This window comes from Fischerella sp., assembly GCF_013388695.1.
In the GTDB taxonomy this organism is placed as follows: domain Bacteria; phylum Cyanobacteriota; class Cyanobacteriia; order Cyanobacteriales; family Nostocaceae; genus PCC9605.
Genome location: NZ_JACAEU010000130.1, coordinates 1 through 45,239, shown reverse-complemented (window position 1 = coordinate 45,239; position 45,239 = coordinate 1). Strand labels below are relative to the sequence as shown.

Below are 45,239 nucleotides of genomic sequence, written 5' to 3'. Positions count from 1 at the left end.
AATTTACAATTCACGGGTATGTAGAGACGTAGCATTGCTACGTCTCTACAATGATTTGGCATCGAACTACAAAAATGTATGCACACATAATTCATGACCAAATTCAGCAACGCCCATTAGTCATTGGTCAATGGCTATTCCCCATTCTCAAAATAGAGAATTAATTAAATATATATATATAATATATTCGTTTTATTATTATTTTTACTTATAAATAATAAACATCGTTTATTTATGTATAAGTTGTGAACTCAGGTTGGGAATACTAAACCTATGGTTAGATAAAACAAGTAATGTTATTTGATACTTCCAGTGAGCGCGGTAGCGGTAGATAGAAATATTGAACATTTAGCTGCGGCAATTATGCCTACAAAAGTTCAAAATTTCTTCGTCAATCGTACAATTACATAGTGTGATTTCGGCTTGACGAATAACGTCATTCCCATTCATCAAATGCAGACTTAAATAACTAGATGGCTTATAGGGCATTCTATCTGCCCATTCAATCGCCACAATTCCGGGCGGAACCTCAACTCCTTCCCAGTAGGTTTCTAAGTTTAATGCTGCTACTTCTTGAGGTTCTAAGCGATATAGATCCAGGTGGTATAGAGGAAGGCGTCCTTGCGTATATTCATTGATGAGGGTGAAAGTAGGACTGACAATTGGTTCGGTAATACCCAAGCCTTCGCCAATACCTTGTACTAGAGTAGTTTTACCAGCGCCTAAATCACCTTCTAGCAAAATAACGCTGCCAGCATTTAGACATTGACCGAGAATGATACCAAGCGATCGTGTCGCCTCTGCATCTTTAAGTGAAATTTTCATAATTAGTCATTTAGTCATTAGTTAGTGGTTAGTGGTTAGTGGTTAGTGGTTAGTAGTCATTAGTTAGTGGTTGGTGGTTAGTAGTTGGTGGTTGGTTGTTGGTTGCTAGTTATTTCCAATGCCCAAAGCCCGATGCCCCCTCTCCCCCTCTTCTTATCTCATCAGATGCGCTCCACTGTACCACCGCAATAACACTCGCGCTAGTCGTTGTGGATCGTGACGCACGCAACCGGTTTCATCTTCATGCATCACATTAGCTGAAACAACTCTTCGCCCTAATTTGGTTATTTCTTCGCGATCCAAAAAGACAGGATGGGAGTGTTGTTGGGCATAGCGGATGAGGGCGCGGGCAGAAGGGGATTTTTTGTGTACCAGTACGGCATTAAATAAGGGTCTGCCGTTGCAAGCAGCATCAATTGCCCGAATGTGGTCAGCAACGGTATATCCCTGAGTTTCTCCTGGCTGAGTCATGATGTTGCAGACATAGATGCGGGGTGCTTTGGAGGCAGCGATCGCATCAGCAATTTCCGGTACTAACAAGTTAGGAATTACACTAGTGTACAGGCTGCCAGGGCCCATAATCATGTAGTCAGCTTCTTTAATTGCTTTAATTGCCGCAGGCAAAGCTGGAGGATTGGCAGGGGTGCAGCCAATTCTAACAATATTACCTCCTGCTGCGGTTATTTTAGATTCACCTTCAATCCGACGACCATCTGCTAATTCTGCCCACAGGCGAACATCGCTGAGAGTTGCTGGTAAAACTTGTCCTCGGATGGCCAATACTTTAGAACTGGCAGCAACTGCCCGTTCTAAATCTCCGGTAATTTCACTCATAGCCGTCAAGAACAGATTACCAAAGCTGTGACCCGTCAAACCATCGCCAACCTGAAACCGATATTGAAACAGTTCTGTTAATAATTTTTCTTCATCTGCCAGCGCTGCCAAACAATTGCGAATATCCCCCGGTGGCAGGACACCAAATTCTCGCCGCAGACGCCCCGAAGATCCACCATCATCAGCGACAGTGACAATGGCGGTAATATTGGCGCTGTAGTGTTTCAGTCCTCTCAGTAACGTGGAAAGCCCCGTACCGCCACCAATGACGACAATTTTCGGACCTCGATATAATCGGCGATGTGCCAGCAGCACGTCTACTAGTTCTTCATCGCCTTCTGGTCTTAGCACCTCAGTAATTGAACCGACCGTGCGGGTTTGTCCCCAAAGCAGCAACAGTAACCCGAACAGCAGAACTAAAGGTCCACTGATATAGTTGGGTATGATGTCAGTGATTGTTCCTAGAAAACCTCTCAGCAACTCTAGCGCCCAAAAAATCGGTGTTAGCTTAATCCAAATTGCTAACCCCAGACACGCTAGCACCACGCCCCCAACACTAATCAACAACCAGCGTTTTACCGATAGTCCGGGGGCCAACCACTTGAACCACTGGTTAACCCGATGAGGAGTGCGACGGCGCGACTGCTGTTGCAAAGTGTGAAGGGCTTGCCTGAGAAAACCAATTGACATACCTAAAAAAGGAGCAGTGCTAAAAACAATTATTAACAGAAAATTTACACTACCGGGTTTTTACCCCAAGTGTGGAATTATTACATTTTTTAATTTCATTAGACCAAAAGCGCTAAAGCAAAGTTGCCAATATGGCTTCTAACATACCATCTGGTTAAGTAAATCTAAGTTAAGTAAATCTAAATTGAATGGAAAAGCGAATTTTAGGATTAGATCCAGGGCTAGCTACCCTAGGATTCGGAGCAATTATCTGCCACCAGAAGCAAGCCCAACAACGAGACACATCAGTAAATTTGCTAGATTTTGGTGTTATCACTACATCGGCAGATGCAGAAATGGGACAGCGGCTGCGTACCTTATACGAAGATTTGCACACCTTGATAGAGGAGTTGCAACCCGACTTGGTAGCGATCGAGAAATTATTTTTTTATCGTATGGGAAATACTATCTTAGTTGCTCAAGCACGGGGTGTCATTATGTTGGTCTTGGCGCAGCACAATCTTGCATACGTGGAATTTACTCCCGCCCAAATTAAACAAGCGTTGACAGGGTATGGCAATGCTGAAAAATATGAAGTCCAACAAGCTGTAGCGCGAGAGCTAGATTTAGATTACATTCCCCATCCAGATGATGCCGCAGATGCTTTGGCAGTAGCGTTGACAGCGTGGTTTCAGTATTAGTGTTGAACACTGAGAATAAAGTTATTAATCCGTCTCTATTTACTAGCGTTACAGCTAGTGAGAGCAGAAACAAGGACAAAGGAATTGCTATTCCTATCAAAGGATAGGTGATTGAAAACAGATTTTACATCTCATATAACAGGATATTGTAAGGAGTTTTAAACCTTAAAAAGGTTTTCATAAAAGTTAATAATAAGTCAAGCTATAAAAGCAAACTTAGGAAGAAGAGTTTATTTTTTAATGAAACTTTTTTCATAGTATTTTGCATAAATAATTTCTCATATTTATGCTGAAAATTTTTATTTAATTTTAAATATAAAAATCCCCTTTATATATCCCTTCCATAAAGGAATATATAAAATCAAACTTTATATTTATAAATTAGCAGAATATTTTTTGAAATTTGTCACTATATTATATATTATAGCTCTCTTAGAATACAATCTTAGTATTATTTGAAAATAATATGTGGAAATTTAATACAGCTAGCACTGCAAATATACTAGGATTTTTAGCTTTATCTAGTTATATTTTTACTTTACTTCCTACTTGCTTAAGAGTCGTTTTTCCACCTCTTAGAAAAACAAAATTACCGGTTGTTTTATTGAAGTTTAGACGTCAATTAGGTATTTTGGCATTTCTATTAGCTCTTGGTCATGCTTGGATATTGATAAATAAAAGAGATTTAGATTTTCTTGATTTAAAAACTTACGAAATATATATACAAGGAATTTCAACATTTCTGATATTCACACTTTTAGCTGCTACATCTAATGACTGGAGTGTGAAGAAGCTAAAGAAAAATTGGCGTAGATTACACCAGTTAACATACTTAGCAATGTTTTTATTAGCTTGGCATATTTATGACAAAATGTTTGATCAGTGGAGTTTTGTAACTCCACTGGCCATTATTGGTCTTTTAACAACAATTATTTTATTTTTAACAAGACGATATTTGGAATGGCAAGAGGTAAAAATTAAAGAAGATAAATCTTACGTATCTGCTGCAAAAATTAAAATAATTGATTAAAATTTAAAAAATTTATTTTTGCTAATATAGTACTATACAACTTATTATTTTGCTTTAGCATGTTTGGAATTGTTGGGGTAAATTAACTTATCCTTATTCTAAGAAACAAATTGCATAAATTCATAGCGAGAATTTTGCACCAAGATTCTGCGAGCCTTTGCGTTTACCTCTGCCCTCCTTTGCGTTAGAAATCGCTACTCTTTTAATGACATCTGAATAAATGAAAACTAAAGATAAGCTATGGCTCATTCAAAGATTAAAACTTTTATAAATAATCATAAAATTTCACTATTGTTCATATTTCTTGTCTTTGTCTTTATCAAACTCGATTTGTTCAATAAAATCACTTTCAATTTTCCAAAAAGCTCAAATCGAGATGCGCGTACTTTAGATACTAATTCTATATGGATTTATTCAATTGCTATCAGTCCTAATGGGCAAACACTTGCTAGCGGTGGTTATGACAAGAGTATCAAAATTTGGAATTTGAGTACTGGAAAATTAATTAATACTTTTAGGGGACATGGAAATACAGTAGATTCTGTTGCTATTAGTCACAATGGAGCAATTCTTGCTAGTGGTAGTTGGGATCATCAAATCAAATTATGGAATCTAAAAACAGGTAAACTTATCCGTACTTTGTCTGGACATACCGACGATGTTAAGTCTGTAGCCTTCAGTCCGGATGGAAAAACTTTAGGTAGTGGTAGCTGGGACAATACGGTTCAGCTTTGGAATCTAGAGACTGGAGCGAAGCTTCACACTTTCAAACATTTAAATGCAGTCAGAACAGTTGCCATAAGCCCAGATGGGCAAATTCTTGCAAGTGGTTGTGAAGACGGAAAAATAATGATTTGGCAATTGAGTAATACTCAAATGAGGATTCCTTTAGCAGCTCATGACAAGGCAGTGTTCTCTTTAGCTTTCAGTTCCGATAGGCAAACGTTAGCAAGTGGTAGTAAAGACCAAACAATTAAATTGTGGAATATAAAGACTGGGCAGTTGCTTCGCACTTTCAAAGGACATCATCAAGCAGTTTATTCTGTGGCTTTTAGTCCCGACGGAGAGAATGTTGCTAGTGGTAGTTACGATCAAACGATTAAGTTGTGGAATACACAGACTGGGCAATTGCTTCGCACCTTCAAAGGGCATAACAAGGCAGTTCGGTCTGTGGTTTTCAGTCTCAATGGGCAGAATCTTATTAGTGGTAGTACAGATGATACTATCAAGATTTGGCAGTTATCTTTCAAGTAAAAGCGTATGTAGACGCGTACGCCGCGAGGGTTTGGTGCAGGGTAATCCGTATTGAATAATAAATAAAAAAACCCTTACATGATAAGGGTTTTGAGATATAAACACAAACGAATATTAATGGATCAAGTGGTCAAATAATTACCTCGTTTCCAGGAAATTTGGATGGCCATTACTGCCGTTACGACCAACAGCAGGGAGTTCCAGAAATTCATCTGTAGCTTTTCCAGTGCCGTCATCTGTAACAGACGTCTGATCGCCTTGATGTCCATTGGTGAGAAATAATTGTGGGTGGTCAAAAGGTGCTTTCTCCAAGCGGACTCGCTCATCAGTTAGCGCTTTCATGAAGGCTATTATATCCTGTTTATCCTGTGCACTTAGGTTAAGCACTGGCAGAACACCAGGAAAGTCTCCTTCGCGAAAGTCTCCGCCACGACTGTAGAAATCTAACACTTGTTCCAGGGTCAACTGTCCACCGTTATGGAAGTAAGGCGCAGTCAGTTCTACATTTCGTAGTGTGGGTACCTTGAAGGCTCCCTCTACACCTATGTTATCTTCACCGGTAGGGATAACTGGTGGATCTTCGCCGAGTATTTGCCTGAATGTCCCGTTAAGCGCCAGCCGAGTTTCTGCAAGCGGATTGCCAAAAGGATCGTCACCACCAACACCACGATCTTCACTGGCAGGTCTGACACCGTTATTCAGGAAGCCAACGTCTTCGATAGGTTGTTGACCAAATAATGCAGCGGCAATACGTCCTTGTTCACCGATGTGAACAACTGAAGCAATGGTAAACTCTGCGCCAAAATGGCAACCAATACATCCTTGATCTTGGAAAACCTGCATACCTCGCTGTTGTTGTGCAGTGAGGGCAGTGGTGTTTCCTTCCATAAAGCGATCAAAGGGTGTATCGTCAGAGATGAGTGTGGACTCGTACATCTGAATTGCCAACCCGAAGAACAACGGGAAGTTATACTCCATCAGGTTGTACTGGTTCTTTTCTGGTGAATTGGGCCTATCAATAATAGTTCGCGAACCATCAGAATTAACTTGAACCCACTTAGTAGACCTCCACCACTCTGGCTGGAAGGCATCCTTAATCAGTGCTTCGTAGGTATCGGTCTGAAGACCAGGATTGGGGGATCTGCTGTCGGTACCTAAAACACTATCCTCTGGATGGACAAGTTGCTTGCCCAACGGACGAATGGGAAGTAACTTTTTACCTATTTCTCGAGGTGGCTGTGCGCCCGCATCATCGCTGTCAATGTGGACTCGTCCTATTTTGTCACCAATATTCTGTAAGGTGCGACCGTCAGCAGACATCTCAAAAACACTGATTGGTGGAGACAGCGCTTGAGAAGCTAAAGATGAATTCTTCAGGCTGACTTTGACAAGTTCTAGCTGATTAATGTCGTTTGCTTTGCCAACGAAGGCATTGGGATCTCTTGTACCCCAGAGACTTGCACCATTGAAGATGTTCTGTGCTCTTCCATCCCAAAAGTTGCGGAAGTTGAAGACTGCATCGATAACGGTTGGCGCGTTGCGTGGCTCGACTCGCCGCACTTTCGTGCCTCCGACGTTAAAGACCGGATCGTCTTTTGGATTTACTATGTCCTCCGCCTGACCAGGAACAACATCAACAAACTCAGTGTTAAACACCCCATGAGATGAAGCGATATCGTTAGTGTCAAACAAGACCGTACTATTAACGTCATCTGGGTTCGACAGCCTGTGGAATGGGAAATCTTCCGGCTTGAGTTGGTAGTTCGCTCCACCGCCTACTTGGAAAGTTGCATCTTGAACCAAGGGGTCATCAATATTGGCACGCACGACACCAGGATTAATCTGATTTTTGGATCTGCTGTCTGCTCCGGCATGGAAATGACAACTAGCACAAGCCGTTATGCCATCGCTGGCAACTTGCATATCCCAGAAAAATGATTTTCCTAGCTTAATCGCGGCTGTCCTGTCTCTGATGAAGTCTCCAAGATTGTCAGGCTCCGGAACCGGCACGGTTTTTAGTGAAGCCAGGGCTGGTGCGGGTGTTACCTGTGCCGACACAGTATGTCCACATATGACAGCTAGGGTCACTAATACCGCAATCGTTATACCCTTTGAATACTTTGATGCTAGTCGTTGGGTAAAGTTTACAAAAATAAAGCCCCACCCTCTCCCGATCGCTGAACTTTTGTCACGGGACAATATTCGTCGAAGTATGCCCATTATGACAATTCCTACTTCAAAGTCAAAACCTACATATTTTGAAACTGGTTGGAAACCAAAAAATAAACAACAGCAGACTTCTCAATATAGCAATGCTATTTGAGTTGCAAGATTGCTCTTTTGAGCAATCTTGTGTTGTTTGCCGTGTTCAAATCCGGTTGAACACTTGTGATTGCGAAAAAAGCGATCGCACAATCAAGCAATCTCAAACTGTTGCGATTACTACTTTGCGGTCAGCCGCTAACGTGCTTACCTCCACTCAGTAGCGATCGTAATCATTTTGGATCGCTACTTAACCGGACTGGATATCATGTGTCATTTGTCATCACAAGTAAATTACGCCCGATGTGAATTAAAGGTCTCTTATCCTATATAGGTTTCCAGGCTTGTCCGAAATTACGAATTAAAAATCGACGAAATTATGAGGATTACCATACCTTATTCCCTCTAGACGTAAATTTTGACAAATGACGAATAAAAATCCACACCCAACATCTCACAAAATGAATCTAATTACTACATATATAATAAAAATTTATTTTAAATGTGTATAAAAACGTCAAACACATAAAGCATAGTTACTGAGGGGATTTTGTATTTAATTTTTCTTCTGTAGTGGTTAATCTAGAAAAATATGAAAACCGTATGAAAAGAGACTTTGACTATTTTTGGAAATTAAAGATACAAGGTATTTACGGTATAAATTTAAGTTATTTAGATGAAGATGGATAATAAAACTTTTCTTTTTTTTAAACTGATGGTTTAGGATTATTTATCTCTCAAAACATCCCTCTACAGACATATATTAAAATAATAAATAGTAAATTTAGTTATTCCATGTTCCCCCATGTCATAAACATAAACATCTTGCTTAGTCACATTCAGTCTTTTTCCAAGCCAATAACATAGCCTTTCAACAAAGAACAAAAAATTTTATCAAATCCTACTTTTCCTACTTTTCCTACTTTATTTAACTTCAAAATCAAAATATTAATATTGAAACTACTTGCACCACAAAAAATATAGCGGTTTCCGACCTGGTGAGGTACGTTTTCAAAACTACTAACCTTGGTAAAAAAGATTTAGGTGTACCTCAGTTGCTTAATAAACGCTATAACAGAAGTTTCAATATAGCTTGAGTTGTAAAATTATTACTTGTTTCTATATTAGTGTATCATTAATCACAACAAATTTTAACAAGTAACAATTCACGATTAATATTCAACTAGCCAATTATTCCAAAAGAAAGATAGACAAAATGAATTGTATAATTGATATACTAAAACCGGGTGTTTTCATGTGCCTGCAATCAATTATTTTCTACTATTGAATCTGCATAAAATAGGTATCATGACCCCAAATGATGTAGATAATGGATATTTTCATAATGATTCCAAATAATGTAAATGATGGGTATTCCCATGAAGCTTGCATTGCGCCAAAGAAGAAAAAGTAATTTAGCAAAAATCCTGGCGTCATCAAATCTATCGGTCTAAAATCAATAGAGTTGATGTAAAAAAAATTAAATAATAAGTTAAATTCGCTTACAGCAAGTATTTCAAGCTATGCTTTGAAATTATTGACTTGAAACTGTCTAGCTGTACGAGCGATTTTTGGCGTTATTAATCGACAACCTAATTAAAGTTATTTAGATCCATAAAATTCCGCAAAGCTTAATTGATAACGCTTTCCCAGGTTAAACTGTCTGAATAGTGTCAATCATTTGAACAATAGAAGTTACGTTAATTAAAAAAGCAGGAGTAGTGACTGGCTTGCTTGAAATTAACGCCTTTAGTGTTCTCCAGTTCTGTTAAATACTGAAGTAACCCCTTAACAAGTATTCAAAACTCTTGCTCCCCATGACAAGTAAGCAATGTTTCAATGAGAAAAAGATTCTGGTGATTGAAGCCCAGGTAGAAACCCGAAATTTGTTTCTAAAAAGTCTTGAAGCAGAAGGGTTTTGCGTGATAGGTGCTGAAAATGGCCTTGTTGGCATTCAACAAGCTCAGGAAGAATCACCAGATTTGATCTTAAGTGAAATTTCGATTCCCAAACTTGATGGTTACAGTGTTTTGACTAAGCTGCGGCAAAACTTTGTCACAGCGATTATCCCTTTTATTTTCGTCACTGCCAACGTGACTCGAGGTGACATTCGCAAAGGTATGGAACTGGGAGCGGATGACTATCTTACTAAACCCTGCACAGTAGATGAGTTACTAAGAGCGATCGCAGCCTGTTTGCGCAAACGAAATATCCTCCAGTACTGGTACACCAGACAGTCCCAGCCATTGTCAGAACTACCACTAGCTGACAATACAAAAGAGTATCAGACCTGCACAGAAATAACAATAGCTGACAATAGAAAACCAACAAACCTTGAGTTTATATTTCCGTCCGATCCCTTGTTAAGTGAAGTCTTTAGTTTCATTGAAAACAATTATGACCAACAAATTACCCTCAGCGATGTGGCTGTTGCAGTGGGTTACTCTTCAACTTACCTTACTAACCTCGTGCGACGCCACACGGGACAAACCGTCCAAAACTGGATTATTGAGCGCCGAATGGCTGCTGCTCGTACTTTGCTTTTAGAAACTGATGAAACAATCGAGGTGATTGCTACTAAGGTAGGTTATCAAAGTGTAGCTCATTTCTTCCGCCAATTTCGCCAACATCACCAGACAAGTCCCCAAGCCTGGAGAAAAGAGCAGCTTGGGGGAGCAAAAACAAGAGCGAAGGAATTGCTATCCTTATCAAAGGATATGTGATTGCAAAAAAAAAATATTGTCAGATATCCTTGTGATTGTAAACATATTTAAATTTTTTTTAGGATTGCCCAAAATATGTTTAAAGGTCGCATGTAAGACTCAGTTTTTGTAGGTTAGAGTCCTTAGAAACCACTAAGCGTAGGGTAATCAACGTTTTCAAGAAGCAGCGACCTCAACGAAAGAGCCTAGTAAAACCTAGTATCCGCATAGGATTCACGTATTAACTAACCTGCATTTGCAATTACGACTTGAGTCTCTGGAATTATTGGCTCAATCATACAAATAAATATTTAATTTGATGCAACTAAGTTCTTATTAGTTGCGATAGTGGCAGTTTTGTTAAAAAAATAAAAGGCTGTTTTTGTAATATTCACGGTCTGAGAAACTGTCTACTAGTGCTGTCAATATACAACTGACAGTGCGATTTTTTTACTCTAGAAAGAAATTCATCTCCATCAAAGTACTATCCGGAAAAAAAGGACAATCAATTAAAAATATTCGCACAGTGAAAGTATCAATTCAAATGCCAGGTAATCTGTTCTGAACTGTAAACGCCATTAATGGCAATATATCGGAGGGGTGTAGCTAATGATTATTGTTATGAGAAACGAAAGTCCAACAGAAGAAATTAAGCGGGTTAGCGAAGAACTACGCAGTTGGAACATCATACCAGAAAAATCTGTTGGAAAGCATAAAACTATTATTGGTTTGGTAGGTGATACGGAGGAAATTGATCCTAAACAAATTCAAAATTTAAGTCCATTTATTGAGCAGGTTTTACGGGTAAAGAAACCCTTTAAACGGGCAAGTTTAGAATTTCGTTACGGAGAACCCAGTGAAGTAGTTGTATCAACTCCCAATGGTTTTGTAACCTTCGGTCAAAACCACCCTCTAGTCATCGTCGCCGGCCCTTGTTCTGTAGAAAACGAAGAGATGATTGTAGAAACAGCGCTGCGAGTAAGAGCCGCAGGAGCGCAGTTTCTCAGAGGAGGAGCCTATAAACCCCGTACTTCACCCTATGCTTTCCAAGGTCATGGTGAGAGTGCCTTAGACTTATTAGCAAAAGCTCGTCTAGCTTCGGGTTTAGGAATTATTACTGAAGTCATGGATGCGAGTGAATTAGATAAAATAGCATCCGTGGCAGATGTACTGCAAGTAGGGGCTCGCAACATGCAGAATTTCTCCCTACTGAAGAAAGTCGGTGCAATAGGTAAGCCAGTGTTACTCAAGCGTGGTCTATCAGCAACCATTGAAGAGTGGCTGATGGCAGCTGAGTACATTCTAGCTGCTGGTAATCCCAATGTAATTTTGTGCGAGCGGGGAATTCGATCCTTTGACCGGCAGTATACCCGCAATACCTTAGATATATCTGCAATTCCAGTATTGCGATCGCTCACACACCTACCAATTATGATTGACCCCAGTCATGGCACTGGTAAGTCAGAATTGGTGCCCACAATGTCAATGGCTGCTGTAGCAGCCGGCGCAGATTCGTTGATGATTGAGGTTCACCCCAATCCAGCTAAGGCACTCTCAGATGGTCCCCAGTCTCTGACACTGGAAGGATTTGAAACATTCATTCACCAGATGTATCCTCTGGGTAAATTCTTTGGTCGTTGGACTCAAGGTAGTAATGCAACAGCAACGTTGCCACTACAAGTTTCTCCCACGGCAGGCATCTTTTCCGGTTAATCCATCTCTGCAATGAGTAGGTAGCAAAAACTATATCAGGTTCAGGAGTACACTTAAATAATTAGATCTGACGTGGGGAGGTGGTGACACCCGGATGCGGAAGGTTTTGAATTATAAGTAATTAGCGAACTTGATATTAGTAAAGAGATCCTAGATCAATACAGCTTTTGGGAATTCAGACAAAACTGGAAAATGAGTAGAACAGAGCTTACTGTAGCTTCACTGCATCCTTTCTCAAAAAGTTTTCAAGGAATAACTAATGAATTTGGATACCTATTGCTACAAAACCAGAGGTGGAATTTTTGTTTCTCGCTCCGTAACTAAAACTTCAATGGACGCTGCTATTGAAGAAGTCTTGTTACGTCTTGATTCCCAACGTGGAGGGTTACTAAAAAGTAGCTACGAATACCCAGGACGATATAAGAGATGGGCGATCGGCTTTATCAATCCACCCCTAGAACTTGTGACTCGCGACAATGATTTTACGCTCACAGCACATAACGAGCGAGGTATGATGCTGCTAGAGTATCTAGCAGAACGTCTGCAAAATCTACCTCAACTTCAGGCAGTTACTTGGGAAACTAATTGTGTAACTGGCTCAGTTCGACCAACAGAACGTTTCTTTTCAGAAGAAGAAAGAAGCAAGCAACCATCCGCATTTACCATAGTCCGTGAAATTCTAGATACTTTCTATAGCCCAGAAGATGACCATCTAGGACTTTACGGCGCATTTGGCTACGACTTGGTTTTCCAGTTTGAGCAAATGCCAAAGCATTTGCAACGCAAAGAAGATCAACGGGACTTGGTGCTGTATTTGCCTGATGAACTGTTGATTGTTGACTACCATCAGCAAAGCGCATTTTGTTTGCAGTATGAATTCGTCACCAAGAACGGTAGCACTAGAGGTCTGCCTCGTAACGGTCAAGTCATCGATTACAGAGGCAAGCGTCTAACCTCCACTCAAGCTTCCGACCATGCGCCTGGGGAGTATGAACAGCAGGTGGAGAAAGCACTGGAATACTTTATTCGCGGCGATTTATTTGAGGTTGTCCCCAGTCAAAGCTTCTTTCAACCCTGTGATAAATCCCCAACGGAACTGTTCCGAACACTACAGCAAATTAATCCCAGTCCCTATGGATTCATCATGAATTTGGGTGGAGAGTATTTGGTTGGTGCATCTCCGGAAATGTTTGTGCGAACTGAAGGTAGGCGGGTGGAAACTTGCCCAATCAGTGGTACGATTAAACGGGGACAAAATGCGATCGATGATGCTGCTCAAATCCTGAAGCTATTAAACTCAGGTAAAGATGAAGCAGAACTGACCATGTGTACTGATGTAGATCGCAATGATAAGTCGCGCATCTGCGAACCTGGATCGGTGCGGGTTATTGGTCGTCGTCAAATAGAAATGTACAGCCATTTGATCCATACAGTGGATCATGTGGAAGGCATACTGCGACCTGAATTTGATGCCATAGATGCCTTTCTCAGCCATCTATGGGCAGTTACAGTCACAGGCGCACCAAAGCGGTGGGCAATGCAGTTTCTCGAACAGCACGAGCGTAGCCCTCGGCGTTGGTATGGCGGAGCTGTCGGATACTTAACCTTCCAAGGTGATTTGAACACGGGTCTGATCCTGCGAACAATTCAGCTGAAGGATTCAATTGCAGAAGTGCGAGTAGGTGCGACGGTTCTTTACGATTCCATTCCAGAAGCCGAAGCCCAAGAAACCATTACTAAAGCCGCTGCTCTGTTCCAGACACTTTATCAAGCCAAGCATAGAAGTGACGATTTATCAATTAGCTCAGAACTTGAACATCAGCAAGTCAGCGTAGAGCCTGGAAAGCGTGTATTGCTAATTGACTATGAAGACTCTTTTGTACACACGCTTGCCAACTACATCCGTCAAACTGGTGCCATAGTCAAAACATTACGTCACGGCTTTTCTCAATCAGTCTTTGATACAGAACACCCTGACTTAGTTGTCTTATCTCCCGGGCCTGGCAGACCCAGTGACTTCCGCGTACCAGAGACAATAGCGGCTTGCATGAAAAGGCAAATCCCCATCTTTGGCGTTTGTTTAGGATTGCAGTCTATTGTTGAGGCTTTAGGCGGTGAACTAGGAGTTCTTAGTTATCCCCAGCATGGCAAAGTTTCTCGTGTGTCTGTGGTTGCTCCCGATTCTGTCACTTTCAAAGATTTACCCCAATCCTTTGAAGTTGGTAGATACCACTCTTTATTTGCCTTGCCTGAGAGTCTCCCCAAAGAACTCAAAGTTACAGCTCTCTCAGATGATGGTGTGATTATGGGTATCGAGCATCAAACACTGCCAATTATCGGTGTTCAGTTCCATCCAGAATCAATCATGACCTTAGCGGAAGGAGTCGGTCTAGCAATTATTAAGAATGTAGTTAGTGCATGTACAACTAAAAAATCTTCCCCAGTTGTTGCTGCATAAGCATAAGAGTATTTTCAGATATGCCTCCCAGTCACCATTTATCACCCCAGTCTCGTATGGATGCCAGTAAGAGCGTCTCCACCCTTGAAATCAACAACCAACTGTCCGCACAACCAGCCCATATTCTTGAAGAGATTGTGTGGCACAAACAAAAAGAAGTTGCATTCATGGGTGAGCAACTACCTCTTAGTGATTTACAAAATCAGATAAGTACTGCCCCTCCCCCACGAGATTTTCTGGGTGCCTTGCGCCAGAATCCTAGCAAACCCAGCTTGATTGCTGAGGTCAAGAAAGCATCACCTAGTAAAGGAGTAATCCGCGCTGACTTTGATCCAGTCAAAATTGCCCAGGCATACGAGCGAGGTGGTGCTACCTGTCTATCAGTACTGACAGATGAGAAATTCTTTCAAGGCAGTTTTGAGAATCTGCAAATCATTAGAAAGAATGTAGCACTGCCCTTGTTGTGCAAGGAATTTATTATTGACCCTTACCAAATTTATTTTGCACGGGTTAGTGGAGCAGATGCGGTACTACTGATTGCCGCTATCTTAGCTGATGAAACTTTGCAAAATTTTCTCCAACTTGCTCAGCATTTGGGTATGACTGCCTTAATAGAGGTGCATACTCTTGCTGAACTCGATCGGGTACTGGCACTACAAAATGTGCGATTGGTAGGAATTAACAACCGCAATCTTCAAGACTTTACCGTTGATCTAGAAACAACTCAACGCTTATTGACAGAGCGTCGAGAAAGGTTAACTAGTTTAGGTATTACAGTCGTGAGTGAGTCTGGTTTGTACACGTCCAGTGACCTAGCCTTTGTGGCTGAGGCGGGAGCCGAAGCAGTCCTGATTGGAGAATCTCTGGTCAAGCAAAATGACATAGAGGAGGCTGTGAGGCATTTATTCAAATTTGTTAGTGGTTAGTGGTTAGTGGTTAGTGGTTAGTAGTTGGTTGTTATTCTCCCAATCCCCCACTCCCTAGCGGTCGTGGGGGCCCCGAGTTCCCCACCTTCCCAACTTGTAAACTTTCAGTGGCTCATACGAATGACTTCTATCTCCCATTACTTTGAATCTTTACGAGCAAGCAATCAGTGTGCTCTTATTCCCTTTGTTACAGCTGGCGATCCTGATTTGGACATCACAGCAGAAGCCCTGCGAGTTCTAGATTCTAGCGGTGCTGATTTGATTGAACTGGGAGTTCCCTATTCAGATCCATTGGCTGACGGGCCAGTGATTCAAGCGGCAGCAACTCGTGCCCTCAAACAGCGAACCCGCTTAGTTAATGTTTTGGAAATGGCGCAAACAGTGACTCGTAGCTTGCGATCGCCAATTATCCTCTTTACTTACTACAACCCAATTTTGAATCTGGGCAAAACCTCATTCTTAGAAAGAGCTGCTGCATCGGGGATCAAAGGATTAGTAGTACCCGATCTACCTCTGGATGAAGCTAGTGATTTATTAGAACTTGCCGATGCTGTCGGAATTGAGGTGATTTTATTAGTGACTCCGACAAGTTCAAAAGATCGCATAGAGGCGATCGCTCGTCAATCTCGTGGATTTATTTACTTGGTTAGCGTCACAGGCGTGACTGGTATGCGCTCCCATCTCCAGACGCGCGTTAGGGATGTACTTAAAGAAATCCGCAGCGTCACAGACAAACCCATTGGTGTTGGTTTTGGTATATCTAGCCCAGAACATGCTCGTCAGGTAAGAGATTGGGGTGCAGATGCTGCGATCGTGGGTAGTGCCTTTGTGGAGCGATTGTCAGAAAGTACACCATATCGAGGACTGCGAGCTATTAAAGATTTCTGTCGCGATTTGAAGGCATCAATTACTCTCGCCGAAGTTGGATAATAGACCAGAAAATTTTATACCAGTAACTGGAAACCAGGATTTTTCCATTTTTATAACAATATTTTTGGGTAAATTGAATGTTAATAAATACACAAAAAAACGAAGCTGCAAATCAACTACTCAGTCAACAACCCGATGCAAATGGCAGATTTGGTCAATTTGGCGGTAAGTACGTACCCGAAACTTTAATGTCGGCTCTGACTGAGTTGGAAACCGCATTTAAGGAGTATCGCAACGATCCGCAGTTCCAACAAGAGCTGCAAGCACTGCTGCGAGACTATGTGGGACGCCCTACCCCCCTCTACTTTGCGGAACGACTAACTGCCCGCTACACTAGACCAGATGGCACAGGGCCGCAAATTTATCTCAAACGTGAGGACTTAAACCATACAGGAGCTCACAAAATCAACAACGCCCTAGCGCAAGTGCTGTTAGCCAAGCGCATGGGTAAACAGCGCATTGTGGCGGAAACAGGGGCAGGTCAGCATGGTGTTGCTACTGCTACAGTCTGTGCTCGTTTCGGTTTACAGTGCGTAATTTATATGGGCATCCACGACATGCAGCGGCAAGCCCTCAATGTATTCCGGATGCGGCTGATGGGGGCAGAGGTTCGAGCAGTGGAAGCAGGAACGGGAACCCTCAAAGACGCGACCTCTGAGGCAATTCGGGATTGGGTGACAAATGTAGAAACAACTCACTACATCTTGGGATCGGTTGCGGGGCCGCATCCCTACCCGATGATGGTGCGAGACTTTCACGGAGTAATTGGTAAGGAAACTCGCGCTCAAGCACAGGAGAAATGGGGAGGACTACCGGATATTCTTCTGGCTTGTGTAGGTGGAGGTTCCAACGCGATTGGACTGTTCCATGAGTTTGTAAATGAACCTTCCGTGCGCCTGATTGGAGTTGAAGCAGCAGGTGAAGGTATTGACACAGATAAACATGCAGCAACTCTGACAAAAGGGCGAATTGGAGTTTTGCACGGTGCGATGAGTTTTGTGCTGCAAGATGACGATGGTCAGATTGTTGAGGCACACTCGATCAGTGCTGGACTAGATTATCCCGGAGTTGGGCCCGAACATAGCTATTTGAAGGAAATTGGGCGTGCTGAATACTACAGTGTGACAGACCAACAGGCCTTAGAGGCGTTTCAACGTCTTTCACAACTAGAAGGAATTATTCCAGCACTGGAAACAGCACATGCGATCGCCTATTTAGAAACACTTTGTCCACAACTAACCGATAGTCCCCGAATTGTCATCAACTGTTCAGGACGTGGCGACAAGGATGTGCAAACAGTTGCTTCAAGGGGGCTGGGAAATAGGGACTAGGGTATAAAAATTATGAATTATGAATTATGAATTATGAAATTTTCAGCATTCATAATTTCCACCTATGCCCAATCCCCAATCACTAATCCCCGATCCCCAATCCCCAATCTTATGGTTACAACAACAATCAGTGTTGGAAAAAATTCCTCAAGCAGCGACTCTCCCAATTGGTCTGTATTATTACAGCAATTGCTAGATCGTCAATCACTTTCGGTTTCCCAAGCTTCCGATTTAATGTACGGTTGGCTGGCAGAAGCCATTCCTCCTGTAATGTCGGGTGCGATTTTAGCAGCAATTCAGGCAAAGGGAGTATCTGCTGAAGAATTGCTGGGTATGGTCAAGGTTCTATACTCTCAGTCATTAAAAGCAACATTGCGCGATCGCGTTGTCGGCACGTTACCGCTGGTTGATACTTGCGGGACTGGCGGAGATGGGGCATCGACATTTAATATTTCCACAGCCGTTGCCTTCGTGACTGCCGCAGCTGGAGTAAAAGTTGCTAAGCATGGCAATCGTTCGGCATCTGGGAAAACTGGATCGGCAGACGTATTGGAAGGTCTGGGTTTAAATTTGAAGGCCAGCACCAAGAAAACTCAAGAAGCCGTTGATGAAGTTGGCATTACTTTTCTGTTCGCACCAGATTGGCATCCAGCCTTGAAAGCGATCGCCCCACTGCGAAAAGCTCTGAAAGTACGAACAATTTTTAACTTGCTTGGCCCGCTGATCAATCCTTTACGACCGACAGGACAAGTTGTTGGTGTCAACGATCCAAAAATTGTTGAGACTTTTGCCAAAGTATTACATCAGTTGGGAACTCGCCGGGCGATCGTACTTCACGGACGTGAAAAATTAGACGAAGCAGGCTTGGCAGATAAAACTGATTTGGCTGTGGTATCAAATCAACAAATGTGCCTGCTGGAATTAGATCCGCAAGACCTAGGTATAAACCCGACTCCAACCAGTGAACTACGAGGTGGGGATGTCCGAGAAAATGCGGAAATTCTCAAAGCAGTCCTGCAAGGAAAAGGCACTCAAGCTCAGCGAGATGTGGTGACTTTAAATACAGCTTTAGCACTCTTTGTTGGCGAAGCAATGCCAGAGTCTAGTGATTATATTGATACTTTTGCTAAAGCTGTTGTTCTTGCCAGGGAAATTCTTGACAGTGGGCTTGCCTGGAAAAAATTAGAGCAACTTGCTCAATTTCTTCAGTAGAAACGCGACAGTGATTCGCTATTTTGCCAGAGAGTTTGGAGTATTTGATCATATGGATATCGAAAGAATGCTGAATATGTGCAAGCTGGCGAATCGCCAAGAAGGCAAGCGCGTGACCATCTTGGGTGCTGGCATTGCAGGTCTAGTAGCAGCCTATGAACTTGAGCGTCTAGGCCATCAAGTGGATATTATGGAAGGTAGCCCACGCATCGGGGGTAGAGTCTGGACTCATCGCTTCGGCAATGACTTCAATTCTGCCTACGGAGAACTAGGGGCAATGCGTATCCCCAGCGAGCATAAGTATGTCCTGCACTACATACACGAATTGGGACTGAGTGACAAACTGTGCAAGTTTGTCACAGTATTCGAGGAGCAAAATGCTCTGATGAATATCCAAGGAAAAATCTTCCGGATGAAGGATGCGCCTCGGATATTCCAAGAACGCTATCAAAACATTTTCTCTGACACCCGCTACAGCGAGAAGACCAAACTATTTGCCGCGTGGCTCAAAACAATCGTAGATACCATATCTCCTGGCAATCTGCGTGAGAGTCTGGAGTGTGACCTCTCCTCAAAATTGATGGACGAGTTGGAGAGGTTGGATTTAGAGCCATATTTCAACGAAGATGGACAGACCATAGACCTCCACAGTTTTATCAAAGCCAACCCAGGTTTAAGGGCGCGATGCAGCAAGGCACTCGATATGTTCCTTAGCGATATCCTGGTGGAGACAAGCCACGATTTGTTGCAACTGGAAGGGGGGATGGATCAACTCATCAACCGTCTAGTTGCAGCAATCAAAGCTCCGATCGAATGCAATCAGAAAGTGGTAGCCCTGGATGTACAAGAGGAGCATGTGAAGGTATCCTGGTTAGAGGAAGGGCAGTTGCATACACGTCGTTGTGACTACGTATTGTGTACCATTCCCTTTTCAATAGTGGGTCAAATGGATCTGAGCGGGTTTGACGATGAAAAACTTGCCGCCATCCACAACACTTTTTACTGTCCAGCCACCAAGGTTCTGTTTCACTGCGCCCAGCCCTTCTGGCAGAAGGATGGAATCAAAGGTGGAGCCTCATTCAGCGATGAAGGTATTCGCCAAATCTACTATCCTTCGGTGCAGAGCAATCCCTCCAGGGGTAGCACATTGCTAGCTAGCTACACTATCGGTGACGATGCCGACCACTTAGGGATGATGTCCGAACTAGAACGTTATGCCTACGTTCAGAACGCCGTGAGCAAGCTTCATCCCGAGATTGAAGCACCCGGTATGGTCTTAGACATGGCTACGATCGCCTGGGGTAACTATAAGTGGAGTGCTGGCGGATGCTCTATTCCTTGGGGTGGCGACATCACCAGCGAATCCAACCATCATATCCATTACCTAGAGGCTGCTAGACCCCAGAAGACACTCTTCTTCGCCGGCGAACACTGTTCCAGATTTCCTGCTTGGCTTCAGGGTGCGATTGAATCCTCACTAGAGGCAGTATACGACATTGCCGTCCACAAACCTATTACAGAATCTACGACTTCCATCCCCTTGGTGGCCGTCGGGAAAGTCAATACTCCTACATTTTTGCGTATAAATAATGACCAAAATACAGAGGTAAGCGTGAAATCCTCACAAGAATTAATCAATTCCCTTTTTTAAATATCATCATGAACTGCTTACACCAGCAGGGATGAAAATCTTCTCTTTGTGTCTTGGTGTCTTTGTGGTTCAAGATTGTTTAAACCACAAAGGCACAAAGACACCAAGTATTTTCATAGGATAGCTATGAGCATTTTGGATTTTCCCCGCCTACATTTCCAGGGTTTTGCCCGCATCCACGCACCCACAGGACACAAAAATGGAGTAGTGGATCTCAGTACAAATACTGTATACATGAACGGCGATCGCTTTGATCACCGCCGTTCTTTGTCTGAGTTCCACGAATATCTCTATCGTTTAGGGCCTCGGTTTAACGCCCAAGGGCAATGGGATGATAATGGCCCTTTTAGCATGGCGATGGGATGGGATTTTGGGGGCAATGGTCACTTTGCGATCGACGCAAAAATTATCAGCGCTCAACGTGAATTTGGAGAGGTTGACCAAAATGACCCAGTAGTGGGACGCAGCGTCGATATGTGGGGTCACTACAACGAATACCTGGGAACTACCTTCAATCGTGCCCGTATCTTCGACTGCGATCCTGCATCCAACTGGACAAGCACAATTATGGTGGGACAGTTGACCTTCGGACGCCAAGGCAACTCCCATGAAGTCCCAAATATGCTCTCGGCTCCTGTAGAAGGTATGCAGCCTGCCCGCTGGCAGGATTTCAACCATATTCGCGAATTGCCTGCACACTGCCTTAACAGTGAGTTTCAACGTGCGGCTGTACATCAGTTTAGCGTCTCCAAAGCCGCAGAGGATTTATTGTGGGGTGAGGAGATAGCACTTTCACCAACGGTATCCTTGTTACACGAGGCAATGAACCGCGATGATGTGTTGGGACTGGTTGTGCAGTTCAGCTTGAGCAATATGTCAACGCCGATGCAACCCGACTCACCAACTTTTTGGGAACTGCACGGAACCATCGGTTTGTGGTGTGAGGGCGAGATGAGTACCTATCCCCACGGTCGATTGCTGATCCCCGATCGTATGCCTTGCGACACAGAACAGCCCACACCCAAGACGCTATCCAATCTTACCGTCCAGGTTACTCCCCAAGGTGCCAGCTTAAATATGGTCACGGCTGTGCCATGTGTGGGGCGGGCGACAAAACCGGGGCCAGGGCCAACTCACGCGATCGCTGCCAAACTAGACCTTGGTGAGTTGGAATTGCGTACACTTGCAAGCCAACGGCTAGTGGCACGAATTCCTAAAGAAGCTTACCAACGGGAAGCACATCTACTTACCAGCGGAGTTGTAGACGTACCACTGGCAGAACCCTTTGAAAATTTGTGTGATGAAATTGAACAGCAGGGTCTGTGCATTGTAGATGGACAAGGGCAAATTCTGGTTCAGGAAAAAGAAATCAACCTCCAGGTAGATGACGCCTGTCTGTTTTTGGAATTTCCTGATTGGAAGCGTAGTAAAGATTACATAGAAGAAATAGAAATACGCTCATTTGTCCGAGGGCGTCCTGCGCCAGTCGAAACCGTCTACCTGCGCCAGTTCTACAATCCCAAAGGACTGCCTCAGCTACGCTACGAATTTGAGCGAGACCCCGCTAACGTTGGTAAAACTTTCCACTTTCCTCTCAGTACTGAACTGAACATCGTACATTTCAAGCCAGGCAAGCGAGAGGAAATTAACGACTTTGCTCCTACATGTGTAGTTTCGACTAACTCCAAGGGGCGTGGGTGGGTAACTTTGCACGGCGTCCAACCAGGAACCACGCGGGTGCTGCTGTCGGCTCAACCTGATGAACTGCCCAGCGACCCAAACCACCCGGATCAGGCAATAATTGCCTACGATAACGATAATTTGCTTGGCTTCTGGTCTGGTGCTGGCTCCTTTGCCGTGCGGGTTTTGACCGACGACTGGCACTTGGGGGAAATTGAGGATGAAGCAGTAGACTTCAACTTGATTTATGAGCACGTCTTAGCTTACTACGAGCTATGCTTCTCCTTCATGAAAGCAGAAGTTTTCAGCCTGGCCGATCGCTGCAAGGTAGAGACTTACGCCCGGCTGATGTGGCAGATGTGCGATCCCTGCAATCGCAACAAGACTTATTACATGCCGCCAACACGAGATTTATCACTACCAAAAGCAATGCTGTTGCGTAAGTTCCTGCACAACCAGCAGCAAGTGGGCTATGTCCCAACTTCTGAACCAGTGCCAAAGCGTACTCAACGCAACATCCAAACTCGCGATGAATTAGTCACCGCCCTGCGCCATGCGGCAGAACTGGAAGTAGCAGTCATGCTGCAATACATCTACGCGGCTTACTCTATTCCCAACTACGTCACTGGTGAAGAATACGTTCGTCACGGTTTGTGGACGCAAGAACAGCTGCACCTAGCTTGTGGTAATGGCAAAGAGGTGCGCGACTTCGGTATGCGTGGGGTGTTACTAGAAGTTTCCCATGAGGAAATGATCCACTTTTTGATGGTTAACAACATCCTCATGGCTATAGGCGAGCCTTTCTATCCGGCAGTACCCAACTTTAGCGAGATTAATCGCCGCTTCCCCATCGAGGTAGACTTTGCCCTCGAACCCTTCAGCGCCACAACTGTACAGCGGTTCATGCGGTTTGAATGGCCTGATTTCCTAGAGCAAGACCTCGCCAACGATCGCGAACACAACGATCCGACAGCAGACCGTTTACACGGCTATGGCTCTTTAAGTGAGTTATATCGTCAAATTCGGGAAGCTATTCAGAATATCCCCGATCTATTCGTTGTGAAGAAGGGTCGTGTCGGCGGTGAACATCACCTGTTCTTGCGTGAAGACTTTAACAAAGTTCACCCAGACTATCAGTTGCAAGTTGATGATGTGGAAAGCGCCCTGTTTGCGATCGACTTTATCGTTGAACAGGGGGAGGGATGCAACCCGAACTCACCCAAGTTTGAGCAATCCCACTTCCAGCAATATCGACGCATGGGTGAGGCGCTAGCCCAACAGCATATTACTGACACCTCCACAGGTCGTCTGGTGCCGTGGAATCCAGCCTACCCAGCATTGCGTAATCCCACACTCCATTATCGAGATGGTAACACCAACGTCGTTACTATCCCTGAAACTCGTGCTGTCATGCAAATTTTCGACGAGTGTTACTTCATCATGATGCAACTGATGGTGCAACACTTTGGGTTGACGCCTACTGCTAGCCTCCGGCGCTCGAAAATCATGAACGCTGCTATTGACGTGATGACAGGCATGATGCGCCCTCTGGGTGAACTGTTAATGAGTATGCCTTCCGGTAAGCGTGGCAAAACAGCAGGCCCGACTTTTGAGATCGCAATGCCCATGTATATCTCTACACCAGAAGTTGCCTGTGAAGCGATCGCCCGTCGCTTCGAGCGATTAGCCCATCGAGCTAGGGAGTGTGAGGCAATACCCAGCACCATCTATGAGATGTTCGATTTCTACATAAAATTCTTTGAAGACTTTGCCAACAATCCCCAACGCTTATTTCATTAATTAGTCATTGGTCATTGGTCATTCGTGAATTTAACCACTAACCCTCCGGGTACTCTACGAGAAGCCGCCCACAAGGGGCGTCTACGCCAGTCCGCTCATGGGGGAGACCCCCTATAAGTGCGCGCTGGCTCACCACTAACTACTAACCACTAACCACTAACCCTGAAATGCGTATGAATAACAACATTATTGAAACAGATGTCCTGATTGTCGGCGGCGGGCCTGTCGGTCTAGCGATGGCGTTAGAATTGCGCTACCAAGGTATCGATTGTATCCTTGTTGAGGAGTCCGATGGGGTAATCACTCACCCCAAGGTGGGCACCGTCGGGCCGCGCTCAATGGAACTCTGCCGCCGTTGGGGTATTGCCCAACAGTTGCGTGATGCTGGCTGGCCCTACGATCACCCCTTAGATATTGCCTGGGTAACAACTGTCGGTGGGCACGAAATTTACCGACTTCATTTTCCCTCTGCTGGCGAAAGGCCTTTACCTGTCTACACACCAGAACCAGAGCATCCCTGCCCTCACCACTGGCTGATACCACTGCTCATACGTAACCTCGGTCAATCTCCATATGGGCCAGTGCGCCTCAGCTGCCGGTTGGAGAGCTTCGAGCAGACAGATGATGGGGTTAGCGCCCAGGTAACATATCTTGAAAGTGGAAACACTGAGTCAATTCAAGCTAAATACTTAGTGGCTTGTGATGGTGCCAAAAGCCCAATCCGTAAAAAATGTGGCGTTGATGCTCCGGCATATCACCCCACACGAGTGTTTCAGAACATTCTCTTCCAGGCTCCTGAGCTACCAGAAATTCTGGGATCGCGGAAAGCTTTGGTTTTCTATATGGTTAACCCAAAGAGATTGCGGTATCCGCTCCGCTCGATTGACGGCAAGGGGCTATATCGCCTGACAGCGGTTCCAGGAGAAGACGGCGAACAGCGCGATCCCGAAGAGGCTGTTAAAGAGGCGCTTGGTATCGATACACCTATAGAAATTCTTTCCAGCGTTCAATGGTTCCTCACCCACCGAGTTGCCGAACATTTTCGCCACGGGCGCATCTTCTTTGTCGGCGACTCTGCTCACACACTTTCGCCCTCTGGTGGTTTCGGTATGAACACCGGCATAGCTGATGCAGTCGATCTCGGCTGGAAGCTTGCTGCTACTCTCAGGGGTTGGGCTGGCCCTAACCTGCTTGATACCTATGAAATTGAACGGCGTCCCATTGCGGTGCGAAATATGGAAGAGGCAAACGTCAATCTCCAGCGCACCCTGAAACGCAACTTACATCCAGAAATTATGAGCGACTCCCCCGAAGGTGAGCAGGCGCGCAAGCAAATGGCTGAAAACATGCAGCGTGGCGACGTTAGACGGGAATTCGACGCACCAGGAATTCATTTCGGTTTCCGCTACGAGTCCCCTGCTATTATCCGTGATGACTCTCCACTGCCCACTAATGACCCCCACGAGTGGACGCAAAATAGCTACCCAGGCTGTCGAGCGCCCCATGCTTGGTTAGAGTCTGGTAAATCCACGATAGATTTATTCGGTCACAGTTTTGTGCTGATGTGTTTCCAAGGGCAACAGGGAGTTGAAACCTTTGATAAAGTCTGCCAGCAAAAAGATGTGCCTTTTACGAGCATACAAATCGATAATCCTGAAATTGCCAATCTCTACGAGCGAGCTTATGTCTTAGTGCGACCTGACGGACATGTAGCCTGGAGAGGCGATCGCCTGCCCGACGATCCAGACGCAGTAATTGACCGTGTTCGAGGGTATTTCTAAATTTATCTAAAGTCATTAGTCATTTCACCAATGACTAATGACTAATGACTAACATGAAACTCTACTACGCAACTGCCTCATCCTACTGCCAGCGAGTCCTCATCGCCCTCTACGAGAAGGGCATAGATTTTACACCTATCGAGGTGAATCTTTTCGATCCCGAAGCGCGATCGCGCTACATGCAAATCAACCCCTTTGGCAAAATTCCCACGCTGGTAACTGATAACGGTCAGGTACTGTTTGAGGCTGGCATTATTATTGAATACCTCGATCGCCACTTTCAAAATGAACCTCGCCTCATTCCTGAAGAACTAGAACTTGCTTTAGAGGTTCGTCTGCTGGAGCGAGTTGTTGATGTGTATATCAACGGCGGACGTGAGGCATTATTTGCCGATACTCAGCGCCCAGTTGAGGAGCGCGGTAGCAAAGAGGTCGCCAAAGCAAAGCGGCTTTTAGAGACTGGCTGCACTCTCCTAAACGAGCGGCTTGGAGGGCGTACCTGGCTAGCGGGCGAAGAGTTTTCCTTGGCAGACTGCGCCGCTGCTCCTACCCTCGCCTACTTGCGTATAGTTTACAACTACAAGCACCTACCGAGACTAACAGATTATGTTCGGCGTCTGGAGTCAAGACCTGCTGTTATGCATGTTCAAAGCTCCGGGCGTGAGCAAATGACGCGGATGCTGTCAGAACTGCGATATCCGTTAAAATTGCCGTCCTTGGAGGAATTACCAATTTATGAGGGATTAGGGACTGGGAATAGGGGATAAGGGTAGCCCTGTCAAGGTGGGTAAAAGACTATTTTCCTCTTTGTGTCTTAGTGTCTTGGTGTTTCAATCATTTTTTTTCACCACCAAGACACCAAGACACCAAGAAAAAACTAAAGCCTAGTTGGAAGTTAATAATAATGACGATTTCTACAATTGAAAGATTAAACCCGTTTATACCTGAAGTTATTGAAGACCCCTACAAATTCTACCGACGCTATCGGGAGTTAGATCCTGTCCATTGGGGACTCTCCGCAAACCCGCGGTTGTCTGGTAGTTGGTATCTGTTTCGTTATGAAGATGTGGTGCATGTGCTTGAGAGTCCCAAGTTTGGTCGCGAGGCTTCGCGAGTTCGAGAGGATGGCGAAGGCGCACCAGTGCCAGCTGCTTACAAGGGATTTCGGTCGATGGTTAGCAACTGGATGGTTTTTAGAGATCCGCCCGATCATACCCGGTTGCGATCGCTAGTTAACAAGGTTTTCTCTCCCAAGATGGTTGAAAACATCCGTCCAGCCATTTTCGGCATCGCAGACAGTCTGCTGGATCGGGTTCAAACCCGCGGCGAAATGGACTTGGTTGAGGATTTTGCCTTTCCTCTGCCAGTGATGGTGATTGCTACTCTGTTGGGTGTAGATCCGCAGGATCGCCCAATGTTCCGTGAATGGGCGTTAGCTTTACAACATGCCAGCGCCTCACGCCTGACTCCTTCACCAGAGGTTTACGCTCAAGCTGAGCAGGCAACTTGGGGATTTATTGAATACTTCAAGAAAGCGATCGCCCAGCGGCACAAGGAACCACGTCAGGATTTGATTACGGCTTTAGCTAAGGCCCAAGACGAGGGCAATAAACTCAACGACGAAGAAATCCTCGCCACATGCATTCATCTGTTGACGGCGGGTCACGAAACTACGATTAACCTGATTGCCAAAGGGACATTGGCGTTGCTCCGCAATCCCGATGCACTCAAGCTATTGCGTTCTCACCCTGAACTGATTGCCGGAGCGGTAGAGGAGCTAATACGTTATGACAGTCCCGTCCAAATGGTGTCACGCTGGGCTTTCGCAGATGTGGAGATTGGTGATAAGCTCATCCGCCGTGGGGACAGCGTAGGGCTGATACTCGGTTCTGCCAACCGAGATCCCGCACGTTTTGTGAATCCTGATGTCCTCGATATCCAGCGTCAAGACTGCAAGCACTGCGGCTTTGGTAGCGGTATCCACTTCTGCCTTGGTGCTGCCTTGGCACGTGCTGAGGCTCAGATTGCGTTGAATGTCTTGCTCAATCGTTTGCCCGAACTGTGCTTGCTAGACGAGAAGGTGGAGTGGGCAGACAACATTGTGTTCCACGGGCCCAAGCATCTGCGAGTTGCCTTTAAAGAGCCTATGGCAAAAGCATCGTAACTTTCGGTAATTTTGGTGTGGATCGGTAAAAAATGTTGCGTCTGAGTCGTTACCAATGGACTGTATTGTTAATAGCGTGGCTAGGGTGGGGCTTTGCCATGTTTGAAGCCTTGCTATTTAACTACGTTGCCCCAAATTGTGTTCCGACACTTTTGGGTTTGACCATTGGTTCACCAGAGGCTAAGGCGGCAACTCTTTATTGGACTGGTCTTTTGACTTCCATTCTTCTGATTGGTTGGGCAGTTGGTGGGGTGTTTTTTGGGCAAGTCGCCGATCGGATTGGGCGTAGTAAGACGATGGCGATCGCCATTCTTCTCTATGCTTTTGGAAATGCTTGCTGTGCGTTTGCTCCCAATATCTGGTTTTTGATGCTGTGTCGGATAGTTGCTAGTCTCGGGATTGGTGGCGAGTGGGCGGCTGGGGCTTCAATGGTGGCGGAAGTAGTCCCAGAAAAATCACGTATAGAAGCAGGAGCAATATTATACACTGCTTCCCCAGCGGGTTTGTTTTTGGCGACCTATGTTAACTACAAAATCGCCGGGGTATTATTTCCCGACAACCCGGAAACCTCTTGGCGCTACGTGTTACTCTGCGGTCTTGTCCCCGCAGCTGTTACCTTATTGGTGCGAGTGTTTCTCAAAGAACCAGAACGTTGGGAGAAGGCAAAAAGTAAACACCGCTCATCTGGACTCGGCGAACTCTTCAACCGCCAAAATCTACCTTTGACTATCAGCGGCTTGTTAATGGCGTTGATTGCTTTATTGACAAATTGGAGTAGTAATGCTTTTATCCCAATAGTAGCTACAGGTTTAGCTAACACAGCTGCCAATGCCCAAAACTTAGATGCGAAAGCTACATTAGCACTAGTCGAAGAATGGAAAGTCCTAGCCACAAATAGTTTTAACTGGGGAGGTCTGGTAGGCACATTGCTGACGGTTCCTGCTGCGAAATACTTGGGGCGCAAAAAGATGTTTGCCCTTTATTTCATTCTCTCAGCAGTATCAATTATGGTTACTTTTGGGCTACCATTACCTCCGCAAATTCGCTTGTATCTGTATTTCACAATCGGTTTAAGCGCGATCGGTGTTTTCGGTAGTTTTACATACTACCTACCAGAGCTTTTTCCTACGAGACTGCGCGCCACTGGTTCAGGTTTTTGCTACAACGCGGGGCGCGTGGTAGCCGCAGCAGGCCCGTTTTTAGTGGGTGCGATCGCATCTGGGGGAGCGAATGCATACAACACTGCTGTGCAAGCGCTGTTTTGGGTTGGTTTTATTCCCCTGTTGGGGTTAGCTTTTTTGCCTTGGGTAATTGAAACCAAGGGCGGAGTGTTGGTGGACTGAGGAAAAGAAAGGAGTAAGGAAATGTACTCATGTAAAACCTGAACCGCAAATGGCTACTCCTCCGAGGGTGCATAAGTTTGATTTCAATTACACCTATTAAGTTGAAAGGAATAGAAACAATGATTGGAAAAGATTCGATCCCAACTGAGAAAAAAACTTGTCCCCACCTCGGACAGGAGTTCCAACCCTTTGTTCAGCCACAACTTGATGACCCCTATTCATTCTTCAAGCGTGCTAGAGATGAAGAACCAGTATTTCACAGCCCAATATTAAATGGCTATGTGCTCACACGTTATGAAGACATCCTAAATGTCCTGAAAGATCCAGCACGATTTTCTTCAGCAGATAACCTCAAGCCGATTGTTACCTTCACTCCGGAAGTGATTGGAGTGCTCAGACAAGGCTTTCCCTTTGTTGCTGACTTGGTTAATAGCGATGGCGATCTGCACAAACGCTTGCGCGCTCCTTTCGTGAAAGTGTTCGCACCAGAACGGCTGCAAGCATTGGAAGATTCGATTCGCGCTATTGCCAACAGATTGGTAGACAGTTTTATCAAAGATGGTCAGGCTGATATCGTCTCACAATTTACTTATCCGCTGCCGCTTGAGGTTATCCTCACCATGTATGGTGTCCCCTTGGAGATAATGCCCAATATCAAGAAGTGGTGCCTTGATATGACAGCGTTGTTATCGTCCCAGCTAACACCAGAAGCTCAGCTAGAATGTGCCCGCAGCTTTGTGGCAATGCAGCACACCGTTGCAGGATTAATCGAAGAACGACGCCAGACTCCTCAAAACGACTTAATCAGCAATATCCAGGACTCTGACCTGAGTATGAACGAGCAGGTCATCGTTTTATGTGGGTTGATACTAGCTGGACATAAGACAACTAGCCATCTGATTGCCAGTACTATAAAACTTCTGCTGGAGCGCCCAGAGTTGTGGCAAGCTATTTGTGAAAACCAGTCACTCATTCCTGCTGCTGTAGAAGAGGCACTGAGATATGATGCTCCTGTTCCAGCAATGATTCGCACTACTACCGAAGAAGTTTCCATAGCAGGAGTTACACTACCCCAAGGCACTCAGCTCTTTTTAATGTATGGCTCTGCTAACCGAGATGAAAACCAATACGGTAATGCAGATAGCTTTGAGATTGAACGTTTCCAACAGACAACTGCTAACCATCTCGCATTTGGTCATGGGGTTCATCATTGTATTGGTTCAAACTTAGCTCGTCGAGAAGGACGGATTGCTCTGGAAGTATTGTCTTCGAGGTTGCCGAATCTCAGACTTCGCTCAAATCAACAGCTCACTCATATCCCAGCATTGATGAACCGTAGTTTTAAAGACCTCTATGTGGAATGGGATATCACTTGATTAAAATTTACTGAAAATTAATTTGTATAAGGCTGAAAATCAGACGAAAAACTTTTTCAGCCTTCTCTTTTTTGCAACCTATTTTGGCTATAAATCAATACAGTTCAGTTAGTATAATTCAATCTTTGGATACATAAAAATGTCCCATTGCAATAAGTAAGTTAACAAAAAATACTGTTTAATATGTGAATTGAAAGTATAAAATAATATATGTTTTATCTTCTAACGCATCTCAATTTAAGAACTCAAAAAATAAGTAACAATTGATGAATTATTTTTAACAAACCTATATAATAAAAAAGCAGATTGAGTAATACCAATTTGAAAAATGATTGGGACAGATAGCCAAAAGCGATTACCACTAAATGTTTCATAATCTAAAATCTAAAATGGTATAACTCTGCCATGAAATCCACCGGTAAAAGAGTGAGCAAAATCCACCAAGATAAGAATTTTTACATCATTAGTTTGTTGACACTAATGGCAATTTTAGGGGGAACAATTTATAATCCCGCACTGCCAACTATCGCAAATTTTTTCAATGTTTCAAGCGATCGAGTTTCACTAGTATCGACACTCTTTCAATTTCCAGGTACAATTGTGACTCCAATATTTGGAGTTTTAGCTGATACTTTTGGTAGAAAACAAGTCCTTGTTCCTTCACTGCTAGTTTTTGCCCTTGGCGGAGCTTTAAGCGGTTTTGCTCCTAACTTTCGTAGCCTTGTAGAATGGCGAATTTTGCAGGGTATTGGTACTGCTAGCCTAGAATCTCTGCAACTAACTATCATCAGCGATCTTTATACAGGGAAAAAGTTAACCTCTGTAATGGCATTTGTTGCCAGTTTGAATGGGATTAGTTCGGCAATTTTTCCTCTCATTGGTGGGTTATTAGCTTCTTTTAGTTGGCGATATCCATTTCTGACATCGTTATTTGCTATTCCAGTTGCAGTAATGGTGTTAACAACAATGAAGCTGCCAAAGCAGGAACATAGTGTACAAAATTTCCAACTTAAACCCTATCTAAAAAATACTTGGAGGAGCATTAACAATCGTCAGGTATTTGGACTGCTATTTGCAATAATGTCTCTGTTCATGCTGCAAGTAGGAGCCTGCTTAACTTACATCCCAATCTTTGCAGGAACTAAACTCGGTGCTTCTGAACCAGTCATTGGCATTATCTTAACTAGTCTATCATTATCCCTTGCCTTAGTTGCTTCCCAATTAGGATTATTGACGCGGCATTTCTCACAAATTCAACTCATTAAAATTTCTTTCATTCTTTCTGGTTTGGGATTATTGATTGTTCCTACAGTTAATAATGTTTGGCTGCTGTTGATTCCGATTTTTTTCCTGGGAGCAGCTCAAGGTATAGCATTCCCATCTACCCAAGCACTGTTAGCAATGCTTTCCTCACAAGAATCTAGAGCTGGTTTTATGGGGATAAACTCAACGATTCAGTCATGGGGACAGACACTTGGCCCCCTTTTAGGAAGCATCGTCGATGCAATTTGGGGAACACAAGCGGTCTTTTATGCTAGCGCCGTTTTTTACTTTGCCTCATTTTTTGTTTTGAATGCTGTGCTGACTAATAGTGTGACACAACTAAAATGATGCAATAATATTGTTTTGTCGTTCAGGGTCTCCCATTTTATGTGGTGGCCGCCCTCGTTATCGCCGCATTGTTTGCAGGATACGATTGGGCAGTATGGGCGGGACTGGCCTTGGCGATCGCGTGCATACTCGTGTCGATCTTCTACTATAACCCGCGGATTATGCTTGAGCGGCAACCCGGCGTTATTGACTGGTTCGAGGACTTGGTGTTCACCGGGCTGCTGTTTGTGGCCGCCGCCCAGCTTTTGTACTTGGTTCTCGGCAGTATTCAATAGTGCAACTGAACCCTATTCATTGCCGTATGTTCGTTGCCGGGTGAGGCAAGCAGCGCTGGGTGCCAGTAGCCCTAACAATCGGTTCAGCGGTCGCGCTGGTGCGCTGCTGCTGAACCGGAGCGTTATCTCAAGGTTATCTGTGAGCATTGGAGTGTGTGAACTATCTACACCGCCCTTCGGGTCGGTGTAGGCTTCTGGCACGCTCGTAACGTTTCCAGAACTTCCTTCGAGGTACTATTAGATTAGTAAAGTCACTTACCACCAGATTCCCTCTATGGCGTTTTATCGTTTGTGTCCTTTAGGGAGATTGAGAATATGCCTCTCCTCAAAGCTAATGATAATGCCATGCGTGATGTGTTGAGCCGCGCCAAAGTCATAGCGGTAGTCGGTCATTCTGATAAACCAGAACGAACTAGTTATCAAATAGCTCAATTTTTGCGGAGGGCGGGTTATACCGTCTACCCCGTGAATCCCACTGTCAAAGAAATTGATGGTCAGCCAAGCTATTCTTCCCTCAAAGGAATTCCGGAACAAGTGGATATTGTCAATGTTTTTAGGCGTTCTGAGTACTTGAGCGAAATTGTTGACGAAGCAATAGCCATCAACGCTAAAACTGTATGGGCGCAACTGGGTGTCTCAAACCAACAAGCAGCACAAAAAGCTTTGAGTGCAGGACTAAATGTGGTGATGGATGCTTGCCTCAAAATTGAGTATATGCGCTTGGGGATTGGTGAAATAGATAGTGCCAGTTGAATTAGGATACTGAAAGCATTTTCTAATTATTGAGAATAATTATTAATTTATCTGTCTATAAAAATAAAAATAGTTGCAAAATATTTGCAGTTTTATTTAGCTGCAAATATTATTAATAATGCTATGCCTAATAATTTTGCTCTTAATCAAGAAAAAATATGGAGTCGCCGTCAACTGTTGAAACTCGGATTAGCAGGTGCTGGCGTAACTGGAGCAGTTACTGTGTGGCACAAGCTGACAGCACAAAAGCAGTTAGTGAGAATACCACCGTTGGAGAAAGAGGTAACTTCTAATAGTGCTGCCAACCCAATGCAGGTAGTGCGAGATTTTGATTATGGAACGCTCAAGCGTGAAAATGGGCGGATAATCCGAGAATTTCGCTTGACTGCTGGTACTTCCCCGATACAGTTAAATAGCGCTGTTTCTTACAACGTCTGGGACTTAAATGGTCGTATCCCCGGGCCGACACTGAGAGCAAAACAAGGCGATCGCGTGCGGGTATTGTTCCTCAACAAAGCGGGACATTCTCACTCTTTGCATTTTCACGGTATCCACCCTGCCGAAATGGACGGTGTGCGCCCAGTTAGCAACAGTAGTGCCACGATTTATGAATTTGATGCAGAACCCTTTGGTGTTCACCTCTATCATTGCCATATTGAACCAGTCACTCGGCACGTTGCGAAAGGGCTATATGGAATGTTTATTATCGATCCGCCCAAACTGCGCCCACCAGCAGATGAGATTGTCCTGGTGATGGCTGGGTATGACGTCAATGACGATAACCAAAACGAACATTACGCCTTCAACGGTTTGCCGCACTACTTCATGGATCATCCCATCCGCATTTACCAAAATCAGTTGATTCGGTTGTATGTCCTCAACATTATTGAATTCGATCCCGCAGTCACGTTTCACTTGCACGCCAACTTCTTCGATGTTTATCCAACTGGAATGACTCTCACTCCTACCCAAAAAACCGATGTAATCACAATGGGTGTAGCAGAACGTCATATCTTAGAGTTTGTCTTTCGCTATCCAGGCAAGTATATGTTTCATCCCCATCAAGATGCGATCGCAGAAAACGGCTGTATGGGTCAATTTGAAGTAGTGGCCGAGAGCAACTCTAAAAATGCTGCAAAAAGTATTTAAACTAATATCTGTCTTGAAAATAGGGATTGGGGATTGGGGAACTCACCGGCCCCCACGACCGCAGGGAGGAGCCAGTGCGGTGGTGAGGTAGCGCGCAGAAAGAGGGTCTCCCCCCAACCCCACTGCGTGGGGACCCCGCAGCCCCCCATGAGCGACTGCCGAAAGGGTTAAGAGGCATAAAGGAGCCACTGCGCCCTTGGGGGTTCCCCCCGTTGTAGTACGTGGCGTCACCTGGCGTTGGGGATTAGGGGCAATGGGGATCGGGAATCGGGGAAGAGATTTTCATAGCAGGGTAAGCTAGGCTGCCGCTGATTACCTGATATTTTTTTTTAAATCTATTTCTGAAGTAGACAAATTGAAATTTTTATTAAGTTCAAACGAATATATTTGACAGCTAGTTGATAGAAAATTTCATTAGTGCAAAAATAACATAACAAAATCTACGACAAGTTGTCAAATCCAAGACCAATACAGCCTAAAAGCCTTTCAATTATTAGCTTTCAAACATTGCTTTGGAGAAAAAATGAAAAAATATCGTTACGTTTGTTTAGCTGTTGCTGCTTGTGTCATAGTTACGCTAAGTTCCTGTAATAATGGTGGCACGTCCACCACAGAAAATTCACCAGCGGCCAGCACTCCAAATTCCGCTTCACAAACTACTGAAACAGTTACTCATAGCGGTCATGGTAGCAAAAAACAAATTAACATCAACACAGCAATCTTATCTGAATTAGATAAATTTGAAGCACAGCTAGGCGTACCAGCGTTATCGAATAAGATTCAGGCAAATCGTCCCTACGCTAGTCCTGAGGAATTAGTAAGTAAAAAGGTGATTACCCAAGCACAGTTCGACCAAATTAAAGACCAAGTAACTGTTCAGGAAGTGGTTTTGAGTGGAGAAGCCAAAGATGTTGACTACATGACTAAGCTGGGGTTGATGAAAGGGCATCTGATTGTAGCGCAAGAATTGCTAGATCAGAATCAGCCAAAACAGGCAGAACCGCACATCGGACACCCTGTCGAAGAAATTTATGTTGATGTAGAAGACCAACTCAACGATCGCAAAGTTAAAGAATTTAAGACGACTTTGGTGAGTTTGCAAGATTTAGTGAAATCTAAGCCCAAAGATGCCAAGGTCAAAACTGATTTTACTACTTCGATGCAAGCAGTGGATGGAGCGATCGCGGCTTTACCGGAAAACCAACGCACCCAACCCGCATTCATGCTACAGGTAATTAACGGCTTGTTAGATGCAGCCAACTCAGAATATGGTGCAGCAGTCACCGACGGTAAAATCTCCGCAGCAATTGAGTATCAAGATTCCCGTGGCTTCGTACAGTACTCTAACGACTTGTACAAAGGCATTTCTAGCCAAGTGGCTAAAGAAAATCCCGAAGCCGATAAAACAATTCAAGCGAGTATGGCTCAACTGACCAAAAACTGGCCTACAGTCATCCCGCCAGCTAAGCCAGTCAATTCTCCTGAGGAAGTAACCAAGCTGGTGAAAACCATCGAATCGGAATCTCAAAAAATCATTGACGCTTCCAAAACGCAAGCGCAGCAATAGCCGTTGGAATTAATGGGAGCGAAATTAACTTTGGGTTTTAACTTCAAGGTTTAAAATTTAGTGAGAAGCGGAAAAAGTTAGGAGTTAGTAGAGGAGGCGGGTTTATTCAGTCAATTGGTCGCGTTTCGTGAGTCCCCCGCTATACCTTTATGTTAGCAGCACTGGAAACGCCGCTCGCCTTACTTGGTACTGGGTACTGGGGACTGGAGAAGTAAAAAGTAAAAAGTAAAAAGGTAAAAGAAAAAATTCTTTCTTTTTACTTTTAGCTTTTAACTTTTGACTTGTTTTTGCCCAATCCCCGATCCCTAATCCCCAGTCCCTTTTACTGGCTTTTGACTCCTAATTCCTAACTCATAACCCATCACCGATCGCTTTTGGCTTTTAGCGTGAATTAACCAATAATGCAAGAACTCGATCACCAAAAAACAATCGACCTATTGAACGCCATCATGGAATTTGAACTAGCAGGAGTTGTGCGTTATACTCATTACTCCTTGATGGTGACTGGTCCCAATCGCATTCCGATTGTGACTTTTTTCAAGGCCCAGGCTAGTGAGTCTCTACTTCACGCCCAACAAGTGGGAGAAATTCTCACAGGTTTAGATGGGCATCCTAGTCTGAAAATTGCGCCGATTGAAGAAACTTATAAGCATTCAGTTAAACACATTTTGGAAGAAAGCTTGGCACACGAAAAGAAAGCATTGGATTTGTATAAAAATCTGTTAGATACTGTCAATAATGCCAGTATTTATCTAGAAGAATTTGCGCGAACAATGATTGGTCAGGAAGAGATGCACAATCTTGAACTGAAAAAAATGTTACGCGATTTTAGTTAATAGTCAAGAGTCAAGGGTCAAGAGTCAAAAGTCAAACTATTGACTTTGGACTTTTGACTTTGGGCTTTTGACTTTGGACTTTTGACTTTGGACTTTTGATAATGAATTTTAGTACTGCTCTACCTACTTTTGTGATTACACTCCGAGAAGGAGTGGAAGCTGCCTTAGTGGTTGGTATTGTCCTGGCTTTGTTGAAAAAAGCTAAACAATCCCGACTCAACCCTTGGGTATATGCTGGTGTCGGTGTTGGCATTGTCCTGAGTGCGCTGATAGGTGTGCTGTTTAGCTCGATCATTCAAGCACTAGGTGCAATTAATCCTCAGTACACCTCCGTAGTTGAACCACTGCTAGAAGGTGTGTTCAGCGTGTTAGCGATCGCCATGCTTAGCTGGATGCTAATCTGGATGACCAAGCAAGCTAGAGTTATGAAAGCTCAAGTAGAGGGAGCGGTAACAGATGCCTTAAAAAATAACTCTAATGCTGGTTGGGGCATTTTTACCTTAATTTTGGTTGCTGTTTTGCGTGAAGGCTTTGAAACAGTTTTGTTCATCGCTGCAAATTTTCAACAGGGGCTAATTCCCAGCCTTGGTGCTATTGCTGGAATTGCTGTTGCAGCGGCAATTGGTGTGCTTTTATTTCAATGGGGAGTCAAAATCAACATCCGGCGATTTTTCCAGGTAATGGGCGTTTTGTTGGTATTGATTGTTGCTGGTTTAGTAGTTTCAACACTACACAATTTTGATGAAGCTGTCAGCAATTATGCCCTCAGTAGTCGTGCGACAGAAAGCCTTTGTTTCTATTACGAAAGGTTTACCAAAATCCACTCTTGTATTTTAGGCCCAATGGTTTGGAATACATCTAACATTTTGCCTGAAGAAAAATTTCCTGGTATTCTGCTCAAAGCTTTGTTTGGTTACAGAGAACACCTCTATCAAGTGCAAGCATTAGCGTATATTATATTTTTGCTGACTGTTGGCGGTTTGTATTTCCGCAGCCTCACATCTGCTTCTCCTCAGACCGGAAAGAATATCTCAGCAGGTCAAAAACCGATGAGTTCTGCTAAGGAATAGGCTAGTGGTTAGTAGATAGTGGTTAGTGGATTGTAGATAGTGGTTAGTGGTTGTTAACTATGCCCAATGCCCGATGCCCAATTCCCAATGCCCAATCCCCAAATTTTGTGTAGGCAGATCATGGAAGCTACTAACTACTAACTACTAACAACCAACAATCCCCAATGACTAAAATATCCATTCAACAATTATTTATTTATCCAATCAAAGGATTAAGCGTTCAAAAGTGCGATCGCGTTCATCTCAAAGTCGGACATGGTATTCCAGGCGATCGCGCTTTTGCTTTGATGTACAGAGACGTTTCTGTAGAGACGTTGCACTGCAACGTCTCTTGGATGAACAAGCAAAACTTCGCCATGCAAAACGACTGGCCAGGACTCGCGGCGCTAGATTGTTCTTATGACTCGGCGACTGGCACATTGACAGTGAAACGTAAAGGTATAGAGTTATTGGTTGCCGACACTAACACCAGCAAAGGGCGAGATCTGATTTCAGCCTTTTTTACTGGATACCTGGCAGGAATTTATCCCAGTCAAGCTGCTAGACATCCTAACCGCGCACCTTTGCAATTGGTCGGGGAATTTGGAAAAACTCACTATCCCGACCGAGAAGCAGTACATATTTCTCTCGTCAGTCAGGGAACCGTTGATCGCTTAAGTGAATTAGCCGGACAAGCAATAGACGTGCGGCGTTTCCGCCCCAATATTGTTGTGGATGGTGTACCCGCTTGGGGAGAATTCGACTGGGTTGGGCAAGAAATGCAACTTGGTTCAGCCCGAATTTTAGTTACAGCCAGAATTAATCGCTGCTTAAATATTGATGTCAACCCTGAAACAGGAGAACGAGATATTTGGCTATTATCCCTACTGCAAAAGCATTTTCAACATACGCAGACGGGTGTTTTAGCACAGGTGATTAGCAGTGGTAACGTGGCAATTGGCGATGAGTCTTACCGACGGGTTGTTTCCAACTCAGTTTGACGAAATCCAGCGCGATCGCCAGGACGTTCTTTGGGAGTCTCAAGAATTACAGACAGTAGCAGCATACTGAACCCGATTAGCTGGTGAATCCAAAATCCTACTACCTCTGGTAGAAGCAACATGACTGGGGAACTGGTATTGGTGATTGGGTACTAGGTATTGGAAAAGAATCTAACCCAGTCCCTGAAAACATCCTCTAAAAGCTAAATGTAAAATAATGTAGAGTTTTCTAAGTTTTGACTGTGCTGTCTTCTGATTTACCAACAATCAACATCCTCAAACAAGCAACCTGTTCTGCTTGGGTGGAACAAGCAATATCTCACATAGATATTATTCTCCTCGACCACGCCCAATGCGAACGTAAAGCTGCTGGTGTGGCGTTAAATTTGATTTTTCGCTATCCTTCTAACGCCAAAATGGTGCGAGAACTTACTAAAATAGCTCGCGAAGAACTCGAACACTTCGAGCAAGTCAATCAATGGCTAGAACATAAGAATATACCCATGCGTCCCTTAGCGCCGCCTCCCTATGGTGCGGGTTTAAAAGCCCAAATTCGCCCCAAGGAACCAGAACGCTTTTTAGATTCTCTGCTTGTGAGCGGTTTAATTGAGGCTCGCAGTCACGAACGTCTGGGATTGTTAGCTACTCACTGTTCTGAGCCAGAATTAGCAAAATTTTATCGCGGCTTGATGGCATCCGAAGCACGGCATTTTGGTATTTACTGGGTACTAGCTGATACTTATTTTGACCGTGAAATTGTTCAACTACGTTTGGATGAACTAGCAGTTGTGGAAAGTGAATTGCTAACAAATTTGCATCCTGAGCCAAGAATTCATAGTTAGAGATAAGAAGATGGGGAGATGGGGAGAGTGGGGGAGTGGAAGAATAATAACCAACTACTAACCACTAACTACTAACCACTAACTACCAACCACCAACCACCAACCACTAACAAATGACTAATGACTATTACCGAGATTTTTTCATTCGTCCGTGGGAGGAGCGCGATCGCATTCCTGCTGCTGAGGTAATTCGATCTGTATTATCTGAATACGGTCTGGGGTGGGAGCCTGACGGTGCAGACCGAGATGTACTGCAAGTAGAAGAATGCTACTTAGCTACAGGGGGAGAGTTTTGGATAATTGAATACCAAAATCAAGTAGTAGGTACAGGGGCATATTACCCTGTTACCCGTGGTGAAAAAGCCGTAGAAATTCGCAAAATGTATCTTTTGCCGAGTGTCAGGGGTGTAGGACTGGGCAAGTATTTATTACAACAGCTAGAAGATGCGATCGCCCGTCGTGGTTTTGAGCAAATTTGGATTGAAACCGCTAGCGTCTTGGCAGAAGCAGTCAAGTTGTACGAAAACAATGGATATCAACCAGCAACAGGTGTAGAGACAACACGGTGCGATCGCGTTTATGTAAAACAGCTAACGAGTATTTTTGATGCTGGAGAGAATGGCTGTTAATAGGGTGACACCTTTGCCAAGGGTTTCTGTGAAATATTCGGCTTGACCTTTGTCTCGCCTAATTTCTTCACCCTCCTGGAACCAAGTTACCATTGCTTCAGCATCTCGCTTGGCACACTTTAGTTGCTGAAGATTATTGTAGTTGTTTATGCCGACAAAAATTGCCCAATTCCTACCCATACGCAAGTGCCAATTATCTTCGTTTAAACTTGAAAGTCATCGCGCCTTTACCCCCTGCTTTCCCACCAACCCCAAACAGGCTGATTTTTCCTTCTCCATTAATCTCTACTGATAATTCAACTTCATCTAGTTGCATTTTGGAATTTGGCTGTTCTGCTTCTTCCAGAATTTCTCGCATCGCTTGCAGAAATTCTGACATTTCGTGCTTGAGTTGATCTACTTGGACAGCTTTACGTTTGGTGATGGTGACTTCTGTCGTTTCCGTAATTTCTGCACCAAGTATTCCGCCAATATCGCGACTGCTTCTTGCACCACGAGTGGTTGTACTTTCATGAGAAATAGCAGTTTCTGATGTTTCTTCGGTAATAATCCAGATTTGTTTTGGGGTTGAGATTTCTGTTGACATTGGTTGTTGGTTGTTGGTTGTTGATTGTTGGTGGTTGGTTATGAATCAGTGAACAGCGATCAAAAACTGATAACTGATAACTGTTAACTGATCTCATCAGCTTCCTCTACGTAATTCAAAAAGTCACCCGGTTGGGCGTTTAATTTTTTACAAATCACTTCAACGGTTCCTCTATCTGGATAAATATTTCTATCCCTCCACAGCCTAAATGCTGTTGCTCTTGGCAGTCCAGTGATTTGCCAAAATTTGTTGGCGCTGGGAATGCCTTTTTCTTTGCCAAATTCTTGAATTCTGTTGATTAGTCCCATTTAATAAGACTACTCCAAGTGTAGTATTTTTTATTTATTATAATCTATTGATACGTCCCATTAAATGGGATTAAATAGTAATAGAGAAGGGCGATCGCACCTGCAAGTACCCTCGCCCTCTCTATCCCACAAAAATATGGAGATTTAAATTATGCCACAACTTATTCTTTTTCAAACACCCACCAGAGGAGTAATAAATTTAGCTTACATTCGTCAAGTTTGTTTTCGGGAGATTCATATTCACGGTCAGTTGCAATTTGCCTGCCTGATTATTTGGAGTAACGGCGATAAAGAAACTTTTGTTGGTAAAGATGCTCAAGCGTTAGCGAAGCTCCTCCGATAGGAGGCTCGCCCAAGTACTTGGAAAAATAACAAAACAAATTTAAGCATTCATTTAGGGTGGGCAATGCTCACCCTACATAATTAGAGAAATATTTGTTACAACAGCTAGAAGTTGCGATCGCTCAATATACATAAATATACTTAGTGTCTTAGTGCCTTGGTGGTAAAAATTTTTGAACCACCAAGACTCCAAGACACAAAGATTTTTGAACAATGATCAATTGGAAAAACCTACTCAACCTCTTTCTCCAATCTAATTGTCCTTTGTGTCAGCGTTCCACCTCGCAAGAATTATGTCCAAACTGTGTTCGCCAGTTGCAAAAATGCCATATTTATGATATGAGCAATATCGGCCAAAATTCCTTACCGATATTTGCTTGGGGAGTGTATGGTGGTATACTCAAACGAGCGATCGCTGCAATGAAATACGAAAATCAGCCGCAAATTGCTCGTTGTTTGGGTCAGTGGTTGGGTGAAGCATGGTTATTACATTACGAGTGCGATCGCCAATTGGTAGTAGTTCCCATCCCGCTTCACGCTAGTAAGCTAAAACAACGCGGCTACAATCAAGCCGCACTCATAGCCGAGAGCTTCTGTGCAACGACTGGATTACAATTGAAACAAAATGGTTTAAAAAGGGTTAAAGAAACCGAAGCACAGTTTAGCTTATCTGCATCTGAGCGAGAAAAAAACTTAACTTCTGCCTTTGGACTAGGTAAAGACTTTGATCATCGTCCAAATGCTTCGGTGTTAATAGTAGATGACATATACACTACAGGTGCAACCGTCAAATCTGCCATACAAACACTTTGTAAGAGTGGCATAGCTGTTTCTGGTTTAGCAGTAGTTGCTACTGCTGTTAAAGATAATTAAAAGAGAAGTACGTGGGCAACCTGTGCAAAGGAAAACTATAATTGAGCCAATTGCGCTAGTTTTGTGGGAAGGCTCTTGGGGATGAAAAGTAATGCTTTTGCAATGGGTTTAAAACAAATCACTTTCATTCCTGCCTCGTTGTTGGCAATTGCCATAAGTTCAACCGCGGCTTTTGCTCAAGTGAATAAATTGTATAATCCAATTCCCTTGCCTAACACTTATGAAGTTTCCGATACACTGACCGATAAAGACATCCCCACAGGTCAAGGTGGATTTGCCCGCGATTACATGGTGACGCTGAAAAAAGGTGATAACTTAGCAGTTGATCTCAGTTCTGAAAGTTTTGACAGTATTGTTACACTGCTGGGGCCAGATGGAACGACCATAGCAGAAAATGATGATGGCCCTGATGGCAGCAGCAATTCTTTATTATTCACCCGCATCACAGAAGCAGGGCCTTACATTGTTCGTGTCAGGTCTTTTGGCGAAACTGGTGTAGGGGCTTTTAAACTCAAAGTAACACGATTGCAACCGGTCAAATAAATATAAGTTGTTAGTGGTTAGTGGTTAGTGGTTAATAATAAACAACCAACTAATACCTCAATACGGTTCAGTTAAGGCTTTGATCCCCCCTAACCCCCCGATGAATTGGGGGGAACACAGTTCTAAAGTCCCCCTTTTTAAGGGGGATTTAGGGGGATGTTCAAGAATCAAGTTTTGCTACTAACTGAACTGTATTGACTACTACCTACTAACTACTAACTACTATCTACTAACTACTAACTAATTTCCCAAAGCTGTCAACACACACAGAAATAAAGCTTCAGTCCACTCTACAACTGCACCGTAAGTATCGCCTGTGTGTCCGCCTAATTTGTGGTTAAACCAAGCACCGGTAATTGCAGCGATCGCGCTTCCAGTGAGTGCCATTATGATAGCGAAAAATATTTGATTTCGGTCTAACAAAATTTGTAAACAGCTCAAACCTGCAAGCAACAACAGCATCGGTAAGCAATCTTTGTAAGAACGGATGGCCTGTTTATGAAATGCACCTTTGCCAGTTGGTTTCAGGTAAGGATAACAGGCAATTGCTAGGATTTGTCCCCAGCGTCCCCACCCAGCAGCAGACATTAAAATTAACCAACGGTTGCGATCTAGTTCTGTTAGCGCAGTTGTTTTCAGCAGCACCAAGGCGATCGCTGCCATTGCCCCAAAAGCACCTGTAGCACTATCTGCCATCACTTCTAGCCTTCGCTTTGGATCGCCTACTGCTAAACCATCAGCAGTATCCATTGCTCCATCTAAGTGGAGCCCGCCTGTAATCGCAATCCAACCACATACTACCAAAGCACTGCGAGTTAGCACTGGCATACCCAGATAATGCATTAGAAAATCAAATAGCGCTAAAATTCCCCCAATTATCAGTCCTATTATCGGGGCAAGACGCGCTACTCCTTGGAAGTCAAAGGCATATATATATGGCATGGGAATTGTAGTATAGAATGCAACAGCAGATCCCATGCTCAACAGTAGTTGTTTCCACCACTGACAGTGATTGGTCATCTTAGTTACGCTAGTCAATAGTTCTTGGTCATTAGTCATTAGTCATTTGTCCTTTGACTAATGACCAATGACCAATGACTAATGACATGACGCTCATAATTCCGTCACAGGTAGTTAAATTCATCTTGAAAAATTTCAATAAGATTTACTTGTATGAGCAACTTCATTAGAAAATTTTGTTATGCTTATTTCAGTAAAGATTTTCAAATTTTTGTATAAAATACAACCAAAATAGCTCAAAAAAAATCACAACTTGATTCTATGAATTGCATTTTTACCGTGTTTTGTCAAAAAATAACTTATCAAAGTTCCTAAAAGCGATCGCCCTACAAATTAGATAGAGATTAAATGGTAGGGTATCGATAAGCAGCGAAATCGACTGTTTAACTTGTGTTGTTCTCATCTGCACTCCTAGAGCTACTTGATTATGAGTCACCATCTACCCGAAAGTAAGATACCAGCTCCGTGCATCATTCATACAGGTGTGGTTGTAAATAAGCTTGATATGCGGCGACTCCTAGCGGATTTAGGCCATGTTCGCTATGTCTACACTCAAGATGGTGAGTTACAGAGTGAGGGTGAAGGGAATGTGATGGAAGTCTTTGCTAATCCCCAGCGGTCTACCCTCGTTGCTAATCATGCCCTTTATCTCAATGTTTGTAGTTTTGATTGTTTGGAATTAAAACAGTCACCGGAAAAAGAAACCTTTTTTGACCTAGTGCAAGAAGGAAGTTGTCTGCGACTGATTCCTCTTTCTACTCCTATGCAAGAGCGACAGGAGCGTTCCTTGAATGTCAGCGCTATAGAAGCAATGATGGAGCAAGTACTCTCAGCCAGATGGGATGCAGAAATTGACGATGATACTTCCGACTCATTCTAAATTTTGATCCGCGATACCATATACTCGAAAAATTGGTAATGATAACTGGTGCATGGTTAGTAGTTAATGGTTAGTAGTAAGAGGTCATTTATAAAGTAAAAATAAAATTACTGTAGGGGAGGCTGTCATCGGTGTGGATTTTCCTCCCGCTTTATTGCCATTATGTTAGGTGCATATTTTGAGATGATTTGTCACGAAAAACATAATCAAAGCACCTAACGCACTGCTATATAACATGGTGCGTCAGGCTAAAGCCGTGACACAACGCCAGGTGACGCCACGTGCTACAACGGGGGGAACCCCCGCAACGCACTGGCTCCCCTACTTAAGATT

At 43.9% G+C, this 45,239-nt stretch carries 39 protein-coding genes; 32 read left to right on the top strand and 7 right to left on the bottom strand.

The features are described from left to right. Positions 1 to 348: 348 nt before the first annotated feature. Both tsaE and yvcK read right to left on the bottom strand, forming a co-directional pair. Positions 349 to 825 (bottom strand): tRNA (adenosine(37)-N6)-threonylcarbamoyltransferase complex ATPase subunit type 1 TsaE, encoded by a 477-nt coding sequence (gene tsaE, locus HXY43_RS17415; protein WP_026731843.1) that lies wholly within the window; start codon positions 823 to 825, stop codon positions 349 to 351. A 153-nt stretch (positions 826 to 978) separates the two neighbouring features. Beyond that, the gene (gene yvcK / locus HXY43_RS17410; protein WP_290885232.1) at positions 979 to 2,349 is read right to left on the bottom strand and encodes a gluconeogenesis factor YvcK family protein; all 1,371 of its coding nucleotides are present in this window, start codon (positions 2,347 to 2,349) and stop codon (positions 979 to 981) included. Positions 2,350 to 2,537: 188 nt separating this feature from the next. On the opposite strand from yvcK, the gene ruvC reads away from it, so the two are divergent. From ruvC to HXY43_RS17395, 3 genes are all read left to right on the top strand, one after another. Next, a complete protein-coding gene (gene ruvC, locus HXY43_RS17405; RefSeq protein WP_290885230.1) occupies positions 2,538 to 3,029 on the top strand; it encodes a crossover junction endodeoxyribonuclease RuvC in 492 nt (163 codons plus the stop codon). Between the two features lie 466 nt (positions 3,030 to 3,495). Next, entirely contained in the window at positions 3,496 to 4,059 is a 564-nt protein-coding gene (locus HXY43_RS17400) for a ferric reductase-like transmembrane domain-containing protein (protein WP_290885227.1), read from the top strand. Positions 4,060 to 4,389: 330 nt separating this feature from the next. Next, complete coding sequence (locus tag HXY43_RS17395) at positions 4,390 to 5,313, top strand: WD40 repeat domain-containing protein (RefSeq protein WP_290885224.1); 924 nt, start codon at positions 4,390 to 4,392, stop codon at positions 5,311 to 5,313. Positions 5,314 to 5,451: 138 nt separating this feature from the next. Here HXY43_RS17395 and HXY43_RS17390 read toward each other — a convergent pair whose 3' ends face one another. Then, positions 5,452 to 7,401: a cytochrome c peroxidase gene (locus HXY43_RS17390; RefSeq protein ID WP_290885221.1), complete on the bottom strand. Its 1,950-nt coding sequence runs from the start codon at positions 7,399 to 7,401 to the stop codon at positions 5,452 to 5,454. Positions 7,402 to 7,701: 300 nt separating this feature from the next. Here HXY43_RS17390 and HXY43_RS17385 point away from each other — a divergent pair, with 300 nt between their 5' ends. The 25 genes from HXY43_RS17385 (at position 7,702) to HXY43_RS17265 (ending at position 40,354) form a co-directional block, all read left to right on the top strand. After that, entirely contained in the window at positions 7,702 to 7,884 is a 183-nt protein-coding gene (locus HXY43_RS17385; protein ID WP_155960368.1) for a hypothetical protein, read from the top strand. A gap of 1,508 nt (positions 7,885 to 9,392) precedes the next feature. Continuing rightward, positions 9,393 to 10,298, top strand: a complete 906-nt coding sequence (locus tag HXY43_RS17380) for a helix-turn-helix domain-containing protein (protein WP_290885218.1) — start codon at positions 9,393 to 9,395, stop codon at positions 10,296 to 10,298. 588 nt (positions 10,299 to 10,886) lie between these two features. Beyond that, positions 10,887 to 11,990 (top strand): 3-deoxy-7-phosphoheptulonate synthase, encoded by a 1,104-nt coding sequence (gene aroF, locus HXY43_RS17375; protein WP_290885215.1) that lies wholly within the window; start codon positions 10,887 to 10,889, stop codon positions 11,988 to 11,990. 259 nt (positions 11,991 to 12,249) lie between these two features. Beyond that, positions 12,250 to 14,448, top strand: coding sequence for an anthranilate synthase (locus HXY43_RS17370; protein WP_290885212.1), 2,199 nt, complete (start codon positions 12,250 to 12,252; stop codon positions 14,446 to 14,448). A gap of 56 nt (positions 14,449 to 14,504) precedes the next feature. After that, a complete protein-coding gene (gene trpC, locus HXY43_RS17365) occupies positions 14,505 to 15,374 on the top strand; it encodes an indole-3-glycerol phosphate synthase TrpC (protein WP_290885243.1) in 870 nt (289 codons plus the stop codon). A gap of 120 nt (positions 15,375 to 15,494) precedes the next feature. Then, a complete protein-coding gene (gene trpA / locus HXY43_RS17360; RefSeq protein WP_290885209.1) occupies positions 15,495 to 16,304 on the top strand; it encodes a tryptophan synthase subunit alpha in 810 nt (269 codons plus the stop codon). Positions 16,305 to 16,381: 77 nt separating this feature from the next. Further along, positions 16,382 to 17,635 carry a tryptophan synthase subunit beta gene (trpB, locus tag HXY43_RS17355; RefSeq protein ID WP_290885206.1) on the top strand — a complete coding sequence of 418 codons (1,254 nt, stop codon included), beginning with the start codon at positions 16,382 to 16,384 and terminating at the stop codon, positions 17,633 to 17,635. A gap of 111 nt (positions 17,636 to 17,746) precedes the next feature. Next, positions 17,747 to 18,847, top strand: coding sequence for an anthranilate phosphoribosyltransferase (gene trpD / locus HXY43_RS17350; RefSeq protein ID WP_290885240.1), 1,101 nt, complete (start codon positions 17,747 to 17,749; stop codon positions 18,845 to 18,847). 52 nt (positions 18,848 to 18,899) lie between these two features. Further along, positions 18,900 to 20,498: an FAD-dependent oxidoreductase gene (locus HXY43_RS17345; RefSeq protein ID WP_290885203.1), complete on the top strand. Its 1,599-nt coding sequence runs from the start codon at positions 18,900 to 18,902 to the stop codon at positions 20,496 to 20,498. Between the two features lie 126 nt (positions 20,499 to 20,624). Continuing rightward, on the top strand, positions 20,625 to 23,978 hold the full coding sequence (locus HXY43_RS17340) for a ferritin-like domain-containing protein (protein ID WP_290885200.1): 3,354 nt from the start codon (positions 20,625 to 20,627) through the stop codon (positions 23,976 to 23,978). A gap of 173 nt (positions 23,979 to 24,151) precedes the next feature. Continuing rightward, the gene (locus tag HXY43_RS17335) at positions 24,152 to 25,759 is read left to right on the top strand and encodes an FAD-dependent monooxygenase (RefSeq protein WP_290885197.1); all 1,608 of its coding nucleotides are present in this window, start codon (positions 24,152 to 24,154) and stop codon (positions 25,757 to 25,759) included. 53 nt (positions 25,760 to 25,812) lie between these two features. Continuing rightward, on the top strand, positions 25,813 to 26,526 hold the full coding sequence (locus HXY43_RS17330) for a glutathione S-transferase family protein (RefSeq protein WP_290885237.1): 714 nt from the start codon (positions 25,813 to 25,815) through the stop codon (positions 26,524 to 26,526). Between the two features lie 137 nt (positions 26,527 to 26,663). Then, positions 26,664 to 27,923, top strand: a complete 1,260-nt coding sequence (locus HXY43_RS17325; RefSeq protein WP_290885194.1) for a cytochrome P450 — start codon at positions 26,664 to 26,666, stop codon at positions 27,921 to 27,923. A 32-nt stretch (positions 27,924 to 27,955) separates the two neighbouring features. Beyond that, positions 27,956 to 29,266 (top strand): MFS transporter, encoded by a 1,311-nt coding sequence (locus HXY43_RS17320; protein ID WP_290885192.1) that lies wholly within the window; start codon positions 27,956 to 27,958, stop codon positions 29,264 to 29,266. Between the two features lie 119 nt (positions 29,267 to 29,385). Then, a complete protein-coding gene (locus HXY43_RS17315) occupies positions 29,386 to 30,642 on the top strand; it encodes a cytochrome P450 (protein WP_290885189.1) in 1,257 nt (418 codons plus the stop codon). Positions 30,643 to 31,047: 405 nt separating this feature from the next. After that, positions 31,048 to 32,253, top strand: a complete 1,206-nt coding sequence (locus tag HXY43_RS17310) for an MFS transporter (RefSeq protein WP_290885186.1) — start codon at positions 31,048 to 31,050, stop codon at positions 32,251 to 32,253. 41 nt (positions 32,254 to 32,294) lie between these two features. Next, positions 32,295 to 32,528 (top strand): hypothetical protein, encoded by a 234-nt coding sequence (locus HXY43_RS17305; protein WP_290885183.1) that lies wholly within the window; start codon positions 32,295 to 32,297, stop codon positions 32,526 to 32,528. 315 nt (positions 32,529 to 32,843) lie between these two features. Beyond that, on the top strand, positions 32,844 to 33,281 hold the full coding sequence (locus tag HXY43_RS17300; RefSeq protein ID WP_290885180.1) for a CoA-binding protein: 438 nt from the start codon (positions 32,844 to 32,846) through the stop codon (positions 33,279 to 33,281). A gap of 123 nt (positions 33,282 to 33,404) precedes the next feature. Next, on the top strand, positions 33,405 to 34,430 hold the full coding sequence (locus tag HXY43_RS17295) for a multicopper oxidase domain-containing protein (protein WP_290885177.1): 1,026 nt from the start codon (positions 33,405 to 33,407) through the stop codon (positions 34,428 to 34,430). 523 nt (positions 34,431 to 34,953) lie between these two features. After that, positions 34,954 to 35,997 carry a helix-hairpin-helix domain-containing protein gene (locus tag HXY43_RS17290; RefSeq protein WP_290885174.1) on the top strand — a complete coding sequence of 348 codons (1,044 nt, stop codon included), beginning with the start codon at positions 34,954 to 34,956 and terminating at the stop codon, positions 35,995 to 35,997. Between the two features lie 401 nt (positions 35,998 to 36,398). Next, on the top strand, positions 36,399 to 36,833 hold the full coding sequence (locus HXY43_RS17285) for a ferritin-like domain-containing protein (protein ID WP_026731816.1): 435 nt from the start codon (positions 36,399 to 36,401) through the stop codon (positions 36,831 to 36,833). A gap of 101 nt (positions 36,834 to 36,934) precedes the next feature. Continuing rightward, on the top strand, positions 36,935 to 37,903 hold the full coding sequence (locus HXY43_RS17280; protein ID WP_290885169.1) for an FTR1 family protein: 969 nt from the start codon (positions 36,935 to 36,937) through the stop codon (positions 37,901 to 37,903). 164 nt (positions 37,904 to 38,067) lie between these two features. Continuing rightward, a complete protein-coding gene (locus HXY43_RS17275) occupies positions 38,068 to 38,883 on the top strand; it encodes an MOSC domain-containing protein (protein WP_290885166.1) in 816 nt (271 codons plus the stop codon). Positions 38,884 to 39,125: 242 nt separating this feature from the next. Further along, positions 39,126 to 39,725: a tRNA isopentenyl-2-thiomethyl-A-37 hydroxylase MiaE gene (locus tag HXY43_RS17270; protein ID WP_290885163.1), complete on the top strand. Its 600-nt coding sequence runs from the start codon at positions 39,126 to 39,128 to the stop codon at positions 39,723 to 39,725. A gap of 113 nt (positions 39,726 to 39,838) precedes the next feature. After that, positions 39,839 to 40,354, top strand: coding sequence for a GNAT family N-acetyltransferase (locus HXY43_RS17265; protein WP_290885160.1), 516 nt, complete (start codon positions 39,839 to 39,841; stop codon positions 40,352 to 40,354). On the opposite strand, the gene HXY43_RS17260 is transcribed toward HXY43_RS17265, so the two are convergent. The 3 genes from HXY43_RS17260 to HXY43_RS17250 all read right to left on the bottom strand — a co-directional run bounded on the left by HXY43_RS17260 (position 40,316) and on the right by HXY43_RS17250 (position 41,248). Continuing rightward, a complete protein-coding gene (locus HXY43_RS17260) occupies positions 40,316 to 40,534 on the bottom strand; it encodes a hypothetical protein (RefSeq protein WP_290885157.1) in 219 nt (72 codons plus the stop codon). The genes HXY43_RS17265 and HXY43_RS17260 overlap by 39 nt on opposite strands. Positions 40,535 to 40,547: 13 nt before the next feature. Further along, a complete protein-coding gene (locus HXY43_RS17255) occupies positions 40,548 to 40,940 on the bottom strand; it encodes a hypothetical protein (protein WP_290885154.1) in 393 nt (130 codons plus the stop codon). An 83-nt stretch (positions 40,941 to 41,023) separates the two neighbouring features. Further along, on the bottom strand, positions 41,024 to 41,248 hold the full coding sequence (locus HXY43_RS17250) for a helix-turn-helix transcriptional regulator (RefSeq protein WP_026731809.1): 225 nt from the start codon (positions 41,246 to 41,248) through the stop codon (positions 41,024 to 41,026). 151 nt (positions 41,249 to 41,399) lie between these two features. On the opposite strand from HXY43_RS17250, the gene HXY43_RS17245 reads away from it, so the two are divergent. From HXY43_RS17245 to HXY43_RS17235, 3 genes are all read left to right on the top strand, one after another. After that, complete coding sequence (locus HXY43_RS17245; RefSeq protein WP_290885151.1) at positions 41,400 to 41,591, top strand: hypothetical protein; 192 nt, start codon at positions 41,400 to 41,402, stop codon at positions 41,589 to 41,591. Between the two features lie 212 nt (positions 41,592 to 41,803). Beyond that, entirely contained in the window at positions 41,804 to 42,463 is a 660-nt protein-coding gene (locus tag HXY43_RS17240; protein WP_290885149.1) for a ComF family protein, read from the top strand. Positions 42,464 to 42,544: 81 nt separating this feature from the next. Beyond that, a complete protein-coding gene (locus HXY43_RS17235; RefSeq protein WP_290885147.1) occupies positions 42,545 to 43,006 on the top strand; it encodes a PPC domain-containing protein in 462 nt (153 codons plus the stop codon). A 240-nt stretch (positions 43,007 to 43,246) separates the two neighbouring features. Here HXY43_RS17235 and cobS read toward each other — a convergent pair whose 3' ends face one another. Beyond that, positions 43,247 to 44,026, bottom strand: a complete 780-nt coding sequence (gene cobS / locus HXY43_RS17230) for an adenosylcobinamide-GDP ribazoletransferase (RefSeq protein ID WP_290885235.1) — start codon at positions 44,024 to 44,026, stop codon at positions 43,247 to 43,249. 427 nt (positions 44,027 to 44,453) lie between these two features. Between cobS and HXY43_RS17225 the strand changes: the two genes are divergently transcribed. Next, positions 44,454 to 44,906: a hypothetical protein gene (locus HXY43_RS17225; RefSeq protein WP_290885144.1), complete on the top strand. Its 453-nt coding sequence runs from the start codon at positions 44,454 to 44,456 to the stop codon at positions 44,904 to 44,906. Positions 44,907 to 45,239 lie beyond the last annotated feature (333 nt).

Coding starts and splice junctions, on each gene's coding strand:
- tsaE (WP_026731843.1), bottom strand. CDS start 825: ATGAAAATTTCACTTAAAGATGCAGAGGCGACACGATCGCTTGGTATC.
- yvcK (WP_290885232.1), bottom strand. CDS start 2,349: ATGTCAATTGGTTTTCTCAGGCAAGCCCTTCACACTTTGCAACAGCAG.
- ruvC (WP_290885230.1), top strand. CDS start 2,538: ATGGAAAAGCGAATTTTAGGATTAGATCCAGGGCTAGCTACCCTAGGA.
- HXY43_RS17400 (WP_290885227.1), top strand. CDS start 3,496: ATGTGGAAATTTAATACAGCTAGCACTGCAAATATACTAGGATTTTTA.
- HXY43_RS17380 (WP_290885218.1), top strand. CDS start 9,393: ATGACAAGTAAGCAATGTTTCAATGAGAAAAAGATTCTGGTGATTGAA.
- aroF (WP_290885215.1), top strand. CDS start 10,887: ATGATTATTGTTATGAGAAACGAAAGTCCAACAGAAGAAATTAAGCGG.
- HXY43_RS17370 (WP_290885212.1), top strand. CDS start 12,250: ATGAATTTGGATACCTATTGCTACAAAACCAGAGGTGGAATTTTTGTT.
- trpC (WP_290885243.1), top strand. CDS start 14,505: ATGGATGCCAGTAAGAGCGTCTCCACCCTTGAAATCAACAACCAACTG.
- trpA (WP_290885209.1), top strand. CDS start 15,495: ATGACTTCTATCTCCCATTACTTTGAATCTTTACGAGCAAGCAATCAG.
- trpB (WP_290885206.1), top strand. CDS start 16,382: ATGTTAATAAATACACAAAAAAACGAAGCTGCAAATCAACTACTCAGT.
- trpD (WP_290885240.1), top strand. CDS start 17,747: ATGGTTACAACAACAATCAGTGTTGGAAAAAATTCCTCAAGCAGCGAC.
- HXY43_RS17345 (WP_290885203.1), top strand. CDS start 18,900: ATGGATATCGAAAGAATGCTGAATATGTGCAAGCTGGCGAATCGCCAA.
- HXY43_RS17340 (WP_290885200.1), top strand. CDS start 20,625: ATGAGCATTTTGGATTTTCCCCGCCTACATTTCCAGGGTTTTGCCCGC.
- HXY43_RS17335 (WP_290885197.1), top strand. CDS start 24,152: ATGAATAACAACATTATTGAAACAGATGTCCTGATTGTCGGCGGCGGG.
- HXY43_RS17330 (WP_290885237.1), top strand. CDS start 25,813: ATGAAACTCTACTACGCAACTGCCTCATCCTACTGCCAGCGAGTCCTC.
- HXY43_RS17325 (WP_290885194.1), top strand. CDS start 26,664: ATGACGATTTCTACAATTGAAAGATTAAACCCGTTTATACCTGAAGTT.
- HXY43_RS17320 (WP_290885192.1), top strand. CDS start 27,956: ATGTTGCGTCTGAGTCGTTACCAATGGACTGTATTGTTAATAGCGTGG.
- HXY43_RS17315 (WP_290885189.1), top strand. CDS start 29,386: ATGATTGGAAAAGATTCGATCCCAACTGAGAAAAAAACTTGTCCCCAC.
- HXY43_RS17310 (WP_290885186.1), top strand. CDS start 31,048: ATGAAATCCACCGGTAAAAGAGTGAGCAAAATCCACCAAGATAAGAAT.
- HXY43_RS17300 (WP_290885180.1), top strand. CDS start 32,844: ATGCCTCTCCTCAAAGCTAATGATAATGCCATGCGTGATGTGTTGAGC.
- HXY43_RS17295 (WP_290885177.1), top strand. CDS start 33,405: ATGCCTAATAATTTTGCTCTTAATCAAGAAAAAATATGGAGTCGCCGT.
- HXY43_RS17290 (WP_290885174.1), top strand. CDS start 34,954: ATGAAAAAATATCGTTACGTTTGTTTAGCTGTTGCTGCTTGTGTCATA.
- HXY43_RS17285 (WP_026731816.1), top strand. CDS start 36,399: ATGCAAGAACTCGATCACCAAAAAACAATCGACCTATTGAACGCCATC.
- HXY43_RS17280 (WP_290885169.1), top strand. CDS start 36,935: ATGAATTTTAGTACTGCTCTACCTACTTTTGTGATTACACTCCGAGAA.
- HXY43_RS17275 (WP_290885166.1), top strand. CDS start 38,068: ATGACTAAAATATCCATTCAACAATTATTTATTTATCCAATCAAAGGA.
- HXY43_RS17265 (WP_290885160.1), top strand. CDS start 39,839: ATGACTAATGACTATTACCGAGATTTTTTCATTCGTCCGTGGGAGGAG.
- HXY43_RS17260 (WP_290885157.1), bottom strand. CDS start 40,534: ATGGGTAGGAATTGGGCAATTTTTGTCGGCATAAACAACTACAATAAT.
- HXY43_RS17255 (WP_290885154.1), bottom strand. CDS start 40,940: ATGTCAACAGAAATCTCAACCCCAAAACAAATCTGGATTATTACCGAA.
- HXY43_RS17250 (WP_026731809.1), bottom strand. CDS start 41,248: ATGGGACTAATCAACAGAATTCAAGAATTTGGCAAAGAAAAAGGCATT.
- HXY43_RS17245 (WP_290885151.1), top strand. CDS start 41,400: ATGCCACAACTTATTCTTTTTCAAACACCCACCAGAGGAGTAATAAAT.
- HXY43_RS17240 (WP_290885149.1), top strand. CDS start 41,804: ATGATCAATTGGAAAAACCTACTCAACCTCTTTCTCCAATCTAATTGT.
- HXY43_RS17235 (WP_290885147.1), top strand. CDS start 42,545: ATGAAAAGTAATGCTTTTGCAATGGGTTTAAAACAAATCACTTTCATT.
- cobS (WP_290885235.1), bottom strand. CDS start 44,026: ATGACCAATCACTGTCAGTGGTGGAAACAACTACTGTTGAGCATGGGA.
- HXY43_RS17225 (WP_290885144.1), top strand. CDS start 44,454: ATGAGTCACCATCTACCCGAAAGTAAGATACCAGCTCCGTGCATCATT.